We start from the raw sequence: 57,671 nt of genomic DNA, 5'->3' as shown, positions 1-57,671 counted from the left end.
GCGGCCGCTTGTGTTAAAACGGGCGGGATTCTTGTATATAGTACATGTACTATAAATACGGCGGAAAATGCGGCGGTGGTGGAAGCGTTTTTACAGCGACATACCGAGTTTACGCTGCTTCGGGCCGGGGAAACCTGTTCCTGGCCGCAACCGGGAAAGTATATTGACGTATTGCCGCAACGGGACGGCATAGACGGATTTTTTATTGCAAAAATGAGAAGGGATAGCTGAGATGCTTTCGTTGTTGGATTTTACCTTGCCGGAATTACAGCAATTTTTAGAGGCGCACAGTATTAAAAAATTTCGGGCAAAACAAATTTTCCACTATGTATATAAACAAAATATTACTGTCTGGGAAGACATGGTTCAGCTGCCGAAACAAGATCGGCAGAAATTGCAAAATTTGTTGGAAATTTATATTCCGCCGATTGTATCCAGGCTGGATTCCGCAAATGGTGAGACGGTAAAACTTTTAGTGCAATTGGCAGACGGACAGACTGTAGAAACCGTGTTGATGCGACATAATTACGGCAATTCCATTTGTCTTTCTTCGCAAGTAGGTTGTGCGGTTAATTGTCTTTTTTGTGCATCCGCTAAAAACGGTTTTGTGCGAAATTTAACGATGGGAGAAATGCAGGCGCAATTGTTGGCTTTTCGTCGCTATGTAACAACGGATTTGCATTCTGTCGTGCTTATGGGGACCGGTGAGCCGTTACTGAATTATGATAACGTTCTTCGCTTTTTACGAACGATTCATGAAGCGTACAGTTTTTATTTGGGCTACCGCAATATGACTATTTCGACGGCAGGAATTGTGCCGCAAATATATAAACTGGCGCAAGAAGGGATTCCTGTTAATTTGGCCGTATCTTTACATGCGTCGAATCACGAACTGCGGCGAAAAATTATGCCGATTGCCGATACGTATGCCTGGGAGGATATTGTCCGGGCTGCGTTTCATTACTTTGCCGTGACGGGACGGAAAGTTACGTTTGAATATATTTTAATTCGTGACCTTACTTGTACACCCGCCTGTGCCGAGGAATTGGCCGCACGGATGGCACATAAAAATGTACTCATTAATGCGATTCCTATTAATGATAATTACGATGTCGGCTTACGGCGACCGACGTTACGAGAAATGCAGGCATTTGTAAAAATTTTAAAAAAACATCATATTTCTGTTACGTTGCGGCGAGAAATGGGCAGTGAAATTCAAGCCGCTTGCGGGCAATTGCGAATTCAACGCGAAGCGGTTGACAGGAAGTAGGGTATATGATATGTATTAGTTGTGCCTATAGGCATAAGAAAGAGAGGGTATGAAATTTTGGGTACCTACGGTGAATCTCGGATCGGTCTGGTACGGAAGGTCAATGAAGATTCCTTTTATATAAGTGAACAACAAGATATGTTAGCCGTTGCGGACGGCATGGGCGGTTATGTAGGCGGAGAAGTGGCCAGCCGTACGGCGGTAGAAGCGGTGGCGTATTATGTGTCGCATTATACCCGCGAGGAACCGATTTTGTTGGAAAAGGCGGTTCAATATGCCAATGCCTGTGTTTTGAGCAAGACGATTATCGATACCTCTTTAGAAGGCATGGGAACAACGCTGACTATGTTGCAACGACAAGGTAATAAGATGTCCTGGGCGCATGTTGGGGACAGTCGTATATATGTGTATCATCAGGATGTCTTACAGCAAATAACCACGGATCATACGTTGGTGCAAGTGCTGTTGGATACGCACAAAATTACGCTTTCCGAAGCGGCGGTGCATCCGCAGCGGCATGTGCTGACGCGCGCTATCGGTGTAGATAAGGATTTAACGGTGGATACGGGAAATTTTTCCGTATTTGCGGGAGATCGTATTCTTTTATGCACGGACGGCTTAACTTCGTTTGTAACGACACAGACGATACAGGCTGTGTTACAAGAGCGGGAAAACAGTGAACGACAGTGTATTCACGAGCTTTTGGACTGTGTGTATGCGAATGGTGCGAAAGATAATGTGACGGCAATTTTAACAACCGTAGAATGAGGATACGATGATGAAAGTGGTGGAACAAGAAACAATGACAGGTCATACCTTAGCGAACCGATATCAAATATTGGAAGAAGTGGGCACGGGCGGCATGGCTGTAGTATATAAGGCGCGCGACATTTTACTGGACCGCATTGTGGCGGTAAAAATTTTGCATGCTGAATATGGAAATGATCATGAATTTGTTACGCGGTTTAGACAGGAAGCGCAGGCGGCGGCAAAATTATCGCATCCTAATATCGTGAATATTTACGATGTCGGTAAAGACGGCGATATCCATTATATTGTTATGGAATTTGTACGTGGCGAGACCTTGAAAGAATATATTGAAAAACATGGGCATTTACCGATTAATACGTCTATTCAGATCGCCTTTGACATTGGAGAGGCATTAGAAAGTGCGCATCATAACGGACTGGTGCATTGTGATATAAAACCGCATAATATTTTGGTGACGGAAACGGGGCGCATTAAAGTCGCCGATTTCGGTATTGCACGTGCGATTAATTCCAGTGCAACCATGAAAGAAGACAAAAAAATTTTAGGTTCTGTTCATTATTTTTCCCCGGAACAAGCTTCGGGAAATACCTTGGATGAGCGAACGGATATTTATTCGCTCGGGGTAGTAATGTATGAAATGATGACCGGTGTCGTTCCTTTTGAAGGCGATACGCCGCTGAGTATTGCCTTGCAGCATGTACAGGATGCCATTCCTTTACCGACTAAATATAACCGACGAATTCCGCGGCTGGTAGAACGTTGCATTTTAAAAGCGATGGCCAAGAACCCGGATGACCGGTTTCAATCGGTAGAGGAACTGATGTCGGAATTACGCTTGTCACAAGGTTTTGTAAATTCCAATAAAGGTGCGATGCCGATTATAAAAAAAGGGTTTGAAGGAACGGTTAAATTGCCCCCTGTGCCGGAAAAAAACACACGGGGAGAAGGGAATATTTTTAATCGCTTTCTTGATTCCGTCAGTCGGCATTCTAAAAAATCGATTATTATTGCTATGGGCAGTGTATTTATTATTGCTTTTTTATGGGCGTTTTTTTCTTTTGGAAATTTTTGGAGTACACAAGATATTACGGTACCGGACGTGACGGGAAAACAAATGGAAATTGCACAAACGATGCTTACGGATAAGCATTTATCCGTTTCCGTAAAAGAAGTGGACAGCAGTGATGTCCCGGTGGGAGAAGTGATTACGCAGACCCCGATCGGCGGTTCTGTCGTAAAAGCCAATCGGACCATTTATTTGACCGTGAGTCGCGGCAATCACGGCGATACCGTATTGGTTCCCGATTTGCGGGGGTTAACTTTGGATGAGGCGACGCGAAAATTAAAAGAAATCGGGTTGTCTGTCGGGACTGTAACGTATGCGGATGCGGATCGTGAGGACGGAAAAATTTTACAACAAACGCCTTCTTCGCCGGATAAAGTTGCACAAAATACTACGATTGATGTTGTCGTAAGTCGGGTGAAAGTGAAGGAAGCGGCTCCCGTTAATGTTCCCGACACTCGCGGCATGTCTTTGGATACGGCTATGCAGACATTAAATAATGCCGGCATTTCTATCGGCACGGTAGGGAATCTCAATAGTAATTTGCCGAATGCACAAGCGACGGTTACGGGGCAGTCTTTGCGTAAAGGCGGTCGGACGGCGGATTTGTATGTGACATACCCGCAAACGGCCGATACGTCTTCGGCGGATGTACCGAAGGAAGGGACCGGCGCCATGCGTTCCGGAAAAGTAAATATTCATGTGCCGAACGGCTCGTCCAATCCGCATGTACAAATTGTTCTTACCGATGATAACGGTTCACGAACTGTGTATGATAAAGTGCAGGCAGGCGGAGATACGGTCGTTAAAAATGTGAGCGGCGTCGGTCGCACACATGTTAAGGTATTTATAAACAATACACTCGTACAAGACCAATATTTGTAAAAAATTAGGGGGAGCGAAAATGGTCGGCCGTGTCATCAAAAATTATAACGGATATTATTATGTGGATGTAGGACCGGCGGGATTGTGGGAATGTCGTCGCCGCGGTAAGGTGAAAACTAAAATATTAGTAGGCGATATGTTGATGATTACGCCGATTGATACGAGTAAAGGCGTTATTGAACAGGTACTTGCACGAAAAAATGAATTACGGCGTCCGGCTGTTGCCAATGTTGATCAAATTATGGTAGTGATGACCCCGGCCGTACCGAAACTTAATTATCGTCTGACCGATACGTTGTTGGCTTCGTGTATGTATCAGCATTTAACGCCTATATTGCTTTTAAATAAGTGTGAGTTGAATCCTCGTATGACTCAATGGTATACAAAATATTATAGGCAATGCGGCTATGAAGTATATGCCGTTTCCGCTTACACGGGAGCGGGAATCGGGGCGGTGACCGCTCGCTTGGACGGAAAAATGACCGTATTTTCCGGCCCTTCGGGAGTGGGAAAATCGAGCTTGTTGGCCCGGATTACGGGGAGGGAAGATTTACATATAGGAGCGGTCAGCAAAAAAATACAGCGCGGCAGACATACTACGCGACATGCGGAAATTATCCCCTTGCGTGAGCAGACCTATGTGGTGGATACGCCGGGATTCAGCGCCGTTGCTTTGGTAAGTGCCGCCCCTGAAGAAATACAGAACTTATTTCCCGAATTTGTTCCCTATTTGGGACGTTGCCGTTTTTCGCCTTGCGCACATATGGCGGAACCGGATTGTCGTATTAAAGAGGCGGTAAAAGACGGACATATTTTCAGAGCTCGCTATGAATCGTATTGTCAGCTGTTTCAAGAGGCGAAAGAAAGGAAAAAATAAGATGATTACAGTTTGCCCTTCTATTTTATCAGCGGATTTCGCTAAATTAGCGGAAGAAATACAGGATGTAGAAAAAAAAGGTGCCCGGTGTATCCATTTAGATTTGATGGACGGTCATTTTGTACCCAATTTAACGTTCGGTATACCGGTGGTGCAAGCCGTGCGAAAGTACACACAATTGCCGTTTGATGCGCATTTAATGGTAGAACATCCGGAAACGTATATTGACGGGTTGGCGGCGGCCGGGGTGACGTATGTGACGGTACATCAAGAAGCTTGCGTGCATTTGGATCGGGTATTACAAGCGATTCATGATGCGCATATGAAAGCCGGTGTGGCTTTAAATCCGGCTACTCCGGTGACGACGTTGGAATGGGTGGCGGCACAAGTTGATTTAATTTTAATTATGAGTGTCAATCCCGGCTTCGGCGGGCAACGTTTTCTTCCGTATGCTGTCGAAAAAATAAAGCAGGCCCGGGCTCTTTTAGATGCGAGCGGAAATACCTGTGCTGCAGTACAAGTGGACGGAGGGATAAATAGGAAGACGGCACCGTCGGTAAAAGCGGCCGGGGCCACTTTTTTAGTTGCCGGAAGCGCGATTTTCGGCGCCTCTGATCGGGCAGAGATTATTCGTTTCTTACAGGCTTGAGGAGAGGTTTCCGGAGAGAGTCTTGTCAGGGTTTTAAGATTGTGATAAAATCATACATAATGAATTTATACAATAGTCTTTGGGGCAAGGTGCGAAAGTTCGCTTTCAATTCCTGACCGGCGGTGACAGTCCGCTACCCTCGCGGAGAGGTTGAACCGATGGAATTTCGGTACCGACAGTATAGTCTGGATGGGAAAAGACACGGATTTCTTTTTATGTGTTCAAAAGGCTATGGAGAGGATTACCATAGCCTTTTTTATATGCCCGGATGCTGCATAGGAAAGGATGAACTTGTGGAAGCTGCAGAATATATGAAAAAAGCTTTAGCCTTGGCAAAAATTGCCTTAGGATATACTTCGCCCAATCCGGTTGTAGGCTGTGTAATTGTTAAAGACGGCGAAATTGTCGGCACCGGTTATCATCATCAGGCAGGAGCGCCGCATGCGGAAGTATTGGCTTTACAAGAAGCCGGAGACAGGGCGACGGGCGCTACGGTCTATGTGACCTTAGAGCCATGTGCCCATTATGGACGAACGCCGCCGTGTGCACGGACGCTTGTACAACATAAGATAAAAAAAGTGGTCATTGCCATGCTGGATCCCAATCCGCTGGTAGCGGGGAAAGGCGCCGCCATTTTGCGACAGGCCGGCATTGTTGTGGAAGTGGGGTTGCTGTCTGCGGAAGCCGTCAAATTAAATGAAGTCTTTATAAAAAACATGTTGTCAAACATACCGTTTATTGCCATAAAATTAGCACAAAGCTTAGACGGATGTATTGCTACGCGAACCGGACATTCGCAATGGATTACGAATGCCTGGTCACGACAATACGGACAATACTTGCGTTCCATTTACGACGGCATCCTGGTAGGGATTAATACGATTCTGGAAGATAATCCGTTATTAACTTGTCGCGTGCGGCGAGAAGGACAAGTGGTACCGCATCAACCGATTCGCATTGTTTTGGATACGTATGGACGAACGCCGTTGTCCAGTCAGGTAGTGAACGATAAGACTGCCCGCACGATTATCATGACGACCGCACAGTGCCCGCAGGAAAAAAAAGAAGCGTTACTTGCAGCAGGAGTGACGGTGTTGACGGCACCGACGGCAAATACGGGATGTGTGGATTTACATGCGGCATTGCAATTGTTGCGACAAGAAGGAATCGGCAGTATTTTGGTAGAAGGCGGCAGTACGATTCACGGCAGTTTCTTTGATGCGAAGCTGGTGGATAAAATCTATGCTTTTTTAGGAAATTCCATTATCGGCGGTACTTGCGCACTTTGTTCCGTGGCCGGTGAAGGGGTGGACGGATTGGAAGAGTGCGTACCTTTGCACTATGATTCAATTGAAATTCATGATGATAATATTTTAATTCAGGCATATAATGTGGCCAGAGAGGGAGCTTATGTTCACTGGAATCATTGAAGAAACGGGAAAGATACAATCGTTTAAGCGACGTTCCGATTCTATAGCACTGACAATACAGGCATGTAAAGTATTAACGGATACACAGCTTGGGGACAGTATTGCCGTGAATGGCGTGTGTTTAACGGTTACGTCCCTGACGACAGATACATTTACCGCCGATGTGATGCATGAAACGATGCGTCGTTCGTCCTTGCAAACGATAGGGAGCGGCGATACGGTTAATTTGGAACGGGCCGTGGCGGTGGGCGGTCGTTTGGGCGGTCATCTGGTGAGCGGACATATTGACGGCACCGGTCATATTATGCGGATACAACCGGACGGAATTGCGAATATATTTACTATTTCGGCCGCTGCAAATTTGGTGCATTTTATTGTGGAAAAAGGATCGGTTGCTTTAGACGGTGTCAGTCTTACGGTTACAGCAGTAGGAGACCGATGGTTTTCCGTATCGCTTATTCCGCATACTTTGGCACATACGACATTGCTCAGTAAAAAACCGGGGGCAGTGCTTAATATTGAAACGGACATTATCGGCAAATATATTGATCGATTGATGCATGAAAAAAAGGATACTGTATCCAACACGGGCGGATTAACCTTAGCGACTTTACGGGAGCAGGGATTTTAATCAATAGAGTATAGGAGAGTGTTTAATATGGCACAAATTAAAGAAGGTAAACTTATCGGCGCCGGTTCCAAATACGGCATTGTAGTGGCGCGGTTTAATGAATTTATCAGCAGCAAACTGTTGGGAGGCGCTTATGATGCGTTATATCGACATGGCGTAGAACCGGATAACATTACGACGGTTCGGGTTCCGGGAGCGTTTGAAATTCCTTTAGTGGCACAAAAAATGGCGGCTTCCGGTAACTATGATGCCGTTATTTGTTTAGGCGCGGTTATTCGCGGGGCTACCAGTCATTATGATCTGGTATGTAATGAGGCGGCTAAGGGCATTGCACAGGCTTCTTTGAAAACGGGTATTCCCATTATGTTCGGTATTGTTACGACGGAAAACATTGAGCAAGCTGTAGAACGGGCGGGCACCAAGGCCGGAAATAAAGGGTTTGATGTGGCTTGCGGCGCCATAGAAATGGTAAATTTATTAAAAGAAATATAAGGAAAAAGCGGGCCTGCAGGCCCGCTTTTTTTAGCGAATAAAGACGGCGTGTATAACCCCGTATTTCTATTGCGGGCAATACTGCCGGACGTTTCGGCGGCAATTCATAGGAGGGTAAGCGGAAAGGCCTAACGAGCAGCAGGCGGGGGGGGGAAGTTACGTCGATTTTTGGGTGCCGCAGCGGCGGGAAGGGGGCACCTGTAAGAAATAGGCGGCAGAAAAAAGCGGTTTTATATTGACGAAGCGGCAGGTACTTTTTATAATAAAAAACAGCAATTATAAAGCGAGGTACACGTATGGTTATTAATTGGTATCCCGGGCACATGGCGAAAGCAAAGCGGCTCATACAGGAACATCTAAAAATGATCGATGTAGTTGTCGAACTGGTCGATGCGCGTATTCCTTGGAGCAGTACCAATCCTATGATTGGTACACTTATCGGCAATAAACCTTCCGTGGTCGTGTTGAATAAAGCGGATTTGGCTGATGCGGCGGAAGTGCAGGCCTGGATACAACAATATGAACGAGAAGGACGACAAGTAGTGGCGTTGAATAGTAAAGAGGGGAAAAGCGGTAAAAAATTAGTGGCGGTTATTAGGCGATTGGCAGCGCCAAAGTTGGCGCATTGGCGGCAACGGGGGTTAAAAAATCGTTCTGTTCGCACTATGATTCTCGGTATTCCCAATGTCGGCAAATCTACTCTTATTAATCGTTTAGCCGGACGCAACGTGGCAAAGACGGCGGATAAACCGGGGGAAACGAAGGGCAAACAATGGGTTCATTTGGGGGAATATTTGGACTTATTGGATACGCCGGGAGTGCTTTGGCCCAAATTGGAAAATCAAGTGAGCGCGTATCGGCTGGCAGCTACGGGAGCGATTTCGGATACTGTTTTTGATCGGCAAACTGTAGTGCTGCAATTGTTGGCGGAATTGAGGCAATGGTACCCGCAAGAACTGCAACGTCGTTTTTCCTTGGAGCAGTTAGGCGATACGCCGTTGGAAACCTTGGCCGCTATTGGAAAAAAAAGGGGTTGTTTGTTACGTGGCGGAGAGCCGGATTGGGATAAGATGTATACATTGGTATTGAAAGAATACAGAGAAGGAAAAATCGGACGACTTTCTTTGGATCATGTGGCGGCTGTAGGGAGTGAATCATGAAGGATATAGGGAAACAAACGGTACGGGAAATTGAAGAGTTGGTGAAAACGACGGATGATTTGTCGACATTATCGGCGTTATTGGCGGCGGATCCCCGTCGTTCCGTACAAAAACTTCGGCAGACTTTAATGCGACGGGCATTACGAGCCGAAGCGGAACGGGAACGTGTGTTGCAGTTATATGAACCGGAAAACATGTTTTATCGGCAAGGAATATATGAAATCGCCGGTATTGATGAAGCCGGAAGGGGGCCGGTAGCCGGACCCGTTATGATTGCCGCTGTTATATTGCCGCCGTTTTGGGAATGTGCGGGATTAAATGACAGTAAAAAAATAGCACCGGCTAAACGGGAAGCCTTGTATGAAAAAATTATGCAGGAAGCGGTAGCCGTTTCTTGTATTGTGAAAGAGAGAGCGGAAATTGACGTAGCGGATATTTATCATGCGACTCGGCAGGGAATGTATGAAGCCGTACAGGCGTTGGCGGTGCCTCCTAAAGCAGTGCTGGTCGATGCGATGCCGTTATCCGAATTGACCGTACCCCATCGTTCGTTAATTCATGGAGATGCGATAAGTGCTTCTATTGCGGCCGCTTCTATTATTGCCAAAGTGACCCGAGATCGGGTGATGCGGGAATATGATAAAGTATATCCTCAGTACGGTTTTGCCGTACATAAAGGATATTTGACGCAAGCACATGCGGACGCCATTCGAAAATTCGGTCCTTGCCCTATACATCGTCACAGTTTTGAACCGATTAAATCGATAGTCGGGTTTCATCGTGCGGAATAAGGAGAAATACATGACGGCAGAACCGGTTATACAAGAAATTTGGCGACTATTACAAGCGCGTCGGGAAGAAATGCGGGAACATCGTCGGTGGTTACATCAACATGCGGAAATATCTTTTAAAGAGACGGAGACAAGTCGCTATATTTATGAGTTTTATAAAAAAAGAAATATGCCTGTTAAGCGACAAGCACACGGTAACGGGATGTGGGTGACTATAGGGGGAAAAAATCCGGGAAAACACGTCGCGTTACGTGCTGATTTTGATGCGTTACCTATACAGGAAGAAACGGGCCTTTCTTTTGCCTGCACTACCGGAGCCATGCATGCCTGCGGTCATGATGCTCATACGGCATATCTGATGATTTTGGCCGGTTGTCTTTGGGATACGCGAGAACGATGGAACGGCACTGTCCGAATTTTACATCAGCCGGCGGAAGAAATGCGCCGGGCGGAGCGCGGGCGATGATTGTCGACGGTGCTTTGCAGGGAATCGACTATGTTCTCGGTTGTCACGTAATGAATCAACTGGAGTTCGGCGGCGTTTTTTATCACTGCGGGGCAACCCAACAGGCACGGGCCAAGTTTACGATTCAGATACAGGGAAAAGGCGGACACGGATCGTCTCCGCATGAAGCCAATGATGCGATTGTTATTGCCGGTCACTTGGTAATTGCATTGCAAACCATTGTTTCGCGACGGATCAGCCCTATGGAATCGGGAGTGGTGACGATCGGTTCCTTTGACGGAAAGGGTGAATTTAATAGTATAAAAGACCGGGTTATTTTGGAAGGTGATGTACGGTGTATGGCGGAAAGTACAAGAAAAAAGATAGAAGAAGAAATAAAACGGATTGCCTTCGGTACAGCTCGTACATATGGTTGTGACATTACCGTACAGTACCAAAATGATTATCCTGTACTTTGGAATGACCCGTCATTGACAAAACGAGTAGTTCGGGAATGGAAGAAAGCCGGTATCGCTCCGGTTACGGATTGCGGTCCTTTGAATCCGTCGGAAGATTTTTCTTATTATTCGCAGCAAGTACCGTCTTGTTTTTTTTATATAGGTGCCCAACCGGCGGGAAAAGCGTATCCGCATCATCATCCTAAATTTGATATTCGGGAAGAGGCGATGATGAAGGCGGCTCGGGCGATGACGGTTGCTACTTTGACTTGTTTGGCAGAGAAAGAAATGAGATAGTTGTCCGGAATAAAGTACGTAAACAGTGACAAGCACAGGATGCTTGTCACTGTTTTTTTGTAACCTGTAGGTTGTATCATGCACGATGCGGCGGTTCATTTTTTCGGAGAAAATACTCCGGAAACGGAGACAAAAAATCCTCTTGTTTTAACAAGAGGATTCGCTTTTATGCGGCAGATGGAGTCGGCATATACGCTGTATATGCCGACTTATGACTGCAAGAGTTGTTTTTTTAATTCCTTATATTCCTGTGAATAATAGGGGGTCAATTGGGATTCTCGCAGGTCATAGCCATAGGCACGGCGACTGAGGGCAAGAATCGGAGGACTTTGAATGCGTTTGGCTACTGCAAACCCTGCGAATAAATTCCACCATTTTTCCAAGTCGGCAATAAAAGCCGCCGTCGTAGGAAAGATGTCCCTGATTTGTACGGGACATCCGAGATAGGCTTCCAAGGTCCCGGCCGCATAGCGGCGCAAAATGGTTGCCGGCGTCGGTCGTTGCCAAAACTCTATGAAAGCGGCCAATAAATAGTCGTGATATGGATAAATGAGGGGATCGCCCCGGCCTTCGTCTACTTTTTGGTGCGCCGATAATTCCGCACTGGGAACGATGTCCAGCGTACCTTGCGGAATGACTTCCCGTTTAAAAACATGGTCATTCAAGTAGCGGGCCAAATCATATATTTGGTGTTTCCATAAATCGCCTGTGAGGGCCAGAAAACCGGCACTGTCGCCGTACAGTGTGGCATAGCCTACGGAAAGTTCCGCTTTATTGGCATTACAAGTGAATACACCGCCGAAAGCGGCGGCTACAGCCGCTAATATACGGGAAGAGCGATCACGGGCTTGGACGTTTTCCAGTACTGCCTGCGTTATTGTCAAAGGCGCCCGTGCCGCACGCGGCTGTCGATTCGTTACCTGCTGCAGTTGTTGCTCGGTTAAGAGGACACTGTCTTCGACAGGAATAACCGCATACGGACAGTTTAAGTTAAGAGCCGTTTTTTTTGCCAAACTGCGGGTGGTTTCCGAATTATAGCGAGTGGGCATATTGACCAGCAGCAGATTTTCCGGCGGCAATACAGTTGCATAGAGTGCCGCATTTACGGCGGAATCTATGCCCCCGGAAACCCCGATTACTACTTTTTGTAGACCGGAAGCCGCTAAAAATGAGGTGAGTCCGTAATGCAAGGCCGTATAAATTGAGGCGATTTCCGTAGGCGGTTGATGATTTTGTTGCGGCGTGGCAAAATGACGGGTAGTCTCGTTATAGCGAACAATGGCCAATTCTTCCGCAAAAGCGGTTCCTTCGTATGCGAGCGACCCGTCTTTATTATAAGCGCTGCTGGAACCGTCAAAGGTATAAATGTTTTTGCCGTTATTTTGAATACCGGTGCAATTTACATAGACGGCCGGACAGTGCAGCTTTTTTAGCGTTTTACTAAAAAGGCGATGGCGACGGCGGTTTTTTCCCAAGGTAAACGGCGATGCGGAGATATTAATAAATAAGTCGATCGGATACTGTGCAGCAAGGGTTTCCATCGGCTTTAGCGGATAGGAGTCATCCCAACTGTCTTCACAAATGAGCGGTCCCAGGCAAAGGTTGCCGGCAGCACCCAAGGAGAGCGTAACCGGAGAGAGCAGAGCGGTCGGATCCGTATGTTGTTCGGCGGCAACCTCTGTAAGAGAGGTAAAATAACGAGTATCTGAAAATTCCCGATAATTGGGTAAAAGGGTCTTGATATAATATGGGTAGGGCGAATTTTCCGGGCCGATAAACCTGCGGTTTTGTGCAATAAAGAGGGCGTTATATTTACGCGGTCGTCCGTCTTTTTGGCGACGGTGGGGATCCATGGCGACATTGCCGAAAATGACGGTAATCGTATCGGCCGCTTGGCGAATTTCTTCGCCGCAGGCGATGGCATCGGCAATAAAATCGGCTTGCTCCCAGACGTCGCCGATAAAATAGCCGGGAATCGTTAATTCCGGAAAAATGATGACATCACAGCCGGCATCTTCGGCACGACGGATTTGCTGTTTCATGGTTTCTGTATTGTACCGGGGATTGCCGGCATGAATATCTATTTGCGCTAAGCCGATGGTTAACACGACAAAACCTCCTTTTCAGGCATAGGGATGTCTGCTCATTAGTAGTAGAAAGCGTCAATTATAGAAGTTTTATGGGGTTTTTGTACCGTTGGTTTCCGTTATTTATAAAATTTAACGAATGAAATTGGTCATGATTTTAGGCGGTGTAGGAGGCGGTACGATACCGGCCTGTTTTCCCGCTTCCAGGCAGGATAGTACCCAGGCCATGTTTTTCCCCAACACCTGCATAATTTGTAATCCTTCTGCATCTTGTCGTACTTCTTCGGGCGTATTGCCGTGTACCATGGGCCAATAATTGGAAGATACCAGGATCATTTGATGATACGATAAATATTTGGTTAACACATCCAGCGTGGCGGTTGTACCGGCACGTCGTGCGGAAACAACCGCTGCGCCTACTTTATGATGTAAGGATGTGCCGACAAGCGGGCAGAGATGATCCAGGAAATGAATTATTTCTCCTGTCGGAGAAGCCCAATATACAGGGGAACCCAGGACTAAGCCGTCACAGGCTTTTATTTTTTCCGCCGCCGCCGTCAGGCAGCTTGCTTCGGGTTCAGCGTGTAAGATTTCCGTTTGGATATGCGCTTCGTTCAGCGTTGCGGCGAGGCAGGAAAGTGCCGTATAGGTGCAGCCTTCAGCGCGGCGACTGCCGTTTAATAATATCACTTTCATTTTAACAACACACCTTTCGTAAACCATAAGATAGTTGCAATATACCATAGTAGCCGCTTGTTTGTAAAGGGAAGAGCGGCGGCACGACGGATTTTTATGAAAGGTTGGAACGGCGGAATTTATGTTGTTTTTTCTTGAAAAAAGTCAAAAAGTCTAATATAATAAAAATAAGATGATACTGCAGTAAATACGAAGTAAGAAAAAAGCAGGTGAGTAGTAATGAGTGTATTGGCGGATGAAATAGAAAAACTTATTTTACATAAATTATTAAAAGAGCAGGAAGAGCATGTCGTTTTAAAGCGAAATGAATTGGCCGATGAGTTGAATTGCGCTCCTTCACAAATCAGCTATGTGCTGAGTACACGTTTTTCCAACGATAAAGGCTTTCAAGTGGAATCACGACGGGGCAGCGGCGGTTTTGTACGCATTGTTCGCGTAAGCGATAAAAAGAAAGAGCATGCACCGGCTATACGAAAAGAACAGATGCCTGTGATTACGGTGAGCCTGAAAGATTTGGATGCGTTATTATATCGGTTATTGAATCAGCAGCGTCTGGGTAAGCGGGAAGCGGTGTTGTTGCATCATATGTTTGAAGCGCTGTTTAAAGAAGTGAAAGATGAGCAGCAGCGAATGGCTGTTATCAGTCGGGTTTTGGCATCTTTGCGGATGCGTTGACAAGGGGGGGACAATGGTCAAAAAAGAGGATGAAAAGCAACCGGTATTTCGTGTACTGACGGGTAAAGGAAAAGGGCTGTTTTCGGCAGCGGCCGACGGCGGGGCACGGGATGCGACGTTTTTTCGCTTATTGACGTATGGTGCGGATGAGGCGGAATCGGAGCGACGGTGTCCGCAATGCGGTTGTACGTACAGTCAATTTCAGCAAACGGGATTAGTCGGGTGCGCCCGGTGTTATACGACGTTTTATGAAGAATTGGTACAGGTGTTACAACGCGTGCAGGGTGCGGTGCATCATCCGGGAAAAGTACCGAATCACGGACACGGCGTCTTTTCTACGGATATTCGTGTACGGCGATTGTATCAACAGTTACAGGCGGCAGTACGGGCAGGCCGTTCGGAAGAAGCGGCGCGTATACGCGAGGAATATGGGCAGTTGAAGGAGCGTATGAGAAAACAGTAAGGAGGAAGAATGATGAAAGTAAAGCTGGATGACAGGCCGGCTTTATGGCAATATGAGGCGGCACCGGAAGCGGATATTGTTTTGGAAAGTCGCATTACGTTACATCGTAATTTAACATCGTATGCGTTTTCGCCTTTTTTATCTCCTGAAGGGCGACGACAACTTTCTACAAGGATTCATTCCTGTATTTCACGTCTGGCATCCGGGGAAGCGCAGACGTGGCAATGGTGGGATGCCGAAACTGCGTCCGTGCGGGAACGTGCATGGTATATACGCCGACATTTGCTGCTGCCGACGGAACAAATCGTCGGTTCGGCAGTGGCGGTGAGAGGGGATGAAGGAGCTGTTATCCGCGTTAACACGGAAGACCATGTACAAATCAGTGTGGTTCATAACGGTTTGCAATTGGCACGATGTCGGGAATGTGCCGATGGTTATGATGATCGGCTGGAAGCCGTGTTGCCTTTTGCGTTTCATGATGAATTCGGATATGTTACTGCCAATCCCGCGCGGTTGGGAACCGGAATGGAAGTGAGTGTATTGCTTCATTTGCCGGCATTGGTCGGCAGTCGGCGGATAGCGCGAATTTTGCAACGTGCAGTGCGGCCGGGATTAACGCTTTATACGGATGCCGGAGAAGAAGGGCAGGTTTTTCAGCTGTCCAATCAAATTACCCTGGGATTGACGGAAGAAGAGCTGATCCGACGAGTGGATAATGCGGCTGCCGTACTAATTCAAGAAGAACGAAAATATAGGCGGCATTGGCAAGTGAGTAAAGCTGATTTTTTGCGGGATCGGATTTATCGGGCCTACGGAATTTTGCGGTATGCGTACAGAGTGACGGAAGCGGAAGGCGGTCGTTTGGCCGGTGCTGTACAATGGGGAATCACGAGCGGGCTGTTACAAGGTCCGTCTTACACGTTTGCCGCTTTGCGCAAGGTATTGCCCGCTCATGAGGAGGAAGATGCGGAGACCTCCGTGCGCAGAAGAGCGCGGGAAATTCATTCCATTTTAGCGGCAGTAAAGGTACAGGGAGACGACGATGGCAAAAAGTAAAACACAATATGTTTGTAAAGCATGCGGTTCAATATCTTCACGATGGCTGGGAAAGTGTCCGCAATGCGGGGCATGGAATACGTTAATCGAACAAACGGTCACTCCGGCTGCGACAAGTACCAATCGCCGTCGTAAACGGCAGGGAGAGGCGGCGGCACCGACCGTTTTATCGGCGATTGCTATGGAAGCTACAAGTCGTTTGGAAACACATATAGGGGAATTGGATCGGGTGCTCGGCGGCGGGCTGGTACGAGGGTCAATCGTATTGCTCAGCGGTGATCCGGGGATCGGCAAATCGACCTTGGTGTTACAATTGGCGGCGGCTATCGGAAAACAAGGATATGCGGTACTTTACGGCAGCGGAGAAGAATCGGCCGCACAAATAAAAATGCGCGCACAACGGTTAGGGATTACCGGGACCGAGATTATTGTGCAGGCGGAGACCTCCTTGGAAAACATTTTGCGTGAAGCCGGGACACGACGTCCGGCATTGGTTATTATTGATTCGATTCAAACCATGTTTTGCGGGGAAAGTGACGGTACACCGGGAAGTTTGGCGCAAATTCGGGAATGTACCGGAACCTTATTGACCTTTGCCAAAAGCGAGGGTATTACGGTTCTGATTATCGGTCATGTAACGAAAGACGGAAATATTGCCGGTCCGCGCGTGTTGGAACATATGGTGGATACGGTGTTATATTTTGAAGGAGAAAAAAATTATCAATTTCGTGTATTGCGAAGCATTAAAAATCGGTTCGGTTCCACCCGGGAGTCGGGACTGTTTACTATGAAGGCCGGCGGCTTGGCGGAGTTGACCAATCCGTCCCGCTTATTTTTAGCGGAACGAACGGCGGCACCTGCCGGGTCCGCAATTGTGGCGGTTATGGACGGACTGCGCCCGTTATTGACGGAAATACAGGCGTTGACTACGCGGTCCGTATTTCCGGTGCCGCGGCGAACCGCTTCGGGGATGGATTATAATCGGTTGCTTATTTTGTTGGCTGTATTGGAAAAAAGAGCGGGCTTGCAGGTTAACACACAAGATGTGTATATTAATATTGTCGGCGGTTTGAAAATATCGGAAACGGCGGCGGATTTAGCGGTAGCGGCGGCGATTTGTTCCGGTATGCAGGATCGGCCTTTGGACGGGCGGTTGCTGGTGCTGGGAGAAGTGGGGCTAACCGGCGATATACGTCGTGTATCCCATGCGGCACGTCGCGTACGGGAAGGGGTGAAATTGGGATTTAACGCTTGTATTCTTCCGTACGGGAATCGGGAAGAAGTACAGGGAGAGAATATTACCGGTTGTCATCTGTATTATGTAAAAACATTGCGTGAGGCCTTGGAAACGGCGTTTTCATTCGGTAATAAAAATTAAAATTTTTTCGTCAGTAGTATATTTACGTAAAATATGGTATAGTTAGATGGTTATTTGTGGCAATGTATGCTCATAAGGAAGTGGTACGGTTATGAATGAAAACATGTCGCATAGGGACGACAAAACCACGAAGGGAACAAAAAAGTTTAATAGTCTGGTCATTGCCGACAACATTATGAAAGGTGTCATGGTTTTAATTTTCATGGTGGTGTTCGTACTGCTTGCCGATCGGTTTATTGCGTCTGCTTTCTTTGATCGGGAAGTGGGATTGGACTTTTTTAACGGCAGTATTTTCGGTACTACGTTGGCCAAGGCGGCGGTTTATTTTTTAGGTGCCGTGTGCGGCGGCGTAGTGGGATTTTTGCTTTCGCCCTTTGCGATTCGCGCGATTTGGCAGTCTATTCATCGTATTGAAGCGGGGTTGGGAGACTTTGAAGGACAGGACTTGATTATAGGTACATTGGGGTTGCTTTTCGGACTTATTATTGCGAATTTGGTCGGCTTGACTTTTTCCCGTTTACCTATTATCGGCGCGTACGGTCCTATTGTATTCAGCGTGATTTTCGGTTATGCCGGCATCAGTGTGGCGTTAAAGAAAAAAACGGAAATTTTGTCTTTTGTTTCTTCCCTGCGTATGGGCCGACAGCAGCGGGAAGCGGGGAAGGGAAAACGCGAGGAATTTTCCGGAAAATTACTGGATACGAGCGCCATTATTGACGGACGTATTGCGGAAATATGCAGCACCGGCTTTTTGGAAGGACCGTTATTGGTGCCCGTGTTTGTGTTGGAAGAATTACAACTTATTGCGGATTCTTCCGATTCGCTCAAGCGGAATAAAGGGCGTCGCGGACTTGATATTTTAAAACAAATTCAAGAAGAAAAATATGTGGAAGTACGTATTTTAAATGATGATTTTGAAGATACACAGGGCGTCGATTCCAAACTGGTTCGCTTAGGGCGCAAAATCCGTGCCAAAGTGGTTACGACGGATTATAATTTGAATAAAGTTGCCGCCTTACAAGGTGTTGTCGTTTTGAATATTAACGAATTGTCCAATGCGTTGAAGCCGGCACGCATTCCGGGAGAACAAATGCAGGTCATGGTGGTCAAGGCCGGTAAGGAAGAACATCAGGGAGTCGCATATTTAGAAGACGGCACAATGATTGTCGTGGAAAACGGGGAAAAGTATATCGGCAAGACCGTGTCGGTTATGGTGACTTCCGTGTTGCAGACGGCGGCGGGACGCATGATTTTTGTAAAAACAGCGGAGGAGTAGGTTTATATTGAAGGTTTCTGTAATTATTGTCGCCGCCGGTTCGGGACGACGGTTCGGTTATGAACGAAATAAATTATTTTATCCTTTATGCGGTAAGCCCGTATTACAACATACATTGGAACATGTATTTGCGGCAAAATCGGTACGAGAAGTAATTGTGGTGCATGCGGAATGCGACTATCATGATATTGTGCAGGTGACGGAAGCACTTCATCCGTCTGTCCCCGTACGTTATGTGTTGGGCGGGGCGGAACGGGGAGATTCCGTATATAACGGGTTAGCGGCCACGGCAGACGATACGGATATCGTAATGGTACATGACGGTTCTCGTCCCTTAGCCGGCCCGGAATGGTTCGATAATGCGCTGGCGGTTATGAAAACGTCGAGGGCCGCTATTTATGCTATTCCCGTCAAAGATACAATCAAGTTGCGCAGCGGCGATTCCATGTATGGCACACAGTCCGTACGGACACTGGAACGGAGTCGCTTGGTAGCCGCACAAACGCCGCAGATTTTTCACAAAGAGTTGTTGTTAAAGGCTCATGAATATGCGAAAAAACATCATGTTACGGGAACCGATGATGCGTCGCTGGTAGAAGCCCTGGGAGAACCTGTTACGATTTTAGCCGGCGATGAACGGAATCATAAAGTTACTACCATGGAAGATGTGCCTATTTTAGAGTTCTATTTGCAGGGGCCCGTAGAACATCGGGTGGGCAGCGGGTATGATGTGCATCCGTTGGAACCGCATGGCAAGTTGATTCTGGGAGGGGTGGAAATCCCCTTTGAAAAAGGCTTATCCGGGCATTCCGATGCGGATGTGTTGATACATGCCGTGATAGACGCGTTGTTGGGGGCTGCCGGGTTGAAAGATATCGGTACCTATTTCCCCGATACGGATGCGGCATATAAGAATATATCCGGGGTGATTTTATTACAAAAAGTGCGGCAAATTTTAGTGGAAAATGCTTGTCGTATTGTCAATGTGGATGTTACCTTGTTGGCGCAACGCCCAAAAATTAAACCGTATGTTTCGCAGATGATTGCCAATATTGCGGCGGCTTTGCAATTGGAACCGGAAGCCGTATCTGTTAAGGCCACCACTACGGAACACTTGGGATTTGTAGGAAAAGAAGAGGGAATGGCGGCACAAGCGGCGGCTATGGTCATTAAGTATCGCAGCGTATAAGCTATAGGAGGGAGTATTCGGCATGGCTAAAAAATTTCGCGTTCGTTTTGCACCCAGTCCTACGGGACCTTTTCATATCGGCGGTGCACGATCGGCATTATTTAATTATTTGATTGCAAAGCATGAAGGCGGCGATTTTATCGTTCGCATTGAAGATACCGACAGAAAGCGGTCGACCGGGGAGTCGGAAGAAAATATCAAGGAAGCATTGCGGTGGCTCGGTATTTCTTGGGATGAAGGCATTGATGTGGGCGGGAGTCACGGCCCGTATAGGCAAACCGAACGCTTGGATATTTATAAACAATATACCGATCGACTGTTGGCGGAAGGAAAGGCATATTATTGTTTTTGTACGCCCGAAGAATTGGAAGCGCAAAAGCGGGCACAAATGGATCAGGGAGAAACGCCGGTATATACGGGGACCTGTCGGGATTTGCCTCCTGAAACGGTACAAGCGTATTTGGCGGCCGGCCGTCCGTATGTCATTCGTATTAAAACGCCTCGTAATGAAACGTTGGCCTTTGATGATCTCGTTCGCGGGCACGTTTCTTTTGATTCCAATAAAGTAGGCGATTTTGTCATTGTCAAGTCTGACGGGATTCCGGTATATAATTATTGTGTTGTTTTAGATGATGCGCTAATGGATATTACGCATGTGATTCGTGCGGAAGAACATCTTTCCAATACACCGCGGCAGCTGGTTTTGTATAAGGCTTTAGGATTTCAGGCGCCTACCTTTGCGCACGTATCGCTGATCTTGGGTAAAGATAAAAAGAAAATGAGTAAACGCCACGGCGCCACTTCTGTGCAACAATATCGGGATTTAGGTTATTTGCCGGAAGCGATTATTAATTTTTTGAGTTTGTTGGGCTGGACACCGGGGACGGAACAAGAAATTTTCAGTCGCGACGAATTGATTCGGCAATTTACGTTGGCACGAGTTGCGAAAAATCCCGCGGTTTTTGATATTGAAAAATTAAATTGGATTAATTTTCATTATATGAAACAATTGACGGAGGACGAGTTGCTTGCCCTTTGTTTACCGCACTTACAAAATGCCGGTTATGTGTCCGGAACATTGACGCCGGAACGGCGGGAATGGGTAAAGCAAGTAGTGGCGGCATTGCGGGATCACGTGCAATACGGCGCACAAATAGCAGCGGTTTCCAAGGTATTCTTTACAGAAGAATATGCGCCGGAAAATGAAGAGGCGGCAGCTGTTTTACAAGAAGAAACTGCGCAACCGGTGTTAACTTGCTTCGCACAGGAGTTGCAGGCGTTGCCGGAAGTTACGGCGGCAACGGTGCAACCGTTATTTAAAAAGGTGCAAAAACAAGTCGGTGTGAAGGGAAAATTTGTTTATATGCCGATTCGCGTGGCGTTGACCGGCGTTATGCACGGTCCCGATTTGCATGTGATTGTGGCGCTTATGGGCCGAGAAAAAGTGTTGGCCCGATTGGCCCGCAGCGGTTCGGTATGATGACTCGGCGGCTTGACAGACAGGGCGTTTTTGAGTAGTATTAAAGAATAAAACAGTTAGTCATATGCGATGAGCAAAAAGAGTTGCACGGATGTACCGCAGAGAGGACGGGGGTAGCTGAAAACCTGTTCGGATTACAGCCGGCAATGATGCCTTTGTGAGCATGCTCGGTGAATAGTGTAGCCCGGCACGGTCAGCACCCGTTATGTGTATCGAGATTATGGCATAGCCATAAAGCAGAGTGGAATCGCGGGCCACCGTCTCTGTATAGGGATGGCGGCCCTTTTTGTGTGTGCGTAGCAGGAGGTAGGAGTATGAGAGACTTATATGTATATAATACGTTGACGAGAAAAAAAGAAAAATTTGTGCCCCTTACAACGGGGCAGGTAAAAATGTATGTATGCGGGATTACCCCGTATAACCATTCGCATATGGGAAATGCCCGACCGTTTGTTACGTGGGATGTTATTAAACGATATTTGGAACATTTAGGGTATGCCGTTACTCATATACAAAATTTTACCGATGTAGATGATAAGATTATTCATGCGGCAAATGGGGAACAGGTACGTTGGGATACGATTGCCAATCGGTATATTGCCTCTTATTTTGATGTTATGGATGCGCTGCATGTCCGTCATGCCGATATATATCCGCGCGTGTCGGAACATATGCCGGAAATTATTCAAATGATTCAGACCTTATTGGATAAAGGTATGGCATATGTGGTGGAACAGGATGTATACTATAGTGTGGAAAAATTTGTCGACTATGGAAAACTTAGCGGTCGTACCTTGGACGATATGCAAGCCGGCGCCCGTATTGAAGTGGATACGCGTAAACATCATCCCATGGATTTTGCGTTATGGAAGGGCGCCAAAGAAGGAGAACCGTCTTGGGAAAGTCCGTGGGGACAGGGCCGTCCCGGTTGGCATATAGAATGTTCGGCCATGAGTTGCAAGTATTTGGGAAAAACGTTTGATTTTCACGGCGGCGGCAGCGATTTGATTTTTCCGCATCATGAAAATGAAATTGCTCAATCCGAAGCTTGCACGGGCGTTTCGCCGATGGTTCGCTATTGGCTTCATAATGGGTTTATTACCATTAATTCCGAAAAAATGAGCAAGTCGTTACACAACTTTTTCCTTGTAAAAGATGTTTTGGCATATTATGATCCCGATGCCGTTCGTTTCTTCTTAATTTCTAATCATTATCGCAGTCCGTTGGATTTTACGGATGCCCGTTTGGAAGAAATGACGCGGAGTTTGGAACGCTTACGTACTTCTATTATGAACGTATTGGAATTGGCAACGATGCCGGCCGGCGGTAAATCGGCAGAAGCGGCCGCCTTATTGACCGAGGCGCAACAGGTAGCGGAAGATTTTGAAACTGCTATGTGTGATGATTTTAATACCGCTTTGGCGGCGGCCGCCTTGTTCGAATTGGCAAAAAAAGTTAATATTTATCGAGAAGCGGTGGTTAATAACGGGGTGCCTGTCGATACGTCCGTGATTACGGAAGTGAAACGTATCTTTAAAATGATGACGGATATTTTGGGCATTTTGGAATCGGCTTGGAACGGACAGACCTCGTCCGCCGATGCCTCCGAATATGCGGCGCTGGTGGAAGCTGTATTGGAAATTCGTAAGGAATGCCGGGAAAAGAAACAATATGAATTGGCCGATGCGATTCGTGATAAGCTACAGGCGTTGGGCATTACGATCGAAGATTCGCCGCAGGGAGCACGGTGGAAAAAATGAAATTTCAGCAAGTACAGGCATTGAAACATAAAGCATATGCCGCATTTGTAGAGAACAGACAATTGGATGTGCCGCAGGTTTTGCCGTACCATATGGATGCCATTACGCTGGCTTTTGTAGGGGATGCGTATTATGCCTTGTTTTTACGACGACGCTTGACGGCCTTGGGGATTCCTGCAGTGCAGGTACTGCATGCGTTGGCAGCGGAATTTGTTTCCGCTAAATGTCAATCTTTCGTGTATACATGCTTGCAGTCGTTTCTTACGGAAGCGGAAAAATCCCTGTGTCGGCGTTCCCGCAATGCGTACTCGCAAGTACCGAAAAGTGCCTCGGCGGCGGAATATCACAATAGTACGGCGTTAGAAGCCTTGATCGGGTATTTAGTATTAGACGGACAAGAGGCGCGGTTACAGGCAGTAATGCAACACGTATTAGCGGCTGTTCGTGCCTATTGTCAAAAAAAACATATATAGGAGTCTATATGAGCGGATTGGCGTGGATTACCGGTCGCAACAGTGTGTTGGAAGCATTGCGGGCAGGCCGGAAAATAGAAAAAATATATATTGCATCTTCTCCGCACGGTGCGGCATTACAAGAAATTATGAGTCTTGCGAAGGCGGCTCATATTGTTGTCGAAGAAAGAGACCGAAAAGCGTTGGATCGGCTTGTTCCGCAGCAACGACATCAAGGCGTGGCGGCACAGGCTCAACCTATTGCGATGACGTCGTGGGAAACGTGTGCGGCAACCGCCGCGCGGCGCGGCGAAGTTCCGTTCTTTGTTTTGTTGGACGGTATTGAAGATGTGCATAATATGGGGGCCATCATTCGTACGGCGGAATGTGCGGGCGCTCATGCCGTTTTAATACCTAAACGGCATAGTGCCCCTATTAATGAAACGGTGGGAAAAACTTCGGCCGGCGCTGTAGAATATATGCCCCTTGTTTCTATCGGCAATACGACGCAAGTATTGAAAGCGTTGAAAAAAGCAGGATTCTGGATTATCGGCGCCGATATGAACGGGGAGGCGGACTATTTTCATACAGATATGACTATGCCTTTAGTTCTGGTCATCGGGAATGAAGGAAAAGGAATTTCACGTCTGGTTAAAGAAAATTGTGATATACTTGTACAAATTCCCATGTTCGGCCATGTGAATTCTCTTAACGCGTCAGTTGCCGCGGCTTTACTTATATACGAAACGGTGCGGCAACGCGGGATAGGTACGGAAAAATGAAAACATTATTGATTGTAGACGGGTATAATATCATTCACGCCTGGCCGGAATTAAAAGCTGTTTTTACGCGCGATAGAGAACATGCGCGAGAACGGTTGGTGGAACTGTTGGCGGAATATGCCGGCGCGAAAGGCGTGGAAGTGTTTATTGTTTTTGATGCGATTTATACTCCCGGCGAAATGACGACGCGTCAAATCGGTACGTTTTGTACGGTTATTTTTACGTCTTGCGGTGAAACGGCGGATAGTTATATTGAACGAACGGTATATGAAAAACTGAAGACCGATGATAATATCTATCCCCTTCCGTCTATTTACGTCGCCACTTCGGACGGTCCGGAACAAGCACAGATTTTGGGTGCCGGGGCGTATCGTTTATCGGCCCGCGAATTACGGGAAAAAGTACAGCGGACCCATTGGGAACAACGTTATACAGAAGCGCGGATGCAGCAAGGTTGCGGTCATACCGACATCGGCGCCAGTGTGCGAAATGCGGAAGTACGAGAAAAATTGGAGAAAATGCGGAGGTCAAAGTAAGGCAGTATGGCAGAACATGCACAGCACGATATAGACCGGCGATTTGTCGATAAAACCGATGAAGAGGTTGTATTATGGCTACAAAAAACGCATGATGATCGGGCCATGGAATATATTGTTCATAAATATAAAAATTTTATTAAATCCAAGGCACGTACGTATTTTTTGGTAGGGGCCGATCGGGAAGATTTAATTCAGGAAGGTATGATCGGCTTGTATAAAGCGACCCGTGATTTTCGGGCGGAAAAAAAAGTAGCCTTTCGTGTCTTTGCGGAACTGTGCATTATGCGACAAATTATTACGGCGGTCAAAACGGCTACGAGACAAAAACATGTACCGCTGAATTCCTATATTTCTCTCAGTAAACCGTTGTTTGCGGAAGAATCGGAGAGGAAATTGGAAGAAACCATTTCCGCTTTGACCGTTACCGATCCGGAAGAAGTGCTCATCAGTTGGGAGAATTATCACGATATACAATTGCATTTACAAGAATTGCTCAGTACGCTGGAACGACGGGTGTTGCAATTGTATTTAGAAGGGCGATCCTATCAGGAAATGTCACTTTCTTTGGGGAGAGAAGCGAAATCAATTGACAATGCGTTGCAGCGGGTGAAACATAAATTGGAAGATTATTTGGAAAAACGCGATTCATCCGAGACCGTGCCTAAAAAAACTATTGATAGAAAAAGCAAATAAGTGTACAATAATATCGTTAAGTGTGTTTTGTGAGGAGGAATAGCGTGATTACAGTACTGGAAGTTCTGGTCTTCATTTTAGCTTTATGTTTAATTGGTGTAGTAGTAGCCCAAAAAAGTAAAAGTCAGGGAATGGGGGCCGGTTTCGGCGGCGGTGCTGAAGATTTGTTCGGCAGTAGAGCACGCGGCATGGATGCTTTGCTATCCAAATTGACGATCATTCTATCTATCATTTTTGCCGTTTTGACACTGGTGTTGGGCGGTTTAATGAATTCGTATTGATACTGAGCAAAAGCCTGCGGCAATGCCGCAGGCTTTTTTCATAGGAGGAACTATGGAATTGGATTTGACTCGTGCTATAATAAACATATGTAAAGCGGCGGAGCCTGAAGGTGCCGGTGTCGAAGACTGTGCAGAAAAATTACACCTGAAGGGAGAGCAACTGCCTGAATTATTTGCCGTTTTTGCGGATTTGGTAAGGAGCGGAAAACTCATGAAAATACATGGCGATCAATACGGGGCGGCAAAACATACACAGGAAATTATCGGTATTTATAAGGGCTATACGGATAGTTTCGGATTTTTGTTGACAGAAGCGGAACAAGAGGATATTTACATTGGGGAGCGGTATCGTCATACGGCCATGAATAATGATAAAGTGGCCGTGCGCATTCTGCCGTCCGCACAACGGCGACATCGACAGGAAGGTGAAGTCGTACGCATTTTAGAACGTGCCAATACCCGTATTATCGGTACGTTTATGCGAGAACGGGGCGGATGTTTTGTGCATCCTGATGACGAACGAATACATGAAGATATTTATATTCCCGAAGCGCAAACGGGTGCGGCGCGTTCCGGCGCCAGGGTGGCGGTTACCGTCACGACCTGGCCTACGGAAAAGCGCAAAGCCGAAGGTACGGTGACCGAGATTATCGGTTATGACGGGGATAGAGATTTAGCGGTAAAAGTAATTATGGCGCAGCATGATCTGCCGTTCGCATTTCCGCCGGAAGTTTTGCAAGAAGCGCAGTCCTTGTCGACGAAGGTGAGCTTGCAAGAGGGGCGCACGGATTATAGAAACCGTCGGCTTATTACCATTGACAGTGAAGATGCTAAAGACTTGGATGATGCCATAGATATTGAACGGTTGCCGAACGGGACGTATCGATTAGGCGTATACATTGCGGATGTCGGCTATTATGTGCGCCCCCATACAGCCTTGGATCGGGAGGCATATGCCCGCGGTACCAGTGTATATTTGGTGGATCGGGTGGTGCCCATGTTGCCGGAAGCGTTGTCCAACGGTATTTGCAGTTTAAACGCGCAGGAAGACCGCTATGCGATGGCCTGTGTAATGGATATTAATCGGCAAGGGCGGGTGGAAAAGGCAAAGATCGGGCCGGCTGTCATTCGTGTAGCGCGTCGGTGTAATTATACGGAAATAAAAAAAGCGTTATGTGACAGCATTGTTCCTGACGATTTGGCGCCTTTTTTGCCGGCATTGCGGCAATTACAAGAAGTAACGACTTGGCTTAAAGAAATGCGTATGCGACGAGGTGCCTTGGATTTTGATTTTCCCGAATATAAAATTATTTTAGATGCGGAAGGCACTCCGCTGCGGTTGGACAAACGGGAACGTACGATTGCCGAACAAATCGTGGAAGAAAGCATGCTGATTGCTAATGAAACGGTAGGGACGTACTTAAAGAACACAAAAAATCCGAGTGTGTATCGGGTACACGAAAAGCCGGAAGCGGCGCGCATGGAAATGTTACGTACCGTGTTGTCCGGGTTTTCTTTGCCTTTTCCTACCGGTACCGATCCGCAACCGGCCGATTTTCAGGCGTTATTAACGGCTACTCGCGGTACTCCGGAAGAAGCCGTGGTACAAATGATGACCTTGCGTTCCCTGCAGCAGGCGCGATATGATATACAAAACCTGGGACATTTCGGATTAGCGTCTGTTTGCTATACACATTTCACTTCGCCTATTCGACGGTATCCTGATTTATTGGTACATCGCTTACTGCGGCAATATTGGCAAAAAGGCAGATTGTCCGAGGCGGAAGCGGCACATTCGGCGGCGTTTTATACGACGGCTGCGGAGCAAGCCAGTATGCGGGAACGCATTGCCGTGGAAGCGGAACGGGAAACGGAAGCGGTAAAAAAAGCACAATATATGATGCCTTTTATTGGCGAACCTTTTCAGGCACATATTACAGGATTAGCCCCGTTCGGCATGTTTGTCGGTTTGGAAAACGGGATTGAAGGATTGATTCATATTTCGTATCTTACAGAAGATGTGTATACCTTTGATGAAACGACGTATACCTTGCGCGGGACATACGGCGGCCATGTATATCATTTGGGGGATGCGCTGGAAGTGACGTTGGCGCGAGTAAACATGGAGCGATGCGAAATTGACTTTGTACCGGGAACGGTGGACGGATTGGCTGATTTACAAAAACTTTTGGCGGCCGGTGAGGCACGCAGAAAGAAGACGGGCCGTAACCGTTCCGGAAAAGATAAAATCAAGGATAAACCGCGCGGGAGACGAGGAAAGAATGGAAACGGCAAAGGAAAAAAACGGTCGGGACGAGCGGTGGGACGAAAAAAACATCGTCGTTCCGGAAAATAGGAGGAAAGACTGTTGGCAAAGCCGAAAAGCGGGATAAAATATATTGCAGAAAACAGAAAAGCGCGACATGATTATTTTATTCATGATACGTATGAGGCGGGGATTGCGTTGACGGGTACCGAAGTAAAGTCGTTACGACGCGGGCGCGTCAATGTTAAAGACAGTTTTTGCCGTCTTGAAGGCGGGGAAGTATGGCTGGAAGCCATGCATATCAGTCCGTATGAACAGGGAAATCGATTTAACCATGATCCCCTGCGGACTCGTAAATTGTTGCTTCATAAATATGAAATCCTCAAATTAATAGGAAAAGTAAAAGAAAAGGGTTATACATTAATTCCGTTGAATTTATATTTTAAAAAAGGTCGTGTAAAAGTTACGGTGGCCTTAGTTACAGGAAAAAAATTATACGATAAACGCCAAGCTTCGGCAGAAAAAGAAGCCAAAAGAGAGATGGACAGAAGGTTGAAAGAAAGGCGTTATTAAGGAGGCAGGGATGATTTTTATTTGCTATAAAAAATGCAGCACTTGTCGGGGCATACAAAAAATATTGGAAGAAAAACGACTGCACTATTCTTTGCGGGAAATTGATAAAGAGGTGCCGACGGCGGCGGAACTGGCCGACTGGCAGCAGCGTTCGGGATTGCCGTTAAAACGCTTTTTTAATACGAGCGGCAGAATATATCGGGAATTGCATATTAAAGAAAAATTACCGCAAATGACGGAGGCGGAACAGTTGGCGTTATTGGCTTCCGACGGCATGCTCATTAAACGCCCGATTTTATTGGCGGGCCGGGAAGTGTATGTCGGCGGCGATGTAAAAAAATATCTTGAAAACAGGTAAGCGGGCAGTTCGACACTGAGGCGATGATATCGTGTCAGTGTTTTTTTTCGGCTTTTTTTATATAGCGGGAAAGTGGGGGCGTAAAGGATTGTCGGGAGTTCTTCGGGAGCCGATTTCGGCGCGGACGGCGACGCGGCGTTTTACGGAATTTTGGCAAGTCCCGGAACGCCGGTTTTTCTTAGCGGATAAGGTGAAAAAAAGAAAAGAATGTAGTATAATGGTAGTGCATTTTACAGCAGAAAGGAATCCTCTTATTCATGACAGTACAAGATAAAATCATTCACTATACAACCGAGGAATCGATTCGCTTGGCGGTGGCCGTTACGAAGGGAATTACAGAAAAAGCCCGTCAATGTCATCGGTTGGCGCCGGTCGCCTGCGCCGCGTTGGGACGGACGATGACGGGGGCACTTTTATTGGCCCGTGATTATAAAAATCGGGAAGGTGTATCCATTGTTATTCGGGGCGACGGGCCGTTGGGAACAATTCATGTCGATTCTTTTGATACGAATAAGGTGCGAGGATTTGTCGAGTATCCGCAAATAAAATTGCCGTTAAAAGCGGACGGAAAATTGGATGTCGGTACGGCTGTCGGCAAAGGTACGTTGCAAGTGACCCGTTTTACACCGCGGCAGGATACGTATACCAGTCGGGCGGAACTGGTTTCGGGAGAAATTGCGGAAGATTTGGCCTATTATTTATATACATCGGAACAAATTCCTTCTACGGTCAGTCTGGGTGTCCTGGTAGCAAGGGATTTTACCGTTGCCGCGGCGGGAGGTTTTTTGGTACAAGCGTTGCCGGGAGCGCGGGAAGAAGATTTGGCGCGTGTAGAAAAAAATGTGCAGGACATCGGTCCCGTTACGTCGTATTTACAGGAAGATCCGCAGGGCGAACGGTTGGCGGAGAAGATTTTTGCAGGGCTGCATTTTCGGGAACTGTTTCGTCAGGAAGCAAAGTGGCAATGTACTTGTTCGCTACAACGTATGAAACGGGCGTTATTATCGTTGCGTGCGCAGGATAAGGAGTTATTATTGCAAGATCCGCAGGTGGAAATGACCTGTCGGTATTGCGGGACGGCGTACGTGTTGACCCGAAAAGAATTGGCGACCTTGTACGGTACGACGAAAAAGGAGGGATAAGCGTGGGTAAAATTGCAGTTATCGGCGGTACCGGAGTGTGCGACACACGGATGTTGACAGATATTCGGGAAGACCGGTTGGATACCTTTTATGGACCGATTCAATATATAAAAGGCACCTATAAGGGAAAAGAAATAATATTTTTACCGCGACACGGAAAAAATCATTCTATTCCTCCTCACTTGATCAATTATCGGGCCAATATTCTCGGCTTGAAACGGTTGGGAGTAACGGCGATTTTTACGACTACGGCCGTAGGATCGCTGAATCTGAAATTTAAACCGAATGAATTTGTCTTACCGCACCAATTTATTGATTTCACCAAAACGCGCCATACGTCTTTTTTTGACGGCGGTGAAAACGGTGTCGTACATGCGGATATGACGGAACCTTATTGCCGTCATTTACAACGTGCCGTACTGAAGGCCGCCACGTTGTTGGGAGATTACACTATACATCACGGCGGTACCTATGTGTGTACGGAAGGACCGCGTTTTGAAACGCCGGCGGAAATTGCCATGTTTGCCAAGTGGGGCGGCGATGTGGTCGGCATGACGAATGTGCCGGAAGTATGTTTGGCACGAGAAGCGGAAATGTGTTATACTACCGTTTCTATGGTCACCAATTTTGCCGCCGGCATTTCGGCGGAAATGTTGACGCATGCGGAAGTACTGACCTGTATGGAAGAAAATTCCGAACGGATTCGCAGGCTGCTGATGAAAGCGGTAGAAATATATGAAGACGGGGACTGCCGGTGTCGACATGCACTGGACTATTACGGCGGTTTTATGGTGTAAATTATGGATACGTTATATTGGCAAAAGGGAAGTTTACAGGTATTGGATCAAACGGTGCTTCCGGAAAAAGAAGTATATCGAACTTGTACGGCGTGGCAAGAGGTGCGGGACGCCATTGCCGTATTGGCCGTACGGGGGGCTCCCGCTATCGGGGTGGCGGCGGCGTACGGGATGGTATTGGCCGGCAAGGCATTGGTACGAGAGCGCCCTTCGTTGACCGCCGCTGAATTTTTACAAGCTTTTCATGCCGTCGGCAAACAATTGGAGCAGGCACGACCGACAGCGGTGAATTTACATTGGGCGATTGCACGGCTGGTATCTATGGCGGATACGTTGTCCGCGCAACCTGTCTCCTGTATCGTTGCCGCAATAGAAACGGAAGCGTGCCGGATACAGGCGGAAGATTTGGAAATTAATCGTGCCATGTCCCGTTTCGGGGCGGAAGAATTGCTGAAACAGGATAAGCCGCTGACCATTTTAACCCATTGCAATGCCGGCGCCTTGGCAACTGCCGGCATCGGTACCGCGTTGGGCGTTATTCGGGCTTTGCATGCAAAAGGACGGCTGCTGCGGGTATATGCCGATGAAACCCGGCCACTTTTGCAGGGCGCGCGACTGACGGTAACGGAACTCATGGCGGATCATATTCCCGTCACGTTAATTACGGACAATATGGCGGCCTGGGTGATGAAAACCAAAGGCGTAGATGCCGTTATTGTCGGTGCCGACAGGATTGCCGCCAATGGCGATACGGCCAATAAAATAGGAACCTACGGCGTTTCCATATTGGCAAAAGAACACGGCATTCCCTTTTATGTGGCGGCACCTCTTTCCACGTTTGATTTGACGTTGGCAAGCGGGGCGGATATTCCTATTGAAGAACGAAATGCGGATGAAGTGCGGACAGTCCGTGGTACGCCGATTGCTTTGCCTGCGACGGCGGTGTTCAATCCGGCCTTTGATGTTACGCCGCATACGCATATTCAAGCTGTTTTTACAGAAAAAGGAGTCATTAGGACACCCGATACGGCGCATATTGACTCATTTTTCCGATCTCATCATTAAAAAGAAAAGAGGAGTTACCTATGGAATCTATTATTCGCGACTTGGCCTTGGCGGAACAGGGGCATAAAAAAATCAGTTGGGTAGAGCGGTATATGCCGACGTTGAACGCTATTGGCGATCGCTTGCGTAAAGAGCAGACATTTAAAGGCAAAACGGTTTGCGTCAGTGTACATTTAGAAGCAAAAACCGCGTATTTAGCGAAAGTATTGCATGAAGCCGGCGCTAATGTGATGGTAACGGGCAGCAACCCGTTGTCCACCCAAGACGATGTGGCCGCCGCGCTGGTAGAGGACGGCTTAACGGTCTATGCATGGTATGGCGCTACGGATGAAGAATATTTTCAATTCCTTAACAAATCCTTAGATCATAAACCGCATATTATTATTGATGACGGCGGCGACCAAGTAAATCTTTTACATACGACGCGGCAAGATGCCGGGGTCAACTTATTGGGAGGCGCAGAAGAAACCACGACGGGAGTCGTTCGTCTGCACGGCTGGGATAAAGCCGGTACGTTAAAATTCCCGATGATTGCGGCCAACGATTCGTATTGCAAATATCTCTTTGATAACCGCTATGGTACGGGGCAGTCTACTTGGGACGGCATTATGCGTACGACCAATTTAACGGTAGTCGGGAAAAAAGTGGTCATTGCCGGCTACGGCTGGTGCGGTCGCGGTTGCGCCATGAGAGCAAAAGGACTGGGCGCGCATGTCATTGTTACGGAAGTTGATCCGATTAAAGCGATTGAAGCCGTGTTTGACGGGTTTGAAGTAATGCCGATGGCGGAAGCCGCTAAAGCGGGGGATATTTTTGTCACCTTGACCGGCGATAAAGACGTCATTCGCGGGGAACACATGAAACATATGAAAGACGGAGTTATTTTGGCCAATGCCGGTCATTTTGATGTCGAAATCAACAAGGTGGAATTGGAAGCGTTGGCAGTGCGTAAATTTGAAGCCCGCCATAATATTGAAGGATATGAACTGCCTAACGGACATCGGATTAATTTATTGGCTGAAGGGCGGTTGGTTAATTTAGCCGCCGGCGACGGCCATCCGGCGGAAATTATGGATCTTTCTTTTGCCATTCAAGCCTTGGCGGCGGAATATATTTTGAAAAATCATGCCCAACTGGAAAATCATGTGTATGTATTGCCCCATGATATTGATAATGAAGTGGCACGCATTAAATTGCAATCCATGGGCTATGCGATTGATGCGTTGTCGGCGGAACAAAAAGCATATTTAAATATGGAATAAGGAGAAAACGGTATACATGAAAAAACTGATAACCAATGTGGCCCTTTATCAAGACCATAGTATAAAAGAAGGAAAAAACATTGCGTTTACAGACGATCGGATTACAGACTTTCCCGATCATCCGGATCGGACGGCGTACGATGAAATTATAGACGGCAACCGCATGTTGGCCATGCCCGGATTTGTGAATACACACAATCATATTGCCATGACCGTGTTTCGCAGTTATGCCGATGACATGCAGCTCATGGATTGGCTGATGCAAAAAATTTGGCCGGCGGAAGCCAAACTGGACAGCGATATTGTATATGCCCATACGATGTTGGGCATAGCCGAAATGATTCGGTGCGGCACCACTTCTTTTGCGGACATGTATTTCTTTATGAACGATGTGGCGCGGGCAGTGGAAACCTCCGGGATTCGTGCCGCTCTGTGCCGCGGCGTGACCGGGATTACGCCCAATGCGCAGGAAGCCTTGGCGGAAAGTAAAGAATTTTATCACACGTGGCATAAAAAAGCGGACGGCCGAATTACGGTCATGTTGGGACCGCATGCGCCGTATACTTGCCCGCCCGACTATTTACGACAAGTCGTGGATTTGGCACACGAATTAGGTGCGGAAATTCATATCCATCTCAGCGAAACCAAAGGCGAAGTGCAGGATATAAAAGAACAATATCACAAGTCGCCCATCGCGTTGGCGGATGAATTGGGCATCTTGGATTGCGGTTGCTTAGCGGCTCATTGTGTTTGGGTAGATGAAGATGATTTGAATATTATGGCCCGAAAACATGTGCGGGTGGCTCATAATCCGGGGAGTAATTTTAAACTTGCCGGCGGTATTGCCCCGCTTGGCGAAATGTTGAAAAAAGGCATTACTGTAGGCTTGGGAACGGATGGAGCTTCCAGCAATAATAACTTGGATATTGTGGAAGAAATGCATTTAGCCGCTTTAGTCCATAAAGCCAATACGTTGGATCCGCTGGTAATTCCCGCGGAAACGGCTCTGCAGCTGTTAACCGAAGGCGGAGCAAAATGCCTCGGGTATACGGATGTAGGAAAGTTGGAGAAGGGATATAAAGCGGATATTACCCTTATCGATCGGGAAGGTCTGCATTGGTATCCCAAACACAATACGATGTCGTTATTTGCGTATTCTGCAAACAGTTTTGATGTGGATACGGTGATTGTTGACGGAAAAACCCTGTTACGCCACAAAGCGTTTACTACTATTGATATAGAAAAAGTGAAAGCTGAAGCGGAGCGGACAAAAGAAAAATTATTCTCTCAATTAGATTGAGGGGACTGAAAAAGACGTGTGCCGGAAGCACACGTCTTTTTTTATGGAAAGAAGCGGTCATGGAGGGCGGAAGAGGAAAGGCCGCTTTTTCAAGGTGAAAACGGCATGTAAAAACGGTGCTTTTTATAAATCAAAAGCACCGTTTTTACATGGCATAGGCGGAGATTGTATCAATACCGCCGAAAAACGCCTACGACTTTTCCGAGAATTTGACAATGGCGTGTATAAATCGGTTCATATGCTTCATTTTCAGGTTGCAGGCGAATGGCCTGCGATTCGCGAAAATAGCGTTTAACGGTAGCTTCCTCTTCCAGCAGGGCTACGACAATTTCGCCGTTTTGCGCGGTATTTTGGCGACGAACAATGAGCAGATCGCCTTCGAGAATCCCCGCATTTTTCATACTGTCGCCGCGAACGGTCAGCAGGAAGGCATCGTCGTCCCCGATAAAATCGGCGGCAAAGGGATACACATCTTCAACACATTCTTCGGCAAAAATGGGTTCCCCCGCACGTACTTGCCCTACCAGAGGGAGGGGAACCAATTTTTTGGAACGCCAATTTCCTTCATCAACCAAGGCGATATTACGGTTTTTGGTAGGATTTCGGCGAATATAGCCTTTTTCTTCCAGCGCTTGTAAATAGCTGTGTACCGTCGAGGTGGAACTGAGTCCCACTTCCTGACAAATTTCGCGTACAGACGGCGGATATCCGTATTGATGTACACAGGCGCGAATATATTCTAAAATTTGACGTTGTCGAGTGGTCAACGATTTTTCTGTTATTTCCATAGCCATCACTCCATCTAAAGGATGAGTTTATTATAAGGTATTTATAATAAAAAATCAAACATTTGTTCTCATACGCCTTGACAGAACGAATGTTCGGCGATATAATAAAACCGATGAACGAACTAATGTTCGCAAAACATTTGTTTTGTTAAAGGAGTGGTGAATTCCTATGAAAAAAACGATAAAACGCAATCCTTCTTCTCTTCCTACTGCGTCAATAACGTATATATGGCGGCGATTTTTTACCGGAATCTTTATCGCGGCGTGTATTGCTTTTGCCGGTATGCAATTAGGATGGGCTTCACATCCGCACAATACGTCTTATGTGACGGTATATGTACGGGAGGGAGATACCATATGGGATTATGCCAATCTGGCGGCGGATAGTCATACCGATGTTCGGCAAGTGATGTGTGATATTATGACCGTAAACGATTTGCCGGGAAATGCACAAATTCATCCCGGGCAAGTACTGAAAATTCCCGTATCACCGGAACGGGCGGAACAAGTAAAAAAAGGATTGCCGTAAATGCGGGGAAGTAAGCGGCGGGGCGTATGTTGCCTTTGTCGCTTCGGGTAAGCGCGTACGGTTTATGTGCCGTTGCGGGGCATGGTAAAGTCGTTCTTTCGGGAGCGACTTTTTTTTATGGGGACGTATTGTCCGCATCGTATTTTCGGATTTAGGGTGAACACGTTGTGTCGGTTCCGCATTGCTGCCTATGGGCGGCTCATAAGTTGGCAAGTAAGGGACAATCATGTATAATAGGCACATGGATAAGAAAGCGTTTTTCAGAAGCGGACAATTTCATGGAAACAGGATACACGGCATTTATGCGGGCATCGTGTGTCTTATCGTGCTGAGTATACTCGGCAGCGCGCTGTATTTTCTTCCCTGTTTTTGGGCGGTGCCGAAACGCGGGTATTTTCGGGTCGTGCCTTCCCAAACGGGTGCGGCAACTGCACAGGCCTTACAGCGACAAGGGTTTATCCAAAGTCCGGGGTTATTTCGCTTTTTTTTAAGTGTCACCGGGTACGGGAAACAAATAAAAGCGGGGGAATATGCATTGCATTCGCAAATGAGCATGTATGCGCTGGTACGTAAATTAACCTGCGGTACATCGGATGCGTATGAGGTGGTCATTCCTGAAGGGTATACAGTACGTCGGATTGCCCGGGCGGTGGCTTCGCACGGACGGATTTCGGAACAGGCGTTTTTGCAGGCGGCCAATAACGATTCATTATTGTATCCGTATATGCGTACTTCACGTCCGGTGGTCTTTAAGGCGGAAGGCTTTTTATTTCCCGATACGTACGCTTTGCCGTATACGGCGAATGCGGACGAAGCGGTGCGCATCATGTTGGATAACTTTAATCGCAAGTTGACGCCGGCACGGCGACAACGGTTGCAGGCCGCGCATATGACTGTGACGGAATGGGTCACCTTGGCTTCGTTAGTGGAACGGGAAGCGAAATTTCAAGCGGATCGACAACCTATTGCCGCAGCATTCAGGCAGCGCTTGCGGATCGGTATGAAATTGCAGTCCGATGCCAGCATTTCGTATGCTATGGGGAACCATAAAAGTACCTACGACATTACGGATACACAGTATGCCTCCCCGTATAATACGTATGTGTTTGCCGGTTTGCCGCCGGGGGCGATCGGGAATGCCGGTTTGCCCTGCCTGGATGCGGTACTGCAGGCGCAGCCTACGGCGAATATCTATTTTGTGGCCGATACACGGGGGCATAATCATTTTGCCGCCACGTACGCGGCGCATCAAAAAAATGTACAGGAGTATTTACGATGAAAACCTTGTTGGCGGAAATGGAGGCGTATGGACGTACACAAGGATTGCCGTTATTGCGCGCGGCGGAATTGCCGTTAGTGCAACGTCTGGCGGCGCAACAGAAACCGCAACGTATTTTGGAGGTCGGTACGGCCATCGGCTATTCGGCGTTGCAAATTATTGCGCAAGCCCCGCCGCATGCCGAGTTGATCACCATTGAAGCGGATGCCGCACGGGCAGCCGCGGCACGTGCCTATATAGCACGCTCTCCGTATGCGACACAAATACACGTTCATTGCGGCGATGCGACGGCCTTGCTCGGCAATTTGCAAGGGCCGTGGGATTTAGTTTTTTTAGACGGACCGAAAGGACAATATGGCCGACAATTACAATTGTTGTTGCCGCAATTACGTCCCGGCGCGCTGATTCTGGCGGATAATATTCGGTACCATGATATGCTGTACAGAGAAGGCACCTTGCCGCATAAGCACAGAACCGCGATTATGCGGCTCCGCGCTTTTTTAGATTATATTGGCGATCGCAGGCATTTTGAAACCGTTTTTTTTGAAAACGGTGACGGCCTGACCGTTTCGCGTTGGAAAGGATAAAGCATGCAACCAATGGAATTATTGGCACCGGCAGGTAATATGGACAAGCTGAAAGCGGCTTTGCTGTATGGCGCCGATGCCGTGTATTTAGGCGGTAAGTCGTTCGGCTTACGCGCATTCAGTGATAATTTTTCTCCGGAAGAAATGGAAGCGGCGATTGCCTATGCGCATGAACGGGGAAAACGAGTATATGTGACAGTGAATATTTTTCCTCATCACCGTGATTTACCCGGACTGCCGGCGTACTTGCGGCAATTGCGGGACTTTCATGCAGATGCCGTATTAGTGGCGGATCCGGGAATTTTCGGCATGGCCCGGGAAACGGTTCCCGATTTACCGATTCACATTTCCACCCAAGCCAATACGACGAATTGGGCGGCCGTCAAATTTTGGTATGAACAGGGCGCAAGTCGCGTGGTTATGGCTCGTGAAGTCGGGTTGTCGGACATTAAAGAAATTCATGATCGGGTACCGGTGGAATTGGAAGGGTTTGTACATGGCGCCATGTGTATTTCGTATTCCGGGCGCTGTCTGTTAAGCAATTATTTTACACAAAACAGAGACTCCAACCGCGGTCAATGCGTGCAATGCTGTCGCTTTAAGTATAATATTGTGGAAGAAACTCGCCCCGGTGAATATTTCCCGGTCGTCGAAGATGAACGGGGAACGTATATTTTTAACTCCAAAGATCTTTGCATGTTGCCCTATTTGCCGGATATGTATCAAGCCGGATTGCACAGTTTAAAAATCGAAGGTCGCATGAAGAGTATTCATTATGTGGCGACGGTAGTGAAAGTGTATCGGCAGGCCATGGATGCGTATGTAGCGGATCCGGAACATTTTTCCGTGCGATCGGAATGGATCGAAGAACTGGAGAAAATTTCGCATCGTCCTTACACTCGCGGCTTTGCCGTTTCCCGACCGACCGAGGCGGATCAGGTATACAGTCATTCCTGCAACACGCAGACCCATGAATTTATCGGCGTGGTGCAGGAGTATGATGCAGCGCGGCAGATGGTTTGGGTGGAACAGCGCAATCATTTTAAAGTCGGGCAGGAAGTGGAATTTTTACAGCCCCGGGGAGAAACGGTGCGGTTGCGGTTGCCCCGGTTGGTGACGGCGGACGGTACGGAAGTGGAAGCCGCACGACATCCGCAGGAACGCATCGGTATTCCCTGTCTGCAACCGTTGGAAGCGCAGTCGTTAATGCGACGGCGGGTGAGGGAAAAATGACAGCGACACTGAGCCCCGAATGGGTGTATTTTCAAGTGGCGCCGTCCGCTATGACGTGGGTGACACGTTTTGTGGAAGGGTGCGAATACTTCGGTGTGGTTACGGCCGTTTGGGGGAAGAAAGGCATCGGCTGTGTACGCACTACTGCGGATACGCGGGAAATTACGACCGCTTTTTTGCAGGATCTTCCTCTTTCCGTGACGATAGTATCCTATGCGGAAATCATGAAAATGACCGAGGCGGAATAATAAAAAAAGTGCTGTCCCGTAACGCGAAAAGCGGCGTCCTTTTTTAGAATTAATATACGCAGAAATAAAGGCGGGTAAAGGAGCGATTTTTATGTATATTAAGTCTATGCACATTGAGAACTATCGAAATTTACGCGATGTAACCTTACATTTTCACGAATCCATGAATTATTTGGTAGGTGAAAATGCGATCGGCAAAAGCAGTTTTTTACGGCTGTTGTCCCTGATTTGCAAAGGACAGGTCATACCGGAACAGGATTATGCCGATGTAACCCGTCCTATTGTCGTAACCTTGGAGTTGGTGTTGTTGCGGCCCGGCGATCAGGGTTTCGCCTTTGATCGACAGGAAGACCGGCGAACTGTAACCTTGCGATTGGAAAAAAATGTGGAAGAATTTTTGCCGCGTTTGTATAACCTGGATTCGGGGGAACTCGTGCCGCCGGAAATCATTCGCTGTGTACGATATTTGGAAAATGCTTCATTTCATGACCCGGGAGAAACGCCGGTCTGGGTATATCGGGCGGTGGAAGAAAAACTGGAAACCGTTTTACACGTACGGGCGGAAAATTTAACGCCTTGTATTCGTGAATTTATCACCCGCGAAGTGCAGGTCGGGAATCGGGATACTTCGTATTATGTGAATATTTTTCTTTTGTCGCGGTATTTGCGTCGGCAAGATTGCCCCGTAGCGGATAATATGAAATTTATATCTTTAGTGGCGTTACGACTGTTGACACAGATTTATGAAATGATGCAAAGTCATGCCGCGCCTTTGGAACGCTCGTTGATTATTAATGAAAACGGTGAGCGCCTGTTGCCGTTATGGGTATCTATTGACGAACCGGAAATTCATTTACATCCGTATATGCAGCGTTCTATTTTGCAATATTATCAAGAATTGCTGGAAAATCGGGACCCGAAATTTTGTAAGTTGTTACATGAATTATTTCATATTGACGGCCTGCGCGGACAGTTATTTGTCGTTACACATGCGACGGACTCTTTGGCGGGCGATTATCGTCATATTATCCGGTTTTACAGAAATGACGCCCAACAAGTACAGGCCGCCTGCGGCAGCGCATTTTCATTTGATGAAGAAATTGAAAAACATTTACTCATGCACTTTCCGGAAGTGAAAGAATCTTTATATTCCCGCAGTGTTCTCATTGTCGAAGGCGAAACGGAATACGGGTGTTTTCGTTATTTCGGAAAAACCTTGCAAGTGCCGTTCGATTATTATGGCATTTGCCTGATTAATGCGCGCGGGGAAAGCTCTATCGGCAAAATAAAAACCTTGCTGGAAGCCTTTCATATTCCCGTAGCGGCCTTGTATGACGGCGATGTCAAACGGTTGCGTTGTTATGAAAAACAAGTCTATTTTACAGATGAAATTTGTTTTGAAATGGATTTGGTGACGCGCCTGCTGCAAGTCGGTAAACGGCGGGAATTGGACCGGATTATTAACGCGGCCGCCGGCGGGCACGGACGAGCCACTGCGGATATGTTGAAACGCGCCTGTCGCAAATTGGCCATTAATTATCACGACTACCCGCCTAAACTGCTGCAACATGTAAACAGTCGCAATTATCAGGCCCTTTGTGTATATTATTTCGCGTGGTTGTATAGTAATAAAGGTGTGATTTTAGGACGTCTTATCGGTCAATCCTTACAAGCGGAGGAAATTCCGCCCGCTTTTTGTCGGGTTATTCGTGCGGCCGGCACCTTTGCTTCCGTGCGGGGGAAACAGGAGAAAGAGATGAACCTATGAAAGTATTTATTGCGGAAAAACCGAGCATGGCACGGGAATTGGCAAAATGTTTACCCGGCAGAATGCGGCGAGAAAAAGGCTGGATTCAATGCGGCGACGATGCCGTAACATGGGCCTACGGACATATTTTGCAGCAAGCCGAACCGCAGGCGTACAATCCGAAATATGCGTATTGGCGCAGAGAAGATTTGCCGATCATTCCCGACCGCTGGCAATTGCTGGTCAGTCCGGGAAGTAAAGAACAGTTTGCCGTGATTAAGGCCCTAATTGAAAAAGCGGATTCTATTGTACATGCCGGCGACCCGGATCGGGAAGGACAATTGTTAATTGATGAAATTTTGGAGTTTGTCGGTAATACTAAGCCGGTAGAACGGATTTTATTGAATGCGCTGGATGAAAAGAGTATTCATGAAGCGTTGCGCAATTTAAAAAATAATAAAACGTTTTGTCATTTAAAGGACTCCGCTTTGGCGCGCAGTCGTGCCGATTGGTTAATCGGAATGAATCTGTCCCGGGCCTATACGTTGGCGGCGCGGGCGCAGGGACACGGTAAAGTCACCTTTCCTATCGGACGGGTCAAAACGCCTACCTTGGCCCTGGTAGTACGGCGACAACGGGAATTGGAAAATTTCACGCCCGTTCATTATGTTATTTTAAAAGCGGTTTTTACGCATAAAAACGGCCCTATTTCGGCACAATGGAAACCGCGGGATACGCAGGCGGGCGTAGATGCGGAAGGGCGGTGTTTGTCGGCTGCGAGTGTGCAGGCCGTGATGCGGAAATTGCAGGAACAGCCGCACGGGGTAATTGAAGAGCGGAAGAAAACGAAGAAAAAAGAAATGCCGTGCCTGCCCTTATCTCTTTCCGCCTTACAAGTAGCGGCCGGTAAACGGTATGGCTATAAGCCGCAAGAAGTATTGGAAACGGCACAACAATTATATGAACGGAAATTGACCACCTATCCGCGGTCGGATTGCGCGTATTTGCCGCGTAATCAGTTCGGCGATCGGCATAAAATTTTAGCCGATTTGCAAGCTTGGCACGGCGGTTCCTTAGGGCAGTGGGCGGCAAATGCCGATGCCTCCCTTTGCAGTCGGGCCTGGAATGACAGCAAAATTACGGCACATCATGCTATTATTCCTACTACCGTACGATGCCGCGCGGAAACCTTAACCCCCATACAGCAACGGATATACTATTTAATTGCGCAGGCCTATGTGGCGCAATTTTATCCGCCTCATGAATATGAGCAAACCCGCTTGGTCATTCGTTGTGCCGAGGAACTATTTGTGGCACATGGCAAGACGGTTACCGTACCGGGATGGAAAATCCTGTATGAAAGCGAAAAAAAAGCGGACGAATCGGAAAAACAACCGTTGCCGCAGGTTCGTAAAGGCGACAACGTTGTATATACGGACGGTCGCATGGAAGAAAAAGCGACCAAACCGCCGGCTCGCTTTACGGCTGCCGGATTATTGGCGGCAATGAAAGAAATTTATAAATATGTAAAAGACGAAAGTTTGAAAAAAACATTAAAAGATGTACAGGGAATCGGGACGGAAGCGACTCGGGCCACGATTATCAAAGAATTGATGGAGCGAAAATTTTTGTTGGAAGAAGGCAAAAAGGGGTATTTAGTACCCGGCCCCCAAGCGTATGTATTGATTGATTCTTTGCCGGAGGCGTTGTCCTATCCGGATGAAACGGCTATTTGGGAAGAACGGCTACATCAAATCAGTTTGGGGAAAGAAAAGCTTGCTACTTTTTTAGCCGATCAAATTGCGTTTTTACAGCGACTGTTGGCATCTGCCGGCGTCGGTACGGCCTCGGCGGCGCGGAAATGCCCCGTGTGCGGTGCCGTTTTACGTCTTCGGCATGGAAAGTTCGGTGCTTTTTACGGTTGCAGCGCTTATCCGTCCTGTCGGTATACGACAACGGCCGCCGCATCGTCGGCGGCGTCGCGGCCGGACCGTAATACAGAATATATTTGCCCGCAATGTCAGGGAACATTACAGCGTAAAAACGGCCCGTACGGAATATTTTGGGCTTGCAATCAGCCTTCCTGCAGGTTTACGGTGAAGGATATACACGGGGTTCCCGGCATATATGAAGAACGGAGACCGGCGGATGCGAAACGATAATGCCAAGACGGATTACACGGCGATTGTTGCCGCCTATGCGAAACAAGATCGGCGACATTGGCGACGACAAGACTATTATACCTATGCGTACAGTCTGCAAAAATTGCGGCAGTATGAAGCGGGACATGGCGTAGCTCGGGAAGGGTTATTGCGGTGGCCGCAGGATGAGAGACTGGGACGGGTATACGGTTGGTGCGTGTATTATGCGTATATTTTGCCGTTTCGGCGGGAAGCGGGAAACCGCGACGTATACTTTCGGGCCGTGCGGTCGATTCTGCAGTATTGTCGGCAAAGTCCGTATACGCCGTATGAACGGACCGTGTGGCATCTGTTGCAGACTTTTCAGGGGGATCCGCACCTTTCTCACGCCGAACGGGATCGCTATATATCGGCGTTGGATCCGGAGCTATTGGCGGCGAATGCCTGTCATGCCGACGGCGAAGGCATATTATCCTGCACGCAATCGCCGCGGGAAAAATGGTATGCGTTAAAAACCAAGTATGCCGTAAAATTAAAACAATATGACCGCTGTATCGCTTTGTGTGAAGAAGCGCTGCGGCGGTTTCCCGAATGCCATAACAATAATGACATTTGGTTTTCTTACCGGATTGCGTATTGTCATCTATTGCAAGGACAAACGGACCGCAGCGAAAGAGAATTTCAGGCGTTGCTGCGCTACAGTCGGCACTGGATTGTTTATCGCGGGTTGATGTATGCGGCCGTCCGGAAAAAAGACGACCGTAAAGCCTTACAGTACGGCAGTATGGCCATGCTGGCGCCGGGAGAAGTAACGGCTAAAATACATGTTTTAACGGAATTGGCAACGCTTTTACGAAACCGGCAGGATATGCAAACCGCATATTGGCATGAGGCATGGACCGTCTATTGGCGGGAGAAAAAACATTGGCATATGGAAGAGGCCTTGCGGCAACGTGTCCGGCAGAGTCCCTTTCCCGTCCTTACGCCGGACGAATTACAAACCGCGTTGTTTTCATTTTGGCGTACGACGGCACATGCCGGCGAACCGTTGTATACCGGCAGCATTGCACGTCTGTTGCCTGCAGAAACCGGCGGTTTTGTGCGCCTTTATACGGGAGAAGAATTTTTTTTCGGCAAAGAAGAAACGGCCCGGCATCCTTGGCACAAGGGACAGCCGGTTACGTTTTATCTGTCTTGTCCGGAAGGTGGCGCCGCGGCTCGACGTGCGGTTCATATACAGTCGTTGCCGGACGGGAGCGTCGATAAAGGAGTGGGCATATGATTTTATCAGGGAAAGAAATTTTCAAACATTTAGGCAAGGAAATTCAAATAGAACCTTTTGATCCGAAGCGAATTAATCCGAACAGCTATAATCTTTCCTTGCACAACGAACTGTTAGTATATGAACATACGGAATTGGATATGGCGAAGCCCAACAGCACGCGCAAGATACATATTCCTGCAAGCGGTTATGTGTTACAGCCCAATATTTTATATTTAGGACGAACGAACGAGTACACGAAAACGGACGGCTATATTCCCATGCTGGAAGGCCGCTCTTCCGTAGGGCGGTTGGGCGTGTTCATTCATGTGACGGCCGGTTTCGGTGATGTAGGCTTTGCCGGATATTGGACATTGGAAATTTTTTGTGTGCAGCCCATTCGCATTTATCCGGATGTGGAAATTTGCCAAATTTATTACCATGACATTGACGGCGAATATGACCGGTATAAAGAAGGTAAATATCAAAACAATACGGGTATTCAGGCCAGTATGTTATGGAAAGATTTTAAGAAAAAATAAGGACGGACAACGATGATACAGGAAATTTCATTACAAGCAATACAGGGCGTGCGGATCGGCAATGCGGAAAACACCCGGGGCGGAACGGGGTGTACCGTGCTGCTGTTTCCGCACGGCGCCGTGTGCAGTGTTGATATTCGCGGCGGTGCTCCGGCAAGCAGGGAAACGGCATTACTTGATCCCGTGGCGACGGCGGAAACCGTTCACGCCGTATTGCTCAGCGGCGGCAGCGCTTTCGGGTTGGCGGCCGCCGACGGGGTGATGCGGTATTTACAAGAACAGGGGGTGGGGTTTGCGACACGCTGCGGCCCCGTTCCGTTGGTAGTGGGCTCCTGCATTTTTGATTTACCCTGCGGCGACATTGTCTATCCGGATGCGGCCATGGGCTATGCCGCGTGTCGGCATAGTGAAGAAAACGCTCCGCAAGAAGGCAATTACGGAGCGGGTACGGGGGCTTCCGTCGGAAAAATTGCCGGCGTTTCACGCATGATGAAAGCGGGACTGGGCATGTTTGCAGTGCAATCCGGCGCGCTGCAAGTGGGAGCCGTCATGGTTGTCAACGCCTTGGGCGATGTCTTGTCGGAGAAAAATACCGTGTTGGCCGGATTGCGAACGCCGGACGGCGGCGCGTTGGCTTCGACACAACAGTATGTATGGGAACACATGGAAGCCGTGTCGACCATTTTTACGGGCACGGTAGAAAATACTACCATCGGTGCGGTGATCACCAATGGCGGCGGCACGAAAACACAAATGAAAAAAGTCGCCGCCATGGCGTCCAACGGTCTGGTGCGAGCCGTTTCGCCGGTGAATACGACAGCCGACGGCGATTCAATATACGCCGCTTCGGTCGGCAAGGTGCCGGCCTCCGTAGATGAAATGGGAATCCTCGCTTCTTATGCGGTGACCTGTGCCGTGCGGCGGGCGGTCCGCTGTGCGACGGGCGCCTACGGAATTCCGGCGCGCCGGGACCTGATAAAAAATAAATAATCCGTTTTTCACGTGCGTCGGCAAGGTAAATATGCTATACTGAAAACAATAATTGAGATAAATTATTAAAAATGCGGACACGCGCGTGGAGGGAGATTATATCATGGATTTAACACCGTTACAAAAAGAATATTTTAAAATAACCGTACAGGACGGATACAGCATAGAATCTTCATTGGGACATCATGTCCTGACCTGTGAAAACGGCGTCTACTACTTGGACGGCAAGCGGTTGACGGAGGACGAAACGGCCCCGGTTGCCGATCTGCTGCAAGCCGTTACGGCGTTACAAGACCAAGTACTGCCGCCATTGCCGTATCGGGTACTGGCTATTGATATTCGGCGCGGTGCCCGTTTGGGAGAAAGCAAAATAAAGACCATGGACGGGTTACAGTTATATACGAGTACGCGGTGCGAATTTATTTATGATCCGCGGCAACATCGGTTTGATAATATTTGGCAAAAAGAAAGCAATGAATTGCGGGAAGAACTGGGAGAAACGGACTTAAAAAAGCCGTATATAGCCGTGCAGATTGACGGTGTACGCAAGGTTGATTTAAGTGACGTCATCGGCGATATTTTTCCGGAGGCGGAAGCGAAAGCGCTGCAGGCGGCTCATTATTGGCAAGATGTGACGGAAGAATAAAAAACGGGTGAAAAAGCGGCAAGACGGTCGCCGATAACACGGCGGTCGTGCACCGGACAAAGCGATGAACCGGACAGGGCGGTCCGGTTCATTTTTTTATCGGCGGTGCGCCGGTTGTCGTGTATTGACGGAAAAGGGCGGCGCATGATATCATTATTATGATAATGATTATTATATAAGGAGGAAATGCAGCATGAATTTAAAAAAAGTTCTTTCCGTTTTAGCCGTTACGGCGACCATTTCAGCACCGGTCGTCGGCAGTGCGTGGGCCGCCACACCGACGGTCGATGCGACGGCGCGGGCAACGACCGCCGCGCATGCCGTTATAGGAGAAAAAACGGGGTTGGTATTTAATGAGTCGTCGTTTAAAGTGGTAAAAAAAGTTTTGCAACGAGGCGACGTAATTCCCCGCCATCATCATCCGGGGGACACCGTTCTCTTTACCGTAGTCAAAGGACAAATGAACGTGTGCATTAACGGCAAAGAAAATTATGAAGTCGTCCCCGGAAAAATGCTGAAATTCAACGGGCAAAATTACATTCAGGCCGTTGCCGCCGCCGACAGTATTGTCTTTGTAACCTTAATTGAAAATAAATAAGCACGCTTTTTCCGGCCCTCTGTTCCTCGGACAGAGGGCTTTTTTTACCTGCAAACGGCTGTATTTTTGGAGGAGATTTTTATAGAATCGTTTACAAGAGCGGATTATACGTGTATATTTTATAGTGGAATTATGAATACATAGGCGTATAATTATGTGCGCTGTGAGGAGGATGTATAATGGCAGTAAAAATCGGCATTAGCGGCTTCGGTCGTATCGGCAGATGTACCTTTCGGACTTCGTTGGCACATGCGGAAGTGGAAATTGCCGCCGTCAATAATCGCTCGGTAGGACCGATTATGGCGGATTTATTAAAATTCGATACCGTACACGGTACGTGGGATCACGACGTTTCCTTTGATACGGATAAACAGGCGCTGGTCATTGACGGACGCTATATTCCCGTTACCAACCATACAGATCCGGCGGCGATTCCGTGGCGGGACAATCAAGTGGATATTGTCGTAGAATCGACCGGCAAATTTCGGGACCGGGAAACGGCCGGCAAACATTTGCAGGGCGGCGCTAAAAAAGTCATTATTACGGCTCCCGGAAAAGGGGTAGACAAAACGATCGTCATGGGGGTCAATGAAGAAACGTATGACCCGGCGCATGATCAGATCCTTTCCAATGCTTCCTGCACGACCAATTGTTTGGCGCCGGTAGCCAAAGTATTATCGCGGGAATTCGGCATTGTGCGGGGCATGATGACGACCGTTCATTCCTACACGAACGATCAGCAATTAGTCGACGGCGTACACAAAGATTTACGGCGTGCCCGTTGCGCCACGCAGTCCATTATTCCCACTTCCACCGGAGCGGCCAAAGCGGTGGCCGCCGTATTGCCGGAATTGGCGGGGAAATTCAGCGGCATGGCCTTGCGCGTACCGACCCCGAATGTGTCGATGACCGATTTGGCGGCCATTGTTGCCCGCCCCGTGACGATTGAAGAAGTCAATCGGGCGTTGAAAAAATGGGCGGACGGCCCGTTACGGGGGATTCTGGCCTATACTGCCGATCCGACGGTTTCTTCGGATTATATCAGCGACCCTCACAGCGCGATTGTAGCCGCCTTGGAAACGGATGTGGCGGATCGGACGATGGTGAAAGTCGTGGCCTGGTACGATAACGAATGGGGCTACTCGCTGCGAGTCAATGATTTGGCCGCCTATATTGCCGCAAAAGGCTTGGCCTGATACGGTCGGGAAAGCGGCAGCAAAGCGGATACGCACGGCAGTCGCCGTCGGTCGTATGCCGCCGAAACGATATATACGTGTACAACCTGTTGCGCAGGTCGTCGCCGCAGCGCGGGAGCTGCGGGGGCGGCGATACGTATGATATAAATACCGGAAGGAAAGGATGTAGAAGATGGTAAAAATCGGAATTAACGGCTTCGGCCGTATCGGTCGCAGTGTGTTTAAATTGGCACAGTCGTATGCGGACACGATAGAAATTGTGGCAATCAATGATGTGGGATCGCCCAAACAAATGGCGCATTTGTTGAAATATGACAGTATTTACGGTATTTTTCCGCCGCGCGTGACCTATGATGAAAGACATATACTGGTCGACGGCAAAGCCTATCCGCTGTTTCAGGAAAAAGATTGCAAGCAGGTGGACTGGTCGGGATTGGGCGCGGAAATCGTCCTGGAAGCGTCCGGACAATACGCCGGCAGAGTCGCCCCGTCTTCACAGGCGCGACTGCCGTTGGGCGGTACGGTCAAAAAAGTCATCATTACGTCCCCGTCCACCATTGACGACGTCACCCTCGTCTTGGGGGCCAATGAAGATACGTACGATCCGGCCAAGCATCACGTCATTGCCGGCGCTTCCTGCACGACTTGCGGCTTGGCCGCCATCTTGCATGTGCTGGATGAAACGTTCGGCGTACAACGCGGCATGACCACGTCCGTGCACTCGTATACGACGGATCAGAAAATTTTGGACGTATCTCATCGCGATTTACGCCGGGCGCGGGCGGCCGGCATGTCCATTATTCCCACCACGACCGGGGCCGCCGAAGCGATTACCAAAGTCTTGCCGCAATTTGCCGGCAAATTGAAATGCCATGCCGTGCGCGTGCCGACCCCGGATGTGTCCATTATCGACCTGGTGGCGGAATTACGGAAGAAAGACATTACGCTTGCGGAATTAAATGCCGCCTTTGTCGGGGCGGCGGCCGGAAAGTATGCCGGCATTATTGACACCAATGAAGACGAACTGGTTTCCGTAGATTATCGCGGCAACGAACATACGGTGACGATTGATCTGCCCTTAAATATGGTCATGGAAGAAGGGCTGGTCAAAGTGGTTGCCTGGTATGATAATGAATGGGGATATGCCCGCCGGATGATCGACTTGATTCAATTTATTGCCGCTAAAGGCTTGGCATAATATATCCTATAAAAATGGCAGGAGGCTTTCATGAAAAAAACAATTCGCGATTTGACATTAGCCGATAAACGGGTTTTTATTCGTGCCGATTTTAACGTTCCCCTGGATGCGAACGGCAACATTACGGACGATACGCGTATTCAAAAAACATTGCCGACCATACGCTATGTATTGGCACAGGGCGGCGCGGTGATCTTGGCCAGTCATTTAGGACGACCGAAAGGCGAAGTACAGGCGAAATACTCGCTGCAACCCGTTGCCGTCCGCCTGTCGCAGCTCTTGGGAAAACCGGTGCAAATGGCGCCCGACTGCATCGGCGCGGCTACGGAAGCCATGGCGCACCGCTTACAAGGCGGGGAAATACTGCTGTTGGAAAATTTGCGGTTTCATAAAGAAGAAGAAGCGAACGATCCGCAATTTTCCCGCGCCTTGGCTTCCTTGGCCGAAGTGGGCGTGAATGACGCGTTCGGCTGCTGCCACCGCGCCCATGCTTCCGTAGCCGGCATTACGGCGTTTTTGCCCATGGCGGCCGGCTTGCTGTTGGCGAAAGAAATTCAATTTATCGGCGGCGCCGTTACGCAGCCGGCACATCCCTTTGCCGCCATTATCGGCGGCGCCAAAGTATCCGACAAAATCGGCGTCTTGGCGAATTTATTACAAAAAGTGGAAGTGCTCATGATCGGCGGCGGTATGGCGAATACCTTTTTGGCCGCGCAAGGCCTGGAAATCGGCACTTCGTTGGTGGAAATCGACAAGATCCCCTTTGCCGCCTCTTTATTGCACCGGGCCGAACAAGCCGGCGTGCAGGTGTTGCTGCCGACGGACGTCGTCGTTGCCGAGGCGGTGGACAATACGGCCGCGTATGACGTAGTGTCCGTGCAACGGGTGCCGTCGCGGCACATGATTTTGGACATCGGTCCGCAGACCTGCAAGACCTTTGCCGCACGCTTGCAAGGCATGAAACTCATCGTGTGGAACGGTCCGATGGGCGTCTTTGAACTGTCACATTTTTCACACGGCACAACGGCCGTTGCTCGCGCCGTTGCCGCTTCGGAGGCCGTTTCCATTGTGGGCGGCGGCGATTCGGTGGCGGCCGTCAATCAATGCGGTGTGGCCGAACACATTACGCATATTTCTACGGGCGGCGGCGCTTCGCTGGCGTACTTGGAAGGGAAAGACCTGCCCGGTATTGCGGCCTTACAAGACGCGTAATCGAAAGGAGAGGGGCCATGAGAAAAAAAATATTGGCAGGAAATTGGAAAATGAATCATACCGGCGCGGCCGTACAAACCGTGTTGACCGAACTGGTGCAAACCTTGCCCGAAACAAAGGCTACGCTTATCATTGCGCCGCCGTTTCCCTATTTGGCGCAGGCCGTTTCTCTTACGGCGCATACGCCGCTGCACATTGCGGCTCAGACGATGCACTGGGAAGAACACGGGGCGTTTACGGGGGAAGTATCGCCGGCCATGTTGGTCGATATAGGCGTGACCCATGTCCTGATCGGTCACTCCGAACGACGGGAATATAACGGGGAAACGGATCGGACGGTGCAACAAAAAGTGGCCGCCGCCTTGCAACACGGACTGACTCCGATTATTTGCTGCGGCGAAACGGCACAACAGCGACAGGCCGGCCGAACGGACGATCTTTTGGGCACCCAATTGCGGATGGCGTTGGCAAAGGTGCGCATGGCGGATGCGTCCCGCGTGATTGTGGCGTATGAACCGATTTGGGCCATCGGTACGGGACAAACGGCAACGGTTGCACAGGCACAGGCGACCTGCGCCTTTTTGCGTCGCCAATTGGCCGCGTTGTATAACTCGGACATAGCGGCGACCGTGCCGATCCTCTACGGCGGCAGTATGAAGGCCGACAATGCCGCCGCCTTGCTGGCAGCGGCGGACATTGACGGCGGTCTGATTGGCGGTGCTTCCCTGCAAGCCGCTTCGTTTACCGCTATCATTCGGGCGGCCGACACGATATAAGTAGTTTTTCTTTTTCATAGACTGTAAAGAGTTCCACGCTGTTGTGCGTACGCTTTCCGGCGGACCTGCCGCCGGGAGAAGCGGACGCAGACGGGGAACTCTTTTTTGTCGTATAAAAAAAGGAATGATACCTATTTCTTATTATTATTAAGCGGAATGTAGTTGGCACTTGAAACAAGAGAAAAAATATCCTATAATTAATGTGAAAATTTATGTTACTTTTGCAGGTTTCAATGCACGTACAGCCTGCGAAGAAGAAGAAGAAGAAGAAGAAGAAGAAGAAGAAGAAGCGTCTCCGGAAGGTCGGCGGTAAAATACGGGGGAGTGAATAAATATACTTTCGAGAAAGTTTACGCGCTCGACAGCGGGAGACAGCGCCTGTATACGGTTTATAACGTTGTCGGAGGAAGGAACGAAAATAATGAATAAAATTTACAAAGTCATTTGGAGTAAAGTAAAACATTGCTATGTAGTTGTTTCGGAACTTACCAAGCGAGACGGGAAAAGTGCGTCCCCGACGGGACTTCTCGGCCGTAAAGCGGCCGTCTTGGCGGTCATGGCTTTGTGCGGCGCAGGCGCCGTCTTGCCGACAATGCCGGTTCGGGCGGAGTATGTGATAGCCGTCGATCAAACGACTGTAGGGAATAATGGGTTTGCCATGAAATGGCCCGGTGCCGATGAGAAGCCGGAGGAATATTTAGGATCTATTGGCGTGGGCTATCTAAAAGATTCTAAAAATATGCAAATGCGTTTCGGACTTGCTACAGGGGACACCGACTATTCAGACAATAAGAAGACTCATGACGGTATTCCGGTGGCTAATGAGTATAAATATAGAACCGCGTTAGGCCGGCAATTCAGGAATTTTGGTGCGGGCGCAACCAGTATCGGCTATTTTTCAAAAAGTGTAGGAACAGAAACGACTTCGTTGGGATATATGGCACAAACGGAAGAATGGCTAGGAACCGCCTTGGGTGCAAGGACGTATTCTTCAGGTAAGGGCGCTACTGCAGTGGGATATCATGCCGTAAGTATTAATACTCAATCAACTGCTATCGGTAATAACGCGGTTGCGTTTGATCAAGCGACTGCTGTCGGTAATGATACATGGGCATTGGGGAAAGGCTCTATTGCCTTCGGTTCGGATGACACGTATTTGGGAAGTGAATATATGGATGCGCTGCCCAGGCCGGTTATCGAGTCGGTTTATAAAAAGGTTTGGGCTAAAGATGAACCTTATCATATTTTTAAGGATTATCTTGATCCGAACAATAAGGATGATTATGGACAGAACGCCTTTAACAAAGCCTATACCGGTGCGGCTTCAATTTATTCTCCTACGTATGCCGGCGGCACGGCGGCGATTGCCATCGGTGCCAGAGCGATAGCGCCGGGTTCCGGATCTACGGCGGTAGGTGTATTGGCCATGGCCATGGGGGCACGTTCCACGGCGATCGGTACGCGGGCGTATGTCAGTGAAGGAGCTGCCGGCGGGTTATCCATGGGGGAAGAATCGCGCGTATTACAAACCAACGGGATTTCTGTCGGCAATCATACCTATTCCGGGGATCAAGGTTCGGTTTCTTACGGGTATAACTCCAAAGCGGTCGGTTCCGGGGCTGTGGCTGTCGGACATCAGGCAGTAGCCAGTGCCGAGCTGAATAAAGACGCTGCAACGAAGTTGGATGCGCTGCTGCAATATAGGATTACGAAAAACCACACCCAAGATATACAGACCATTATGCAAAGCTCTAAGAATGATCCGGAAGCCGCGTTGGAAAAGGTCAATCCGAAAATAGCTACATATAATGATGCCTCGCATATCATTCGTGTTAAGAATGTAGTAAAAAAAGATGAAAAGGGTAATATATCTTGGGCCAATCCGGAGCACACCGTTCCTAATTTTAACACGTCATATGAATATATGCTGAAAGAGAAGGGGAAAAATGCCGTCAGTGTCGGCCGCAATGTGTGGGCGACCGGGACCGGTGCGGTCGCTGTCGGCTCTTTATCTTGGGCTGCCGGGGATAATGCGCTGGCGCTGGGAGAAATGGCCTATGCCAAAGGGGATAATTCATTGGTTTTGGGACGTTCCGGGATTGCCGCCGCTAAAAATTCCCTGGCTATCGGCGTAAATTCTACCGCATTGGGACTGAGTTCGACGGCCATGGGCGTAAATACTGCGGCTACTGCCGAGCAGTCTGCCGCCATCGGGGCGAATGCGTCGGCGACGGCGTCTCAATCTATGGCCTTAGGCGTGGATGCCGAGGCCGACTTGGCAAATTCTATTGCTATCGGTGTAGGCAGTAAGACGGATTACACCGAAAAAGATTTGACGCAAGACGGCTGGGCACCGCGCAATGCCATTACCTTCCCGTCTTCCACGCAGGTGGGTGTGGTTTCGGTCGGATCAATCGGCAGTGAACGGCGTATTTCCAATGTCGCCAGCGGGTATCGCGATACGGATGCCGTCAATGTATCGCAGCTTCGCAGTTTGGAAGAACGGTTCTCCAATAATTTGGCGGACGATTCCGACCTTAACCCGTTCAGCTACTTGGCGGTAGATAAAACGAATGGGGATGTAACCAAAGTTATACCGCTGCAGAAGAAAGAGCTGAATTATCGGAAATATATCAACTACCGCATTAAACAGATCGAATTACAAATAAAAGGAAAACATCAAAAAATTGATAAGACGTTCTTAGATCGAATAAATGTGGTAGTTGATAAGTTGGAAAAAAACACCGCAAATAAGACGGGGATTGACGCTTCCGGATTAAAAGGAAAGTCTGCCGAAGTTATTATTCAAGAGTTGAAAAAAGCCTACCCTGAATTGGATACAAATGATACGAATGCCGTTATTAACAAACTGAATGAGTGGAAGAAGGATAAACTGAAAGACAGCTTAAAGAAAGCGCTGACAGAGAAGGAACAGGGATTTCTTAAGGAAACCAACTATTTGAATGACGGCGCAAAGGGGAAGGATGCCATTGCTTTCGGGTACAAAGCGCAAAGTTTGGCGGACAATGCTGTCGCTATCGGCAAAGAAAGCCGCGTAGATAAGGAGGCGCAAGGCGCTATTGCTTTAGGCGCTTTCTCGTCGGGCACAAGAGCCGGCGGACAGCGTGCGTATGATTTTGATAATGAACGTGTATTTGCCGATGATAATGCCGCACGGCAGGGAATCGGCGGTATACTTGCGAATAAATCGAATATAGGCGCCTTGTCCATCGGCAGTGCCAAGTATACTCGTCAAATTACCAATGTAGCCGGCGGTAGCGAAGATACAGATGCCGTCAATGTGGCACAGTTGAAGCGCGTATTTAACATGGTGAAAGATGAACTCGGATTCAATTTCGAACCGGACTGGGGCGGAAGACCGTGGGTATCTGTCGGCAGAGGTAAAGATAAAAATAATACCCTTTCTTTCGGCATACAAGGCGGTATTCAAAATGAAGCGGAAACAGTTGATGGAAATATCGGCGTATACGGGAAATCGAAGACAAATACCGAAAACAATAAAAATCAATATTATATCGCTAAAGTGCAACTGGCGAAGAATTTGAAAAATTTGGAAAGCGCCACGTTTACCAAGACGGAAAAAGGCGTGACAACGACTTCTGTTATCAATGATAAAGGGCTGACTATCGGTACGGGAAATAACGCTATTTCCTTAACCAATGGCGGTTTGGCTATGGGCGGACAGAAAATCACCGGCCTTGCCAACGGGACACAAGCTACGGATGCTGTTAATCTGGGACAGTTGCAGAATGTCGATAACAAGGTAGAAGGTAATATCGGCTTTAATATCGATGGAAATACCGGCGCACACGGACCGTGGGTGTCGGCAGGAACAAAAGCCAGTCAAAAAGGAAAAATTTCTTTAAAAATACGAGGAGGAGATAACGACAGTAATATTAATGTAGACCTGGGAAGGGTTACGAATAGTGGCTTTGATACGATTGAAGCCAAAATTAATTTGAATCATAATTTGCAGAGTTTGGAAAGTGCTACGTTTACCAAAGACGGACGGACGAGTACGCTCAATCAGGACGGCTTGACCATCGGCTCGGGGAATAGTGCTGTCGCTTTGACAAAAGACGGACTCAGTATGGGCAGTCATCAAATTCATGGTGTCGCTGCAGGTAAAGCGGATACCGATGCGGTGAATGTTGCGCAAGTGAATAAAGCTATACAGGCAAAAGCGGATGAATTAAAAAAGAATGAAATCAAAACGGCACAAGATACGGCGAATACGGCAAATACCAAGGCCGATCAGATAAGCAAAGATTTGGCGGCTCATAAAAAGGTAGCTGTCACTTACGATGACGAACAAAAGAAACAAATTACGTTGGGCAGCGGTACGGAAGGTACGACCATCACCCATGTGAAAGCGGGAGCATTGTCGAAGACTTCGACAGACGCAGTAAACGGCAGTCAACTTTTTGCTACGAATACGAACGTTACTGCCAATACGACGAATATAAGCAATATAACGAAGACATTGTCATCCGGATTTAAAGTGAAAGCCGGCGAAACGGAAGAAACGGTAGGGTTAGATAACCAGAATCCGGAAACGGTGGAATTTAAAGCCGTATCTGAAAATAACAGCTTTACTGTAGGCATTACTAAAAATGACAAGACGCATACTAAGACGATCACGTATAAATTAGCAGATAACTTAACATTCGGCAAAAACGGTAAAGACGGTAGAGACGGTACTATCGGCGTAAACGGTAAAGACGGAAGTGCTGTCACCATTAACGGTAAAGACGGTTCTATCGGCTTGAACGGTAAAGATGGAGCTAATGGTCTGTCCATTCGCGGTGAAAAAGGTGACGAAGGAAAACCGGGTGTAGACGGTACGACAACCATTAAACGCATTGTCATTACCGATCCGAATGGACAGAATCCGCACTCCGTAGCTACGTTGGATGACGGACTGAAATTTGCCGGCGACAGCGGAACTGCTATTGTGAAGAAATTGAATGAAACCATTACTATTTCCGGTGGCGTCACAGAAGAATCCAAGTTGACCGATAAGAACATCGGTGTAGTGGTTAAAGATGGAAAGCTTAATGTAAAATTAGTCAAAAATCTCACCGGTTTGGAAAGTGCTACTTTTACCAAAGACGGACGGACGAGTACGCTCAATCAGGACGGCTTGACCATTGGTAATAATACGGATTCTACAAAGAATGTCAGCCTGACCAAAGACGGACTCATTATGGGCGGTCAGGAAATTACGAACGTCAAAGAAAGCAAGACAGACACCAGTGCCGCTACAGTAGGACAAGTGAAAGCAGTAAAAACTGCCACGGAGCAAGTCGCAAGTGATTTGGCGGCTCATAAAAAGGTAGCGGTCACTTACGATGACGAACAAAAGAAACAAATTACGTTGGGGGGCGGTGCGGAAGGTACGACCATCACCAATGTGAAAGCGGGAGCATTGTCGAAGACTTCGACAGACGCAGTAAACGGCAGTCAACTTTTTGCTACGAATACGAACGTTACTGCCAATACGATGAATATAAATAACATAACGAAGACATTGTCATCCGGATTTAAAGTGAAAGCCGGAAATACGGCAGAAACGGTAGGTTTAGATAACAAAAATCCGGAAACGGTGGAATTTAAAGCCGTATCCGAAAATAACAGCTTGACCGTAGGCATTACTAAAGATGATACGACGCATACCAAGATAATCACGTATACACTGGCAGATAACTTAACATTCGGGAAAGCCGGGGAAAAGGGGAAAGATGGTACTATCGGCGTAAACGGTAAAGATGGAAGTTCTGTTGTTATTAACGGTAAAGACGGTTCTATCGGCTTGAACGGGACAAATGGACAAAACGGTCTTTCCATTCGCGGTGAAAAAGGCACGGAAGGAAAACCGAGTGTAGATGGC

Annotated in this window: 55 protein-coding genes and 1 riboswitch (1 of these 56 running past the window's edge); of the genes, 52 read left to right on the top strand and 3 right to left on the bottom strand. The window is 48.1% G+C overall.

What is annotated here, in order from left to right; genetic code table 11:
* From rsmB to HMPREF1039_RS08260, 13 genes are all read left to right on the top strand, one after another.
* Window positions 1–231, top strand: partial view of a 16S rRNA (cytosine(967)-C(5))-methyltransferase RsmB gene (rsmB, locus tag HMPREF1039_RS05285; protein ID WP_007391355.1) — the final stretch only. 1,098 nt of this gene lie to the left of the window's left edge; only the last 231 of its 1,329 coding nucleotides appear in the window; its start codon lies beyond the left edge, outside the window; it ends in the stop codon at window positions 229–231.
* 1 nt (window position 232) lies between these two features.
* Window positions 233–1,270: a 23S rRNA (adenine(2503)-C(2))-methyltransferase RlmN gene (rlmN, locus tag HMPREF1039_RS05280; protein ID WP_007391337.1), complete on the top strand. Its 1,038-nt coding sequence runs from the start codon at window positions 233–235 to the stop codon at window positions 1,268–1,270.
* 57 nt (window positions 1,271–1,327) lie between these two features.
* Window positions 1,328–2,038 (top strand): Stp1/IreP family PP2C-type Ser/Thr phosphatase, encoded by a 711-nt coding sequence (locus tag HMPREF1039_RS05275; protein WP_007391395.1) that lies wholly within the window; start codon window positions 1,328–1,330, stop codon window positions 2,036–2,038.
* 7 nt (window positions 2,039–2,045) lie between these two features.
* Entirely contained in the window at window positions 2,046–3,989 is a 1,944-nt protein-coding gene (pknB, locus tag HMPREF1039_RS05270; RefSeq protein WP_007391387.1) for a Stk1 family PASTA domain-containing Ser/Thr kinase, read from the top strand.
* 19 nt (window positions 3,990–4,008) lie between these two features.
* A complete protein-coding gene (gene rsgA, locus HMPREF1039_RS05265; protein WP_007391391.1) occupies window positions 4,009–4,866 on the top strand; it encodes a ribosome small subunit-dependent GTPase A in 858 nt (285 codons plus the stop codon).
* Between the two features lies 1 nt (window position 4,867).
* A complete protein-coding gene (rpe, locus tag HMPREF1039_RS05260; protein ID WP_007391362.1) occupies window positions 4,868–5,515 on the top strand; it encodes a ribulose-phosphate 3-epimerase in 648 nt (215 codons plus the stop codon).
* Between the two features lie 71 nt (window positions 5,516–5,586).
* Window positions 5,587–5,720: riboswitch (FMN riboswitch) on the top strand.
* An 88-nt stretch (window positions 5,721–5,808) separates the two neighbouring features.
* Window positions 5,809–6,945, top strand: coding sequence for a bifunctional diaminohydroxyphosphoribosylaminopyrimidine deaminase/5-amino-6-(5-phosphoribosylamino)uracil reductase RibD (ribD, locus tag HMPREF1039_RS05255; RefSeq protein ID WP_007391377.1), 1,137 nt, complete (start codon window positions 5,809–5,811; stop codon window positions 6,943–6,945).
* Entirely contained in the window at window positions 6,926–7,576 is a 651-nt protein-coding gene (gene ribE / locus HMPREF1039_RS05250; RefSeq protein ID WP_007391325.1) for a riboflavin synthase, read from the top strand. Before ribD ends, ribE begins: the two co-directional genes overlap by 20 nt.
* 27 nt (window positions 7,577–7,603) lie before the next feature.
* Complete coding sequence (gene ribH / locus HMPREF1039_RS05245; RefSeq protein ID WP_007391327.1) at window positions 7,604–8,068, top strand: 6,7-dimethyl-8-ribityllumazine synthase; 465 nt, start codon at window positions 7,604–7,606, stop codon at window positions 8,066–8,068.
* Between the two features lie 296 nt (window positions 8,069–8,364).
* Window positions 8,365–9,228, top strand: coding sequence for a ribosome biogenesis GTPase YlqF (ylqF, locus tag HMPREF1039_RS05240; RefSeq protein ID WP_007391380.1), 864 nt, complete (start codon window positions 8,365–8,367; stop codon window positions 9,226–9,228).
* Window positions 9,225–10,019 (top strand): ribonuclease HII, encoded by a 795-nt coding sequence (locus HMPREF1039_RS05235; RefSeq protein ID WP_007391368.1) that lies wholly within the window; start codon window positions 9,225–9,227, stop codon window positions 10,017–10,019. Before ylqF ends, HMPREF1039_RS05235 begins: the two co-directional genes overlap by 4 nt.
* A 10-nt stretch (window positions 10,020–10,029) precedes the next feature.
* Complete coding sequence (locus HMPREF1039_RS08535; protein WP_007391363.1) at window positions 10,030–10,485, top strand: M20/M25/M40 family metallo-hydrolase; 456 nt, start codon at window positions 10,030–10,032, stop codon at window positions 10,483–10,485.
* The gene (locus HMPREF1039_RS08260) at window positions 10,482–11,219 is read left to right on the top strand and encodes an amidohydrolase (RefSeq protein WP_007391351.1); all 738 of its coding nucleotides are present in this window, start codon (window positions 10,482–10,484) and stop codon (window positions 11,217–11,219) included. The genes HMPREF1039_RS08535 and HMPREF1039_RS08260 overlap by 4 nt, the downstream gene beginning before the upstream one ends.
* A 209-nt stretch (window positions 11,220–11,428) precedes the next feature.
* Here HMPREF1039_RS08260 and nadE read toward each other — a convergent pair whose 3' ends face one another.
* The gene (gene nadE / locus HMPREF1039_RS05220; protein ID WP_007391335.1) at window positions 11,429–13,327 is read right to left on the bottom strand and encodes an NAD(+) synthase; all 1,899 of its coding nucleotides are present in this window, start codon (window positions 13,325–13,327) and stop codon (window positions 11,429–11,431) included.
* 111 nt (window positions 13,328–13,438) lie between these two features.
* A complete protein-coding gene (locus HMPREF1039_RS05215; RefSeq protein ID WP_007391394.1) occupies window positions 13,439–14,002 on the bottom strand; it encodes a flavodoxin family protein in 564 nt (187 codons plus the stop codon).
* 219 nt (window positions 14,003–14,221) lie between these two features.
* Here HMPREF1039_RS05215 and HMPREF1039_RS05210 point away from each other — a divergent pair, with 219 nt between their 5' ends.
* The 21 genes from HMPREF1039_RS05210 to HMPREF1039_RS05105 all read left to right on the top strand — a co-directional run bounded on the left by HMPREF1039_RS05210 (window position 14,222) and on the right by HMPREF1039_RS05105 (window position 34,789).
* Window positions 14,222–14,677, top strand: coding sequence for a CtsR family transcriptional regulator (locus tag HMPREF1039_RS05210; RefSeq protein ID WP_007391393.1), 456 nt, complete (start codon window positions 14,222–14,224; stop codon window positions 14,675–14,677).
* A gap of 13 nt (window positions 14,678–14,690) precedes the next feature.
* Window positions 14,691–15,140, top strand: a complete 450-nt coding sequence (locus tag HMPREF1039_RS05205; protein WP_007391347.1) for a hypothetical protein — start codon at window positions 14,691–14,693, stop codon at window positions 15,138–15,140.
* 9 nt (window positions 15,141–15,149) lie between these two features.
* Window positions 15,150–16,196, top strand: coding sequence for an ATP--guanido phosphotransferase (locus HMPREF1039_RS05200; protein ID WP_007391356.1), 1,047 nt, complete (start codon window positions 15,150–15,152; stop codon window positions 16,194–16,196).
* Window positions 16,183–17,574 (top strand): DNA repair protein RadA, encoded by a 1,392-nt coding sequence (gene radA / locus HMPREF1039_RS05195; protein WP_007391369.1) that lies wholly within the window; start codon window positions 16,183–16,185, stop codon window positions 17,572–17,574. The genes HMPREF1039_RS05200 and radA overlap by 14 nt, the downstream gene beginning before the upstream one ends.
* Before the next feature lie 91 nt (window positions 17,575–17,665).
* Window positions 17,666–18,850 carry a PIN/TRAM domain-containing protein gene (locus HMPREF1039_RS05190; protein ID WP_007391396.1) on the top strand — a complete coding sequence of 395 codons (1,185 nt, stop codon included), beginning with the start codon at window positions 17,666–17,668 and terminating at the stop codon, window positions 18,848–18,850.
* A 7-nt stretch (window positions 18,851–18,857) separates the two neighbouring features.
* Window positions 18,858–20,039 (top strand): 2-C-methyl-D-erythritol 4-phosphate cytidylyltransferase, encoded by a 1,182-nt coding sequence (gene ispD, locus HMPREF1039_RS05185; protein WP_007391340.1) that lies wholly within the window; start codon window positions 18,858–18,860, stop codon window positions 20,037–20,039.
* 22 nt (window positions 20,040–20,061) lie between these two features.
* Window positions 20,062–21,519 carry a glutamate--tRNA ligase gene (gene gltX, locus HMPREF1039_RS05180; RefSeq protein WP_007391344.1) on the top strand — a complete coding sequence of 486 codons (1,458 nt, stop codon included), beginning with the start codon at window positions 20,062–20,064 and terminating at the stop codon, window positions 21,517–21,519.
* Window positions 21,520–21,833: 314 nt separating this feature from the next.
* A complete protein-coding gene (gene cysS / locus HMPREF1039_RS05175; RefSeq protein WP_007391379.1) occupies window positions 21,834–23,279 on the top strand; it encodes a cysteine--tRNA ligase in 1,446 nt (481 codons plus the stop codon).
* Complete coding sequence (locus tag HMPREF1039_RS05170; protein WP_007391385.1) at window positions 23,276–23,752, top strand: Mini-ribonuclease 3; 477 nt, start codon at window positions 23,276–23,278, stop codon at window positions 23,750–23,752. Before cysS ends, HMPREF1039_RS05170 begins: the two co-directional genes overlap by 4 nt.
* 8 nt (window positions 23,753–23,760) lie before the next feature.
* Window positions 23,761–24,513 (top strand): 23S rRNA (guanosine(2251)-2'-O)-methyltransferase RlmB, encoded by a 753-nt coding sequence (rlmB, locus tag HMPREF1039_RS05165; RefSeq protein WP_007391382.1) that lies wholly within the window; start codon window positions 23,761–23,763, stop codon window positions 24,511–24,513.
* Window positions 24,510–25,049, top strand: a complete 540-nt coding sequence (locus HMPREF1039_RS05160; protein ID WP_007391365.1) for an NYN domain-containing protein — start codon at window positions 24,510–24,512, stop codon at window positions 25,047–25,049. The genes rlmB and HMPREF1039_RS05160 overlap by 4 nt, the downstream gene beginning before the upstream one ends.
* Before the next feature lie 6 nt (window positions 25,050–25,055).
* On the top strand, window positions 25,056–25,745 hold the full coding sequence (sigH, locus tag HMPREF1039_RS05155) for an RNA polymerase sporulation sigma factor SigH (protein ID WP_007391390.1): 690 nt from the start codon (window positions 25,056–25,058) through the stop codon (window positions 25,743–25,745).
* A 44-nt stretch (window positions 25,746–25,789) separates the two neighbouring features.
* Window positions 25,790–26,026, top strand: coding sequence for a preprotein translocase subunit SecG (gene secG / locus HMPREF1039_RS05150; protein WP_007391339.1), 237 nt, complete (start codon window positions 25,790–25,792; stop codon window positions 26,024–26,026).
* 52 nt (window positions 26,027–26,078) lie between these two features.
* Window positions 26,079–28,382 (top strand): ribonuclease R, encoded by a 2,304-nt coding sequence (gene rnr / locus HMPREF1039_RS05145; RefSeq protein ID WP_007391329.1) that lies wholly within the window; start codon window positions 26,079–26,081, stop codon window positions 28,380–28,382.
* A 12-nt stretch (window positions 28,383–28,394) separates the two neighbouring features.
* The gene (smpB, locus tag HMPREF1039_RS05140; protein WP_007391381.1) at window positions 28,395–28,865 is read left to right on the top strand and encodes an SsrA-binding protein SmpB; all 471 of its coding nucleotides are present in this window, start codon (window positions 28,395–28,397) and stop codon (window positions 28,863–28,865) included.
* Between the two features lie 10 nt (window positions 28,866–28,875).
* Window positions 28,876–29,223 (top strand): ArsC/Spx/MgsR family protein, encoded by a 348-nt coding sequence (locus HMPREF1039_RS05135; protein WP_007391367.1) that lies wholly within the window; start codon window positions 28,876–28,878, stop codon window positions 29,221–29,223.
* Between the two features lie 257 nt (window positions 29,224–29,480).
* Window positions 29,481–30,365: an Hsp33 family molecular chaperone HslO gene (gene hslO / locus HMPREF1039_RS05125; protein ID WP_007391354.1), complete on the top strand. Its 885-nt coding sequence runs from the start codon at window positions 29,481–29,483 to the stop codon at window positions 30,363–30,365.
* 2 nt (window positions 30,366–30,367) lie between these two features.
* Window positions 30,368–31,162, top strand: a complete 795-nt coding sequence (gene mtnP, locus HMPREF1039_RS05120) for an S-methyl-5'-thioadenosine phosphorylase (RefSeq protein ID WP_007391326.1) — start codon at window positions 30,368–30,370, stop codon at window positions 31,160–31,162.
* A gap of 3 nt (window positions 31,163–31,165) precedes the next feature.
* Window positions 31,166–32,227, top strand: coding sequence for an S-methyl-5-thioribose-1-phosphate isomerase (mtnA, locus tag HMPREF1039_RS05115; protein ID WP_007391359.1), 1,062 nt, complete (start codon window positions 31,166–31,168; stop codon window positions 32,225–32,227).
* 20 nt (window positions 32,228–32,247) lie between these two features.
* Window positions 32,248–33,489, top strand: coding sequence for an adenosylhomocysteinase (locus HMPREF1039_RS05110; protein WP_007391338.1), 1,242 nt, complete (start codon window positions 32,248–32,250; stop codon window positions 33,487–33,489).
* A 16-nt stretch (window positions 33,490–33,505) separates the two neighbouring features.
* Window positions 33,506–34,789 carry an amidohydrolase gene (locus HMPREF1039_RS05105; protein ID WP_007391348.1) on the top strand — a complete coding sequence of 428 codons (1,284 nt, stop codon included), beginning with the start codon at window positions 33,506–33,508 and terminating at the stop codon, window positions 34,787–34,789.
* Window positions 34,790–34,959: 170 nt separating this feature from the next.
* Here HMPREF1039_RS05105 and lexA read toward each other — a convergent pair whose 3' ends face one another.
* The gene (lexA, locus tag HMPREF1039_RS05100; protein WP_007391333.1) at window positions 34,960–35,577 is read right to left on the bottom strand and encodes a transcriptional repressor LexA; all 618 of its coding nucleotides are present in this window, start codon (window positions 35,575–35,577) and stop codon (window positions 34,960–34,962) included.
* A 169-nt stretch (window positions 35,578–35,746) separates the two neighbouring features.
* On the opposite strand from lexA, the gene HMPREF1039_RS05095 reads away from it, so the two are divergent.
* From HMPREF1039_RS05095 to HMPREF1039_RS05015, 18 genes are all read left to right on the top strand, one after another.
* Window positions 35,747–36,106: a LysM peptidoglycan-binding domain-containing protein gene (locus HMPREF1039_RS05095; RefSeq protein ID WP_007391330.1), complete on the top strand. Its 360-nt coding sequence runs from the start codon at window positions 35,747–35,749 to the stop codon at window positions 36,104–36,106.
* Between the two features lie 241 nt (window positions 36,107–36,347).
* Complete coding sequence (mltG, locus tag HMPREF1039_RS05090) at window positions 36,348–37,385, top strand: endolytic transglycosylase MltG (RefSeq protein WP_007391350.1); 1,038 nt, start codon at window positions 36,348–36,350, stop codon at window positions 37,383–37,385.
* On the top strand, window positions 37,382–37,972 hold the full coding sequence (locus tag HMPREF1039_RS05085; protein WP_007391388.1) for an O-methyltransferase: 591 nt from the start codon (window positions 37,382–37,384) through the stop codon (window positions 37,970–37,972). Before mltG ends, HMPREF1039_RS05085 begins: the two co-directional genes overlap by 4 nt.
* A 12-nt stretch (window positions 37,973–37,984) precedes the next feature.
* Window positions 37,985–39,205, top strand: a complete 1,221-nt coding sequence (locus HMPREF1039_RS05080) for a peptidase U32 family protein (protein ID WP_007391331.1) — start codon at window positions 37,985–37,987, stop codon at window positions 39,203–39,205.
* Complete coding sequence (locus HMPREF1039_RS05075) at window positions 39,202–39,453, top strand: DUF4911 domain-containing protein (RefSeq protein ID WP_007391399.1); 252 nt, start codon at window positions 39,202–39,204, stop codon at window positions 39,451–39,453. Before HMPREF1039_RS05080 ends, HMPREF1039_RS05075 begins: the two co-directional genes overlap by 4 nt.
* Window positions 39,454–39,544: 91 nt before the next feature.
* On the top strand, window positions 39,545–41,221 hold the full coding sequence (locus HMPREF1039_RS05070; protein ID WP_007391397.1) for an ATP-dependent nuclease: 1,677 nt from the start codon (window positions 39,545–39,547) through the stop codon (window positions 41,219–41,221).
* Window positions 41,218–43,362, top strand: a complete 2,145-nt coding sequence (locus tag HMPREF1039_RS05065) for a DNA topoisomerase 3 (RefSeq protein WP_007391353.1) — start codon at window positions 41,218–41,220, stop codon at window positions 43,360–43,362. Before HMPREF1039_RS05070 ends, HMPREF1039_RS05065 begins: the two co-directional genes overlap by 4 nt.
* Entirely contained in the window at window positions 43,349–44,623 is a 1,275-nt protein-coding gene (locus HMPREF1039_RS05060; protein ID WP_007391342.1) for a tetratricopeptide repeat protein, read from the top strand. Before HMPREF1039_RS05065 ends, HMPREF1039_RS05060 begins: the two co-directional genes overlap by 14 nt.
* Window positions 44,620–45,144 carry a dCTP deaminase gene (gene dcd / locus HMPREF1039_RS05055; RefSeq protein WP_007391358.1) on the top strand — a complete coding sequence of 175 codons (525 nt, stop codon included), beginning with the start codon at window positions 44,620–44,622 and terminating at the stop codon, window positions 45,142–45,144. Before HMPREF1039_RS05060 ends, dcd begins: the two co-directional genes overlap by 4 nt.
* A gap of 12 nt (window positions 45,145–45,156) precedes the next feature.
* Entirely contained in the window at window positions 45,157–46,134 is a 978-nt protein-coding gene (locus tag HMPREF1039_RS05050) for a P1 family peptidase (protein WP_007391366.1), read from the top strand.
* A gap of 103 nt (window positions 46,135–46,237) precedes the next feature.
* Window positions 46,238–46,780 carry a hypothetical protein gene (locus HMPREF1039_RS05045; protein WP_007391370.1) on the top strand — a complete coding sequence of 181 codons (543 nt, stop codon included), beginning with the start codon at window positions 46,238–46,240 and terminating at the stop codon, window positions 46,778–46,780.
* A 193-nt stretch (window positions 46,781–46,973) separates the two neighbouring features.
* A complete protein-coding gene (locus HMPREF1039_RS05040) occupies window positions 46,974–47,378 on the top strand; it encodes a cupin domain-containing protein (RefSeq protein WP_007391357.1) in 405 nt (134 codons plus the stop codon).
* A gap of 179 nt (window positions 47,379–47,557) precedes the next feature.
* A complete protein-coding gene (gap, locus tag HMPREF1039_RS05035) occupies window positions 47,558–48,574 on the top strand; it encodes a type I glyceraldehyde-3-phosphate dehydrogenase (protein WP_007391332.1) in 1,017 nt (338 codons plus the stop codon).
* A complete protein-coding gene (locus HMPREF1039_RS08000) occupies window positions 48,534–48,716 on the top strand; it encodes a hypothetical protein (protein WP_141557577.1) in 183 nt (60 codons plus the stop codon). Before gap ends, HMPREF1039_RS08000 begins: the two co-directional genes overlap by 41 nt.
* A 30-nt stretch (window positions 48,717–48,746) precedes the next feature.
* Window positions 48,747–49,772, top strand: coding sequence for a type I glyceraldehyde-3-phosphate dehydrogenase (locus tag HMPREF1039_RS05030; protein ID WP_007391383.1), 1,026 nt, complete (start codon window positions 48,747–48,749; stop codon window positions 49,770–49,772).
* 30 nt (window positions 49,773–49,802) lie between these two features.
* Window positions 49,803–50,984 (top strand): phosphoglycerate kinase, encoded by a 1,182-nt coding sequence (locus HMPREF1039_RS05025; protein WP_007391374.1) that lies wholly within the window; start codon window positions 49,803–49,805, stop codon window positions 50,982–50,984.
* A gap of 17 nt (window positions 50,985–51,001) precedes the next feature.
* Entirely contained in the window at window positions 51,002–51,760 is a 759-nt protein-coding gene (gene tpiA, locus HMPREF1039_RS05020; protein ID WP_007391360.1) for a triose-phosphate isomerase, read from the top strand.
* Window positions 51,761–52,181: 421 nt separating this feature from the next.
* The coding region (locus HMPREF1039_RS05015; RefSeq protein ID WP_007391402.1) for an ESPR-type extended signal peptide-containing protein at window positions 52,182–57,671 on the top strand (5,490 nt) is incomplete at its 3' end.

This window comes from Megasphaera lornae (genome assembly GCF_000214495.1).
Lineage (GTDB): Bacteria > Bacillota > Negativicutes > Veillonellales > Megasphaeraceae > Megasphaera > Megasphaera lornae.
This window is presented reverse-complemented; position numbering and strand designations above follow the sequence as displayed.

Coding starts and splice junctions, on each gene's coding strand:
- rlmN (WP_007391337.1), top strand. CDS start 233: ATGCTTTCGTTGTTGGATTTTACCTTGCCGGAATTACAGCAATTTTTA.
- pknB (WP_007391387.1), top strand. CDS start 2,046: ATGATGAAAGTGGTGGAACAAGAAACAATGACAGGTCATACCTTAGCG.
- rsgA (WP_007391391.1), top strand. CDS start 4,009: ATGGTCGGCCGTGTCATCAAAAATTATAACGGATATTATTATGTGGAT.
- rpe (WP_007391362.1), top strand. CDS start 4,868: ATGATTACAGTTTGCCCTTCTATTTTATCAGCGGATTTCGCTAAATTA.
- ribE (WP_007391325.1), top strand. CDS start 6,926: ATGTTCACTGGAATCATTGAAGAAACGGGAAAGATACAATCGTTTAAG.
- ribH (WP_007391327.1), top strand. CDS start 7,604: ATGGCACAAATTAAAGAAGGTAAACTTATCGGCGCCGGTTCCAAATAC.
- ylqF (WP_007391380.1), top strand. CDS start 8,365: ATGGTTATTAATTGGTATCCCGGGCACATGGCGAAAGCAAAGCGGCTC.
- HMPREF1039_RS05235 (WP_007391368.1), top strand. CDS start 9,225: ATGAAGGATATAGGGAAACAAACGGTACGGGAAATTGAAGAGTTGGTG.
- HMPREF1039_RS08535 (WP_007391363.1), top strand. CDS start 10,030: ATGACGGCAGAACCGGTTATACAAGAAATTTGGCGACTATTACAAGCG.
- HMPREF1039_RS08260 (WP_007391351.1), top strand. CDS start 10,482: ATGATTGTCGACGGTGCTTTGCAGGGAATCGACTATGTTCTCGGTTGT.
- HMPREF1039_RS05215 (WP_007391394.1), bottom strand. CDS start 14,002: ATGAAAGTGATATTATTAAACGGCAGTCGCCGCGCTGAAGGCTGCACC.
- HMPREF1039_RS05210 (WP_007391393.1), top strand. CDS start 14,222: ATGAGTGTATTGGCGGATGAAATAGAAAAACTTATTTTACATAAATTA.
- HMPREF1039_RS05205 (WP_007391347.1), top strand. CDS start 14,691: ATGGTCAAAAAAGAGGATGAAAAGCAACCGGTATTTCGTGTACTGACG.
- HMPREF1039_RS05200 (WP_007391356.1), top strand. CDS start 15,150: ATGATGAAAGTAAAGCTGGATGACAGGCCGGCTTTATGGCAATATGAG.
- radA (WP_007391369.1), top strand. CDS start 16,183: ATGGCAAAAAGTAAAACACAATATGTTTGTAAAGCATGCGGTTCAATA.
- HMPREF1039_RS05190 (WP_007391396.1), top strand. CDS start 17,666: ATGAATGAAAACATGTCGCATAGGGACGACAAAACCACGAAGGGAACA.
- gltX (WP_007391344.1), top strand. CDS start 20,062: ATGGCTAAAAAATTTCGCGTTCGTTTTGCACCCAGTCCTACGGGACCT.
- cysS (WP_007391379.1), top strand. CDS start 21,834: ATGAGAGACTTATATGTATATAATACGTTGACGAGAAAAAAAGAAAAA.
- HMPREF1039_RS05170 (WP_007391385.1), top strand. CDS start 23,276: ATGAAATTTCAGCAAGTACAGGCATTGAAACATAAAGCATATGCCGCA.
- rlmB (WP_007391382.1), top strand. CDS start 23,761: ATGAGCGGATTGGCGTGGATTACCGGTCGCAACAGTGTGTTGGAAGCA.
- HMPREF1039_RS05160 (WP_007391365.1), top strand. CDS start 24,510: ATGAAAACATTATTGATTGTAGACGGGTATAATATCATTCACGCCTGG.
- sigH (WP_007391390.1), top strand. CDS start 25,056: ATGGCAGAACATGCACAGCACGATATAGACCGGCGATTTGTCGATAAA.
- rnr (WP_007391329.1), top strand. CDS start 26,079: ATGGAATTGGATTTGACTCGTGCTATAATAAACATATGTAAAGCGGCG.
- HMPREF1039_RS05135 (WP_007391367.1), top strand. CDS start 28,876: ATGATTTTTATTTGCTATAAAAAATGCAGCACTTGTCGGGGCATACAA.
- hslO (WP_007391354.1), top strand. CDS start 29,481: ATGACAGTACAAGATAAAATCATTCACTATACAACCGAGGAATCGATT.
- mtnA (WP_007391359.1), top strand. CDS start 31,166: ATGGATACGTTATATTGGCAAAAGGGAAGTTTACAGGTATTGGATCAA.
- HMPREF1039_RS05110 (WP_007391338.1), top strand. CDS start 32,248: ATGGAATCTATTATTCGCGACTTGGCCTTGGCGGAACAGGGGCATAAA.
- HMPREF1039_RS05105 (WP_007391348.1), top strand. CDS start 33,506: ATGAAAAAACTGATAACCAATGTGGCCCTTTATCAAGACCATAGTATA.
- lexA (WP_007391333.1), bottom strand. CDS start 35,577: ATGGAAATAACAGAAAAATCGTTGACCACTCGACAACGTCAAATTTTA.
- HMPREF1039_RS05095 (WP_007391330.1), top strand. CDS start 35,747: ATGAAAAAAACGATAAAACGCAATCCTTCTTCTCTTCCTACTGCGTCA.
- mltG (WP_007391350.1), top strand. CDS start 36,348: ATGGATAAGAAAGCGTTTTTCAGAAGCGGACAATTTCATGGAAACAGG.
- HMPREF1039_RS05085 (WP_007391388.1), top strand. CDS start 37,382: ATGAAAACCTTGTTGGCGGAAATGGAGGCGTATGGACGTACACAAGGA.
- HMPREF1039_RS05080 (WP_007391331.1), top strand. CDS start 37,985: ATGGAATTATTGGCACCGGCAGGTAATATGGACAAGCTGAAAGCGGCT.
- HMPREF1039_RS05075 (WP_007391399.1), top strand. CDS start 39,202: ATGACAGCGACACTGAGCCCCGAATGGGTGTATTTTCAAGTGGCGCCG.
- HMPREF1039_RS05070 (WP_007391397.1), top strand. CDS start 39,545: ATGTATATTAAGTCTATGCACATTGAGAACTATCGAAATTTACGCGAT.
- HMPREF1039_RS05065 (WP_007391353.1), top strand. CDS start 41,218: ATGAAAGTATTTATTGCGGAAAAACCGAGCATGGCACGGGAATTGGCA.
- HMPREF1039_RS05060 (WP_007391342.1), top strand. CDS start 43,349: ATGCGAAACGATAATGCCAAGACGGATTACACGGCGATTGTTGCCGCC.
- dcd (WP_007391358.1), top strand. CDS start 44,620: ATGATTTTATCAGGGAAAGAAATTTTCAAACATTTAGGCAAGGAAATT.
- HMPREF1039_RS05050 (WP_007391366.1), top strand. CDS start 45,157: ATGATACAGGAAATTTCATTACAAGCAATACAGGGCGTGCGGATCGGC.
- HMPREF1039_RS05045 (WP_007391370.1), top strand. CDS start 46,238: ATGGATTTAACACCGTTACAAAAAGAATATTTTAAAATAACCGTACAG.
- HMPREF1039_RS05040 (WP_007391357.1), top strand. CDS start 46,974: ATGAATTTAAAAAAAGTTCTTTCCGTTTTAGCCGTTACGGCGACCATT.
- gap (WP_007391332.1), top strand. CDS start 47,558: ATGGCAGTAAAAATCGGCATTAGCGGCTTCGGTCGTATCGGCAGATGT.
- HMPREF1039_RS08000 (WP_141557577.1), top strand. CDS start 48,534: ATGATTTGGCCGCCTATATTGCCGCAAAAGGCTTGGCCTGATACGGTC.
- HMPREF1039_RS05030 (WP_007391383.1), top strand. CDS start 48,747: ATGGTAAAAATCGGAATTAACGGCTTCGGCCGTATCGGTCGCAGTGTG.
- HMPREF1039_RS05025 (WP_007391374.1), top strand. CDS start 49,803: ATGAAAAAAACAATTCGCGATTTGACATTAGCCGATAAACGGGTTTTT.
- tpiA (WP_007391360.1), top strand. CDS start 51,002: ATGAGAAAAAAAATATTGGCAGGAAATTGGAAAATGAATCATACCGGC.